Genomic DNA, 54,469 nt, shown 5'->3' on the forward strand with positions numbered 1-54,469 from the left:
TTTTTTTCTTTTAGTTCTGCGATGGTCACAATTCACCTGCGGTGGGAGGTTGGAAGGAGCAAGTTGGGAAGGGGGTCGTACAGGAGGGGTCGTACTCTACGGGTGCTGGGCTTGAAGCCGCCGCAGCAGGCGGCCGCGCTTACGCTGCGCGGCGCTGCTGGGTAGCTGGCTGAGGAGCCGGGGCTGCCTCAAGGGTGCCAAATGCCATCGGACTCGCCTCGTGGAAGCGGATCAGCACGTCATTGGTCGTGTCCTGCAGACGTGTATTCGGCTTGTGCAGCTTGCGCGTCGCCTTGGAGGCGAGCTGGCATAGCTGGTAACGGTTGGTGATGTGACTCAGAGCTCCGTAAATCAGATCGGAACGCATGAAGGCTTTATCCTCTCAATCCTGGACGATCTTGGCGCTGGTCCCACATGGCACTTTTTACCATTGGAGGCGGGCGCCTCAGTCTGTGTTGGTTCGGTGCAATTGGTACGACGAAAAAACTGAGGAAAGGGTTCAGAAATTCCGATCCCAACCTGTAAATCTTGTCCATCTTCTATAAGGAGTACGTCCGGTCGGGCGTGATGGTGGGCCAAACCCCTCGAACCGCATGGACGCGCAGAGCCACAAACCACCTTGCTCCCGCTCTTCCATCCTCCTCCGGGCCCCAGGCCGAGCCCGAAGGCCCATGCAAGTAGAGGAGAACTTTTATCCCGGCACCGAAGACATTAAAGCCTCGGTCGCTTCAGGTCAATACTTTTTTCATACCGGACCCGGAAAAGCCTCCGGTTCCTTGTAGATTCCTCTAACGGGCATGGTTTCATTCGTTTGCGGAACGGATCCGCTGCCACCAAGGTGCAATTTGCGTCCGTTCACACCCGGTTCTCCACAAATCCGGAACCTGTTCGGGTACTCCCCAGCCGTTTCAGCCCCAGTAGCTCCGGTCCAGCGTCCGGTACTGGATCGCCTCCGCCAGGTGCTGCACAGTCACCTGGGGGGCTCCTTCCAGGTCGCCAATCGTGCGCGCCACCTTCAAAATGCGGTCGTGGGCACGCGCGCTCAGCCCCTGCTGCTGCATCGCCCGTTCCAGCAGGCGCTCCGCCTCGGGCGGCAGCTCGCACCATTCGCGAATCTGCCGCGTGCTCATCTGCGCATTCGCGAAGATCGCCACCGACTGAAAACGTGCATGCTGGCGCTCACGAGCAGCCAGTACCCGGGCCCGGATCTCGGCCGATCCCTCATTTGCCTGGCCGCCGCGCAGCTCACGGTACTGCACCGCCGGCACCTCTATATGGATATCAATGCGATCGAGCAGCGGGCCGGAGACGCGCGACACGTACCGCTGCATCATCGGCGGGGTGCACTGGCATTCGCGGCTCTTGTCGTTGAAGTAGCCACACGGACACGGATTCATCGCCGCCGCGAGCATAAAGCGCGCCGGAAAGCTGAGTGACATCGAAGCACGCGCGATCGTCACCGTGCCGTCTTCGAGCGGCTGCCGCATCACTTCGAGCACGTTGCGCGGGAACTCCGGCAGCTCGTCCAGAAAGAGCACACCGTTGTGCGCCAGCGAGACCTCGCCCGGCCTCGGCACTGCGCCGCCGCCGATCAGCCCCGCATCAGAAATGGTGTGGTGTGGCGCGCGGAATGGCCGATGCGTCACCAGCCCGCGATCCCCATCGAGCACGCCAGCGACGGAGTGAATCTTCGTCGTCTCGAGTGCCTCGGCGAAGGTGAGCGGCGTCAGGATGGACGGCAGCCGCTTCGCCAGCATCGTCTTACCCGAGCCCGGAGGCCCAATCATCAGGATGTTGTGCCCGCCGGCTGCGGCAATCTCGAGCGCGCGCTTCGCCATCGTCTGCCCGCGCACATCCTTGAAGTCGAACGGGCAGTCCTGGGCCGCGGCCAGCAGATCGGTTGAACGCACCCGGTACGGCTCCACCTGGATGCCGCCGTTCGCCGCTGCGTTGATCAGTGCGCGCGCCTCTGGCAGCGAAGACACGGGATAGACGTTCAACCCTTCCACCACTGCGGCTTCGGGTGCATTCGCCGCAGGCACGATCAGGTTCGCGATACCTCGAGCACGCGCCGCCACGGCAATCGGCAGCATTCCGGGCACGCCGCGCACGCTGCCATCCAGCCCCAGCTCGCCCACAGTCAAGAACTGGCTCAGGTCACGGCTCCCGAGCGCACCATGCGCCCCCAGGATCCCGACCGCGATCGGCAGGTCGAAGCCGGAACCCTCCTTCTTCAAATCCGCCGGGGCAAGGTTGATCGTGATGTGCGTCGGCGGCAGCGAAAAGCCAGAGTTGCGGAGAGCAGCGCGCACCCGATCGCGGCTCTCGCGCACCGCCGCATCGGGCAGCCCCACCGTCGAAAAGCGATCCTCCGCCACCTGAATGGTCGAAAAGTCCACTTCGACATCAATGATGTGCGCGTCGATGCCGTACACCGCAGCGCTCAACGCCTTGAAGTGCATCCTCGGGGCCGCCCTTCGTGTCAGCAACCCTGAGCATATCGAGCGCACCCACACCCCCGTCAGGCCACGAAGGTTGCAGAGCAACGAGCCAGCCAGCGGCTGAGAGTACGTGGCCGGCCATTGAAACTGTAACGGTGGCGTTTCGTGCGCCGTCCTTTGCGGCGCATCGCCGACTGGCTGCCCCGTCGGCTTGCTAAGATAACCGGTTGTGACCACGTCGCTGTTCGACCTATACAAGATCGGCATAGGGCCATCGAGCTCGCACACTATGGGGCCGATGCGCGCCGCGCGCGAGTTTCTGCTCGCGCTCGATGGCATCGGTCGTCTCCCGCAGACCGCCGAGGTCCGCGTCGACCTCTACGGATCGCTCGCGCTCACCGGCGTCGGCCACGGCACCGATCGCGCCGTCCTGCTGGGCCTGCTCGGACTCGAAGCCGCCACGCTCGACCCCGACACCATCGACAGCACCGTCGAGGCTGTTCACCTCTCCGGCCGTCTCCCGCTGCTCGGCCGGCAGGTCGTCCCCTTCCGCCCCACCGAGCACATCGCCTTTCATCGCGACCAGATGACGCCGCCCGGCGCAGTCACGCAGCACCCGAACGGATTGCGCTTCACAGCACTGGACATCACCGGCGAGACGCTCTTCACCAAGACGTACTTCTCCATCGGTGGCGGCTTCATCATCGAAGATGGCGCGACCCCCGACCGCACCGATGCGTCGGCAACAGAACTTCCCTATCCGTTCCGCAGCGCAGCGGACCTGCTCGCGCGTGCCGCAGAGGCGCACCTCACCATCGCGGAGCTGATGCTGCGCAACGAATGCGCCGTCCGCCACAGCGAGCCTGCGCAGATCGAGCGCGAGATCCTCCATCTCTGGGACGTCATGCAGAGTTGCGTCACGCGCGGCCTCGCCACCGATGGCCTGCTGCCCGGCGGACTCCGTGTGCGCCGTCGCGCAAAGCGGCTCGCCGCGCGGCTCGATGCACAGGCCGCGTCTGGCAAAGGCACCGGCGATCCGCTCGCGCCGCTCGACTGGGTGACCATCTATGCCATGGCCGTGAACGAAGAGAACGCCGCGGGCGGCCGCGTCGTCACCGCGCCGACCAACGGCGCCGCCGGTGTCGTTCCCGCCGTCGGTCACTACTACGCGAAGCACATCGCGGGCGCTGACCAGGCCGGCATCCTGCGCTACTTCCTCACCTCGGCCGCGATCGGCATTCTTTACAAGGAGAACGCGTCGATCTCGGGCGCCGAGGTCGGCTGCCAGGGCGAAGTCGGTGTCGCCTGCTCAATGGCTGCGGGCGGCCTGGTCGCCGCGATGGGTGGCACGAACGCGCAGGTCGAGCACGCCGCCGAGATCGGCATGGAGCACAACCTCGGCATGACCTGCGACCCGATCGGCGGACTTGTCCAGATTCCCTGCATCGAGCGCAACGCGATGGGCGCCGTCAAAGCCGTGCACGCCTGCCGCATGTCCTTCGCGGAAGAGGATGAGCACAAGGTCTCGCTCGACCAGGTTATCCGTACGATGTACGAAACCGGCCTCGACATGCAGTCGCGCTACAAGGAGACGTCGCTCGCCGGCCTCGCGTTGAACGTCATCGAGTGCTGACCTCTAAGCCGCTGAGTGCGCCCGCGCCGCCTCAACCTCGTGATCCGATTCGTGACCGTCCTTGACACCGAACAGCTTCAGCAGCGGCGAGGTCAGGATCGTCGTCAACAGCGCCATCACGACCAGCATGGTGAATAGCGTGGGCGTGAACACGCCAGCGTTGTAGGCGATGTTCAATACGATGAGCTCCACCAGCCCGCGCGTGTTCAGCAACGCGCCGAGCGCCCCCGCATCGCGCCACGAGTGTCCGTTCCAGCGCGCGGCCAGGATCGCGCCGCCCATCTTCCCCGCCACTGCTGCGAGCAGCACAATCCCCGCCCACAGCCACATGTTCGCGTCGTCCAGCAGGTCCAGCCGCGTGCGCATGCCGGTCAGCGCAAAGAACAGCGGCAGCAGCAGCACAGATACCAGCATGTCCAGCCGGTTGCGTATCTCCTCCTGCCAGCGCGGAATGCGCGGAAAGCACACACCGGCCAGGAACGCGCCGAACAGCGGATGAATGCCCAGCCAGTCCGTCGCCGCGGCTGAGAACAACACCGACGCCACGACCGCGCCGAGCAGCTCAAGCGACAGGCCGGTCGAGCGATACCGCTTCACCGCGAGCGCCGCCAGTGGCCGCACCACGGCCAGCATGAACACCAGGTAGACGACCAGCCCGGCCATGCGTACGCCGAGACGCGCCGACCCGCCGTCCTGCCCGATCAGCGCCAGCGCAAATGCCAGTAGCAACCACGCCACCACATCATCGACCGCTGCGCACAGGATCGCCGTTGTGCCCAGCGATGTTCCCTGCAGCCGCCGCTCTTCCAGGATGCGCGCCAGCACCGGGAACGCCGTGATGCTCATCGAGATGCCGAGGAAGAGCACGAATGGCATGCTCCCAATGCCATGCGGGGCGAACCGCACGCGCAACGAGTGAGCCAGCACCGCCGCCATCGCGAACGGAAACAGAATGCTCATGAAGCTGGCCACCACCGCCGTGCTGCGCTGGCGATAGAGCTGCGCGTAATCCAGTTCCATGCCGATCAGGAACAGAAACAGGATCAGCCCGATGGTGCTGAGTGTCTCGAAGTTTGCAAACGAGTGCGGGGTGAACAGGTGCGCTGCCCCGGGGAAGAATCGCCCCAGCACTGACGGCCCCAGCAGGATGCCACCGATGATCTCGCCGATGACACGCGCCTGCCCCAGCTTGCGCGCCAGCCAGCCACAGCAAAGCGTGACCACCAGAACGACGGCCATCTGCACCAGCAAAAGTGTCATGCGATTGGCCTTTCCCCGCAGGGTCCAGAGGCAGTGGAGAGGAGCAGTCTTGGGTCCAGTTGTCTCGCGCTCTGGCGGACCGTTCACCGGAAGCGAAGCCCGGAGTCTGTGCTCAGGAGCTCTCGCTCCTCGAAACCAGGACGCCGTGGCGTGTGCGTCTCGCCGCCGGTCGTCAACGCTGCCTTATTGTAGCCTCGGCTCCCATCATTCCTGCCATGGGATGCAGGTCAGGGCCGCCTGTTGCAGCGGCAAGGATGCAAATTCACTCAATCGCGCTCGACCGCCATCGCCACCGAGTTGCCGCCGCCCAGGCACAGAGCCGCCACGCCGCGCTTCACATTGCGATGGCGCATCGCATAGATCAACGTCGTGAGCACCCGCGCTCCGCTGGCGCCAATAGGGTGCCCCATCGCCACTGAGCCGCCGTTCACGTTCACTCGCGCGGCGAGTTCTGGCGTGTCGATGCCCAGCTCCTTCATCACGCCGAGCGCCTGCACTGCGAACGCCTCGTTTAACTCGTAGAGATCGACCTGCTCTTTCGTCCAGCCCGCCTTCGCCAGCACGCGCTGTACGCCGATGACGGGCGCCAGCATCACCCACTGCGGATCGATGCCGCTCGTCGCCTGCGCGCGGATGCGCACCAACGGCTCCAGCTTCAGCTCCGCTGCGCGCCGCGCCGACATCACCACCAGGGCAGCCGCGCCATCGTTCACGCCCGGCGCATTGCCCGCCGTCACGGTGCCATCCTTGCGGAACGCCGGCTTCAGCGCGCGCAGTGCTTCAAGCGATGCATCCTCGCGCACACTCTCATCGCGATCGAGACGGCCCGGCGTCTCGCCCCGCTTCTTCGCCGGAATTTCGACCGGCAGCATCTCTTCGCTGAACGCGCCATTCCGCTCCGCGGCCACGGCCTTCTGGTGCGACGCCAGCGCATACGCATCCTGCTGCTCGCGCGTGATCGAGTGCTTCTGCGCCACATTCTCGCCCGTCAGACCCATGTGGTAGTCGTTGAACACGTCCCACAGGCCATCCATGATCATCGAGTCGACAGCCTTGCTGTCGCCCATTCGCATTCCGTTACGCGCCTGCGGCAGCAGATACGGCGTGTTCGACATTGACTCCATGCCGCCCGCGACCACAATCTCCGCATTGCCAGTCTGGATCGCCTGCGCCGCCAGCCCGACGGCCTTCAACCCGGAGCCGCATACTTTATTGATGGTCATCGCGCTGACCGCTGGAGGCAGTCCCCCGTAGAGGGCAGCCTGTCGTCCAGGATTCTGTCCCAGCCCCGCCGACACAACATTGCCCATGATGCATTCATCGACCGTCGCCGGATCGATACCCGCGCGACGCACCGCTTCGGCCACAGCCAGCGCACCCAGCCGAACTGCGCTGTACGACGCAAGCGAACCCTGGAAACGCCCGATCGGCGTACGCACTGCAGAGACGATGACAACTTCTTCCATGATGACGGACTCCGCTTCCCGCAGCCCTGCTCCGTGCAGGCTGCCAGGGCCAACGTGTGAAGATAGCAGGGTCCGAAAACCGGCGGCAACGCGAGCAGTCCCCCATCGCGCGATCGCGAACTGAGGCCAAGCGTGCACGAGCCAGGCATTCCATTGAGTCCACAGCAGCCTGACACGCAAGCGCCCGGCGACTCTCAGCCGCTCACAACAATCGCGCCGCTCTGGCACACCACGCTCGTGATCGTTCTGCTGCTCGGCATCTCGCTGCTCAGCGCGTGGGGCGCTCACGTGGATGCGCATCGCGCCGCACCCATGTCCGCGCGATTCGGACACCTGACCTCCTATGCCGTCACCTTCGTCTACGAATGGATCCTGCTCGCCGTCATCGTGTGGGGCATCCGCCTTCTCGGTGTTCCGCTGCGCCGGTTGCTCGGTGTGCGGCGTTCCGGCGCGAGCGAGTTCTGGATGGACATCGCCATCGGACTTGGCTTCTGGTTTGGATCGCTCATCGTGCTCGGCACCGCCGGCGCATTGCTGCGTGTCGCGCGCCTTCATCCGGAAGATGTGCGCGGCATCGTCAGCAAGCTCGCGCCCGCATCACCGCTCGAGCTGCTTGCGTGGCTGCTGCTCAGCATCACGGCCGGTATCTGCGAAGAGCTGATCTTTCGCGGCTATCTGCAGCAGCAGTTCAGCGCCATCACACGCAACACGGGCGTCGGCATCGCCATCGCTGCACTCATCTTCGGCGCGGCGCATCTCTACGAAGGTGTCAGCGGCGCGCTGCTCATCGCATTGTTCGGCGCGCTCTTCGGTCTGCTCGCGCACTATCGCAGAAGCTTGCGCGCGGGCATGTTCGCGCATGCGTGGCACGATGCGCTCAGCGGCTTCGTGCTCTACTTCACCGCGCATGTGTTGCATCGTCTCCCACACTAGTTGCAGAGTTCGCGTCATCGCCTATCAATGCGCAACAGAAGCGCACGCGAACGCCATTTTTTTCTTGACACTCAATCACGCCCACTCTATACATTCCGTAACTGCAACAACTGCGTTGCAGTCAAAGGGAGAATAGACACCATGGCAACGAAGAAGGCAGCCAAGAAGCCGGCCAAGAAGGCGGCAAAGAAGGCAGCGAAGAAGAAGTAAGCAAGTCCAACCTAACCGGTAGCACCTCGGGGGACGCAGGCAAGCGTCCCCCGAGGTGTTTTTGCGTGCAGCCTTCTTTGTCTCTCACTCACTCCGCATGCGCTCTCTGCACACGCCGCTCGCAAACGTTAAAGTCGTCGCATGACGCGCCGCCGCTGGATCGCCGACCACTGGACTGACTCAACCGCCACTGTCACCGGAGAACAGGCGCAGCACTTGGGCCGCGTGCTTCGCGCGCAAGTCGGCACCGAGTACGACATCGTCGCCGGAGGACGCGCCTTCCACGCCCGCATCGCCACTGTCGAGCGCGATGCCGTGCACTTCACCCTGCTTGCGGAAGCAGAGACCGCCGCCACGCTTCCCCTCACGCTCGTGCTCAGCGTCTTCAAATTCGATCGCATGGAGTGGGCTATCGAGAAAGCCGTCGAACTCGGGGCGAGCCGCATACTCCCCGTCCTCGCGGATCGCACGGAGAAGCACCTCGCGCAGTCTGCCGCGAAGCGCGCGGAGCGCTGGCGTCGCATCGCACTCGAGGCCGCAAAGCAATCCCGCCGCAGCGATCTGCCGGAGATCGCCGAGCCCGCGCGGCTCGCACCCGTGCTCGCCGTCATCACCGCACCCCACCGCATCCTGCTGTCCGAAACCGAGCAGGATCAGTCCCTGTTACAGATCCTCAGCGCCCCCGCTTCCCTCGCCGACCGCCGCGAGCGCGTGCTCGCCATCGGACCCGAAGGCGGCTGGACACCCGCCGAGCTCGCCGCCTTTCGCGAGCACGCCTGGCAGAGCGCCACCCTTGGCGCGCGCATCCTCCGCGTCGAGACCGCCGCCATCGCCGCGCTGGCCATCGCCTCAGCGGCGCTCGAGAGTGTCCACGAACACGATGCCAAAGAAAACGGCTCTCCGCATCCGGAGAGCCGTTCGTAAGCGCGACCTGCCGCTCGCCTAGCTGAAGAGGTCCTTCATCTTGTCCATCAGCGTGCGCGACGTGGCGCGGTTGTCGCTCGACAGTGTCGTGCCAAGCTGCTGGATCATCTCGCGCTGCGCCTTGGTCAGCTTCTTCGGCGTCTCCACCACCACTTGCACGATCAGGTCGCCGCGTCCGCGCTCGTTCAGGTAAGGCACACCCTTGCCGCGCAGCCGAAACTCGCGCCCGCTCTGCGTCCCTTCAGGAATCTTCAGCGTGGTCTCGCCTTCGAGTGTCTGGATCGAGATCTCCGCGCCCAGTGCCGCCTGCGGGAACGAGACGATCACCGCGAAGTGCAGATCGTGTCCCTCGCGCTCGAAGTACGCATGCGGCCGCACCGATAGCACGATGTAGAGATCGCCGCCCGGCCCGCCGAAGCGTCCGGCATCGCCCTCGCCCTGGTAGCGAATGCGCGTGCCGTCCTCGACACCAGCCGGAATCTTCACCTCCATCGTGTGCTCGTGCTCGACGCGTGCCTCGCCACGGCATGTCGGGCACGGCTCGGTCACAACCTGGCCGGTGCCGCTGCACACCGGGCACGTGCGCGCGATCGAGAAGAAGCCCTGCTGGAAGCGCACCTGGCCGCGGCCGCCGCACTGCTGGCAGGTGCTCGGCGCTTTGCCCTGCGCGCTGCCGGAGCCGCGGCAGTCCGTGCACATGTCCATGCGCTTGAATGTCGCCGAGGTCGTCTTGCCGAACACCGCCTCTTCGAAGTCGATGGCCAGGTCGTAGCGGATATCGCGGCCGCGCTGCGCGCGCGAGGCGCGTCCGCCGCGGCCCGCCCCGGCTACGTTGAACATCTCTCCGAAGAAGTCGCCAAAGATGTCGCCCAGGTCCATGTCGCCCGGGAAGCCCGCGCCTGCTCCGCCCCCGGCACTCACGCCCGCAGGACCGAAGCGGTCGTACGCGGCACGCTTCTGCGGATCGCTCAGCACCTGGTACGCCTCGCTTGCCTGCTTGAAGCGATCCTCCGCCTCTGGATCGTCCGGGTTGCGATCCGGGTGATACCGCATCGCCAGCTTGCGATAGGCCGTCTTCAGCTCCTGCTCACCGCAGTCCTTCGTTACGTTCAAAACTTCGTAGTAGTCGATGTGTGCCACGTTCGCCATTTTTCCTGAACTGCTTTCTGTCTCGCTGCCCGATTCGCACGGTCAGCCGGCCACTCTCATGCTTCCAGGGTCTTCGCTGCAGGTCGCGCGTTGTCCGCTACGCCTGCGTAAGCTGCGGGTTCACGGAGATGCGCACCAGCGCGGGGCGCAGCAGCCGCTCCTTGATGCGGTAGCCGCGGCGCACTTCCTCGATCACCTGATGATCCGGCAGGTCCGGACGCTCCACACTGTCCAGTGCCTCATGCACCCGCGGGTCGAACGGCTGCCCTACTGTCTCAACTGGCGTCACATGCAGCGAGCGCAGCACATCGTCCATCTGCTTCGCGATCAGCTCCACGCCCGTGCGCATCTGCTCCACCGACCCGGTCGAGCTCAGCGCCAGCCGGAAGTTGTCGAGCACCGGCAGAAACTGCTCCACCGCATCGGCCACCGCAAACGCGCGGTAGTCGGTGCGCTCGCGTGCTTCGCGCTTGCGCGCATTCTCAAACTCCGCCTGCAGGCGCGCCAGCCGGTCCACCAGCGTGTCGCGCTCAGCGCGCAGCTGCTCGATCTGCTCGCGCAGTCCGCCAGCCGTCTCCGTCGTGCTCTCGGCGCCCGCGGCCGCGCTCGTGCTCTCCGGATTCGCAGTTTCGGGGTTCGTGCTCGTGCTTGCGTTGTCTGTCGTTGTCTCGGTTGCGTTGTCAGTCATAGCCATAGCTCTCTGGTTCTCGCTCGTTCTGTCTTGAGTAATTTGCTGTGTGTGTCTCGTGAGTGCAGATGTCTAAGGCGCATCCAGCGATCCTGTCAGCCGCGCGGTGTTCGCAGAATGCGCTCCGAGAGATGCGCGATGTAGGAGACCGCCTGGATCGTCTCGTTGTAGCGAATGCGTGTCGGCGCCAGCACAGCCACGGTCCCGACGCTCTCCGCGTCCAGCCGCGTGCCTGTGCCGATCAGCACCATATTCTCCATGTCCGCCATCGCATCTTCCAACCCCACCACCACCCGCACCGCCTGCTGCCGCGCGTCCACATAGGCGCTCAGCAGTTCGAATAACTGCTGCTTCGCTTCAAGCGCGCCCAGCAACCCGCGCAGCCGCTCCCGGTCCACGTCCTGATGCACCAGGTTCGCCGCGCCCTCGACAAAGATCATCTGCGACGCCCGGTTCTCCGCCAGCGCGCCCTTGCTCACCAGCTCATGCAGCGACTGCATCAGCCGGTCATACTCGCTGCGCTCTTCTTCCATGCGCCGCGCAATCTCCGCCCGCGTCCGCTCGATCGACCAGCCGCGAAAGTTGCCATTCAGAAAATTGCCCGCTGTCTCGAGCTCCCCCTGCGTGAGATCGTGATCCAGTTGCAGCACCCGGTCGAGCACCGTGCCACCCCGCGTCACCACCACCGCCAGCACACGCTGCGCGCCCAGCCGCGAGAAATGAATGTGCTCCAGCAGCTCCGACTCTTCCGGCGACGACGTCGCCACCCCGACCCCGCTCGAGATCATCGCCAGCACATGCGACGTGCGCTCGAGGAAGTGCTGCCGGCTGGTCACCCCGGCAAAGCAGGCGTCGATCTCCTCCCGCTTCTCGGGCGGCAGTTGCGTTGCCGCGCCCGCCGCGCGCGCTGCCCCGGCCAGGTGCTCTACATAGAAGCGAAAGGCCTTCGCCGTTGGGATGCGACCAGCCGACGTATGTGGCTGCTCCAGCAGGCCGGCATCGCTCAGCGCCGCCATCACGTTGCGGATGGTCGCCGAGCTCATTCCCTCTTTATCGGCATACAGACGAGCCACGGACTGGGACGCCACCGGCTCGCCGGTCGCGATATACATCTCCAGAACAGCCGTCAGGATCAGCCGCTCGCGCGGGCTGATTCGGAGCTCTGCCGCCATCGACGCAACTCCTGCCAAAGGGGCGTTCTGACTGGGGATTCAGCGCAGAAGCCGCCTGATTCATGGTAGCAGGTTGGCCCCTCCCGGGTGGCTCTTGCCAACCTGGGGATAACCAAAGGCGCTGCAACGCGTTCCAAACCGGAAGAGCCGGGGAGCGACGGCTGCCAGCGCGCGCAGATCGCCCCATCCGCGCGTGTCACGAACAACAGAACGATCCCGCATCACGAACAAACAGCACAAGCTGCATCCGCCTGTACTGCTGTTGAATCAGACTGCCACCCGTCCCTTGGAGGAATCTATGCCGGCCCGCCGTCGCTTGTGGATCACCATCGCCGCCATCGCAGTCGCTGTGGTGGTCGTCCTGCTGATCGCGATCCCCTACTTTCTCAACGCGGACAACTACCGGCCGCGCATCGAGCGCGCTCTGTCGGAGTCCACCGGCCGCCCCGTCACCCTCGGACACCTCAGCTTCTCGCTCTTCTCCGGCGCACTAACTGCGGACCAGCTCGCCATCGCCGATGATCCCGCCTTCAGCCAGCAGCCCTTCATTCAGGCCAAGCTGGTTAAGATCGGTATCCAGGTCGCCCCGCTCGTCCTGCACAAGCAGATCCTCATCCGCGGCATTAGCATCGACTCGCCACAGATCCAGCTCATCCGCAACCAGGCCAACGTTTGGAACTACGCCAGCCTCGGCAACGCGAACAAGCGCAAACAGTCGACCGAGACCCAGAGCACCATGCCCAACCTGTCGATCGCCTCGCTCGAGGTCACCAACGGCCAGGTGAGCGTGACCACGCCCGGCGCCAAGCCGGCCGTTTACCAGAACGTCGCCGCCACGGTGACCGACTTCTCCCTCACCTCGCCGTTCGACTACACCGTCTCCACATCGCTGCCTGGCAACGGCAATGTCTCCGTCACCGGCAAGGGTGGCCCCTTCAACCAGGCCGACGCCTCGAAGACGCCCTTCAACGCCAATCTCCAGATCAAGCATGCTGACCTGGTCGGCGCCGGATTCGTGCCCGCCTCCGCCGGTGTCTCCGGCTTCATCGACCTCAACGCGCAGATCGCCTCGAACGGGCAATCCGCGCACGTGACCGGCACCCTCGACGCGCAGCAACTCAAGCTTGTCCCCGCCGGTGAGCCGGCGCAGCGCCCCGTGCATGTCCGCTTCACGGATGATCAGAATCTCGCATCCCTGTCCGGCCAGCTGCGCGACACAACGGTCAACTTCGACAAGGCCGTGCTCAACCTCGGCGGCACCTACCGCACCGAGGGCCCGACCACCACGCTCGACATGCACGTCAACGGGCAGTCCGTCCCGATCAACGACCTCGAAGCCTTCCTCCCCGCCGCCGGCATCCAGCTACCCGCCGGCTCGCGCCTGCAGGGCGGCACCCTTACCACCAACCTCGCCGTGACCGGCGCCGCGCAGAACCCCGTCATCGCCGGTCCCGTGCGCGTCGACAACACCCAGCTCGCCGGCTTTGACCTCGGCTCCAAGCTCTCCGCCGTCAGCGCGCTCACCGGCGCACACACCGGCAACGTCACGACCGTCCGCGTGCTCAGCGCGAACGTGCACGCCGCCGGTGGTGGCGTGCAGCTCGGCAACATCGTCTGCGTGGTGCAGGGACTCGGATCGGCAGCCGGCAACGGCACCGTGAGCGCCTCACAGCAGCTCAACTTCCACCTGGTCGCGAAGCTTGATCAGAGCGGTGTCGGCGGCATGGCCACCACGGCGATCTCAATGATCGGCGGCACTGCCGGCAACCTCGCCGGGGGCGCACTCAAGAACGGCATCCCGGTCACCATCACGGGCACGGCCAAGGACCCCGTCTTCACGCCCGATGTGAAGGGACTCGCGGGTGGTGCTGCCGGCGGCAACGCAGCCGGCCTGCTCGGCAACGCAGCCAAGGGCCAGTTGCAAAAGCAGAACCTGCCCAACGGACTTGGGAACGCACTTGGCGGCCTGCTCGGGAAGCACTAAAGGGACAGCCAAGGAGGGCGGAGAAACAGCCTCCGCCCTCCTTCGTATCCACTCCAGCTACGTAATTTCGAAGACGTCCTGATCCTTCGCCTGCTGCGCGTCGGCACGCTCGATCAGCTTGCGCGCGATTGCGTAAAAGCTCGCTGGCGCTACCGACGACTCCGGCGCCATCAGTGCCACCGGCAGCCCGCGATCGCCGCCGTGCCGGATGTTCGGATCGAGCTCCACCGAGCCCAGGAACGCCAGCTTGAACTGCTGCGCTGTCCGCTCCACGCCGCCCTTGGAAAAGATGTCGATCACCTCGTGGCAATGCGGGCAGGTGAACTGGCTCATGTTTTCGACAATCCCCAGCACCTCGACATTCACCTGGTGGAACATCTCGAGCGCCTTACGTGCGTCCTGCAGTGACACATCGGACGGCGTCGACACCACCACCGCACCTGTCAGCGGCACCGTCTGCACCAGCGAGATCACCACGTCGCCCGTCCCCGGCGGCAGATCGACCAGCAGGTAGTCGAGCTCACCCCACGCCACCTGCTGCAGAAACTGCCGGATGATCTGGTGCAGCATCGGACCGCGCATCACCAGCGGCTTGTCGCCCGGCGACAGCGAGCCGACCGAGATCATCTTCACGCCATGCACCGTCAGCGGCTCGATGCGATTGCCCTCGAGCACCCGCGGCTGCGCCTTCGCGCCCATCATCAGCGGCACATTCGGCCCATAGATATCGGCGTCGATCAGACCCACCTTGTGGCCCAGCTTGCTCAGCGCAATCGCCAGGTTGACCGCCAGCGTGGTCTTGCCCACGCCGCCCTTGCCTGAACCCACCGCGATGATCGCCTTCACGCCAGGCAGCGTCTGCGGCTGCGGCCCCTGCGGATGTCCGTGTGCTGCCATGGTTCGTCTCCCTGTCTTCGTTCAGCCGATCTCTCGGGTGCTACTTCGTCGCGTACGCGCCAGGCCGCACGCTGCCGTCCTGCGCCTGCTGCTTCGGCTTGGCCTGGCGCTTGCGCTCCAGCTCCTTCTGCCGATGCTCGCGCCGCCGCCCCGCATCTTCGTAATGCGTCTTCTCTTCTTCCGTCTCCGGCTGCAGCTGCGGCACCGGCACGCGCCGCCCTTGGCTATCCACCGCCACAAACGTCAGGTACGCCGAGGCCACATGACGATGGATGCCGGCAATCGTGTTCTCCACCCACACCTTCACGCCCACTTCCATCGACGTGTTGAAGGCGCGATTCATCGATGACTTCAGAATCAGCAGGTCGCCGACATGCACCGGCGCGATGAAGTCGATGTGATCCATAGACGCCGTCACCACATGCGTGCGCGCATGTCGATACGCCGCCATCGCCCCAACCAAGTCAATAAAATGCATCAGCCGACCACCCAGCAGGTTCCCCAGGGTGTTCGTGTCGTTCGGCAGAATCAGTTCTGTCATCTCGCTGCGCGACTCGGCAACCGAGCGCGTCAGCGTCGTCACTGGATAGTCCATGTGGCTCTCTTTCGTCCTGCGGGCTACCTTCCAGTGTCGGCCATGGCGAGCAAACCCGCAACGCCGTCACTTGCACGGGGCAGCACGCCTGCTGACATCGGAACCCGCATGATAGGTTCGAAACTGGTGCTGCTCGTTTCGCGCCACCAACGCAGCAACCCAGATCCGTGCCCGCCAGGAGAGTGGTTCCATGGACAAGCTCGCAATGCTCCAGGAGATCCTTGCGCAGAACCCCGACGATGCCTTCGCCCGCTACGGCCTCGCGATGGAGCAGTCCAGCCGCGGCGACACGGATGCCGCGCTCGCCCAGTTCGCCGAGCTCACCACGCGCCACCCCGACTACACCGCGGGCTATCAGATGTCCGCGCAGTTGCTGATCGAGCTCGGCCGCGAGCCCGAAGCGAGGACGCGCCTCGAGGCCGGCGTTGCCGCCGCGCAGCGCACCGGCAACCAGCTCGCATTGCGCGAGATGACCGGCATGCTCAGCGATCTCTCGCTCTGATCGCGTCCGGCGAACATCCGTTTGCGTGCGGGCAAAGTGCGCAAAACGGGATCAGTTGTGCCCTGTGCAAGCCAAAATCGTTGCACGCTCCATCCGCCGCTTGGGGGCCTCATCTTAAGAGCATAATGAGCGAAGCTATGACGCCCCGCACTGCGGGTCATGGCGCGTTGAACGCTGGAGAGCGGCGCCCGTCGCGCCCCGCCCGCAACCGCAGAAAGCCGTAAAGAGCATGAAGATCCCGTTGTTCCCACTCGATACCGTGCTCTTCCCGGGAGTGCCGCTCCCTTTGCACATCTTCGAGCCGCGCTATCGCGAAATGATGGCTGAATGCATCGCCAACAAGGCTCCGTTTGGTGTCGTGCGCGCGCAGCCGGAAGGCCTCAACGTCGTCGGCTGCACCGCCCGGATCGTGCGCGTGCTGGAGCTATATCCCGACGGACGCAGCGACATCCTGACTCAGGGCGCGGAGCGCTTCGAAATCGAGCTGCTCGATGACTCCCGCAACTTCCTGCAGGCTGAGATTGACCTGCTGCCCGACACTGGCCAGCTTGCCCGGCGCAGCGAACGCGAAGAGTGCGTCGCCCTGCACTTTGAAGCCCTGGAACTGCTCGGTGGGGGTGATCCTGCGCTGCCCGTCGATCTGAACGAGCCCGTCGCCTTCCTCGTCGCCGCCACCATGCCGGCCGATCTCAACTTCCAGCAGGAGCTGCTCGCCATGCGCTCCGACGCCGAGCGCACTCACGCCATCATCGACTACTACAACCTCATGCTGCCCAAGCTGCGCCGCGGCGCGCGAGCCGCCGAGCACAGCACCAACGGCCACATCATGTAGCCGTCGTCCTGCCCGGGTGCATTCCTTTCACCAGCCGCAAAGCTCCCCAGGCCACGCGCCCGCACGGCGCTCCGAGCACGTACCGCCCCGAGAACGTACCATAGAGACAGGTCGCCTACCGCGAGCGACCAGGAGGTCCTCCCCGCGATGCCACAGCCTGCGACTCAGCCTGCCACCCAGGCCCGCTCCACTGCACGTCCCTCGCTTCCCACCACGCTCGGCGAACTGCGCCAGCATCCGGACTACTCCGAAGCGCGCGTCAGCCGCAGCGTCAAGGATGAGCTGCGCGAAAATCTCATCCAGCGCCTGCGTGAGCAGACCGCTGCCGGTGATGCCGCCGCGCCTCTCTTCCCCGGCATCGTCGGCTACGACGACACGGTCGTGCCGCAGATCGTCAACGCGTTGCTCTCGCGGCAGAACTTCATCCTGCTCGGACTGCGCGGCCAGGCCAAGAGCCGCATCCTGCGCGCCCTTACCGAACTGCTCGACCCCGCTGCGCCCTACGTTGCCGGCTCTGAAATTCGCGACAACCCCTACCGGCCGCTCTCGCAGTACGCGCGCGACCTCATTGCCGAACGCGGCGATGCGACCCCGATCGCCTGGATGACCCGTGACGATCGCTACGTCGAAAAGCTGGCCACGCCCGACGTCACCGTCGCTGATCTGATTGGCGATCTCGATCCCATCAAGGCCGCACGCTCTGGCGCCGACCTCGCCAACGAGATCACCATGCACTACGGTCTGCTGCCACGCGCCAACCGTGGCATCTTCGCCGTCAACGAACTGCCCGACCTCGCCGGCAAGATCCAGGTCGCCCTGTTCAACATCATGCAGGAAGGCGACGTGCAGATTAAGGGCTACCCCGTGCGCCTCGAGCTCGACGTCGCGCTCGTCTTCAGCGCCAACCCCGAGGACTACACCGCGCGCGGCAAGATCGTCACCCCGCTCAAGGACCGCATGGGCTCGGAGATCCGCACCCACTATCCGCAGTCCGTCGCCGAAGGCATCGCCATCACTCGGCAGGAGTCGTGGAGCAATCGCGGCGCCATGCGCACCGAGGTGCCCGACTACATCTACGAGATCGTCGAGCAGATCGCCTTTGTCGCCCGCGAAGACAAGAAGGTCGACAAGCGCTCCGGCGTCTCGCAGCGCCTGCCCATTTCCACACTCGAGCTCGCTGTCTCGAACGCAGAGCGCCGCGCCCTGCTGCATGGCGAAGCCACCGTCTACCCGCGTGTCGGCGATATCTATGCCGCGCTCCCCGGCATCACCGGCAAGATCGAGCTGGAATACGAAGGCGAGATGAAGGGCGCTGACGTCGTCGTTCGCGAGATCATCCGCACCGCCATGGCTCGCGTCTACGACCAGTACTTCGCCGAGACGAACACACAGCAGATCGAGCAGTGGTTCAACCTCGGCGGCTCGGTCAAAGTCGAAGACACGCAGTCCGCGGCCGCGACCGTCACCGAGCTGCAGCAGATCCAGGGCCTCTTCGAAAAGCTCGCGCCCCTCGGCATCAAGGCGAAGGACGCGAAGGACAATCCCGAGAAGACCGTGGCCGCCGCCGAGTTCCTGCTCGAGGGGCTCTACGCCCATCGCAAGCTGAGCCGCAGCGAAGAGCGCGGCTTCACCGCGCAGGAGCGCGCCCAGCGCAACGCCGAGCGTGGCCAGGAGCGCCGCGATGAGTCCCGCGAGTACGAGCAGTGGCAGCAGCGCCGCGGCAACAAGCAGCGCGGCTTCAACTAGCGCCTGTCTAAACCCGACTCCGCACCCGGAGGCGAGGAGGCGTCCCCCTGCTCACCTCCGTGGCGCAACCGCCACAGCAGCCTCCGCACCATTCCCATCAGCACAACTGTATCCCGCTCGGTGACGTGAAGCCGGCGCAGCATGCGCCGCAGTTCCTGCTCCGCCGTCGCCGCACTCTGCGGATGCGCGCCCCGGTCCAGATACCCGCCCGCCTCCAGCAACTCCATCAGCAGCCCCTCGAACCGGTCGAGCTGGCCTGACTCGGCCCGAACGGGCTCGCTCACCGTTTGTGCCTGACGCGCCTGCGGCTGCCGCGCCACCAACTCCCACAGGCACACCGCCGCCGCCTGCCCCAGGTTCATCGACGGCTGGTCCGCAGCGGTGCGGATTCGTACCAGTGCATGGCACAAATCCAGGTCCGCGCTCGTCAGCCCATGCTTCTCCGACCCGAACAGCAGCGCCACCTGTCCCGTCCCTTGCTGCTCCAGCTCAGCCGCTGCCTCCTCCAACTCCATCACCGGCTGCGCCAGCTCGCGCCGCCGCGCCGTCGTCGTGCCCAGCACCAGCCGGCAATCTGCCACCGCTTCGGCGACGGATGCAAACACACGTGCGCCTTCGAGCACCGCCCCGGCCCCCACTGCGGACCGTGCCTCGCGGTATGAGTCCTCATACACCTCCACCAGCCGCAGGTCCCGTACGCCGAAGTTCTGCATCGCCCGCGCCACCGCGCCAATGTTCAACGGATTGCGTGCCCGCACCAGCACCACCGCCAGCCCTTCGCGCTCCGGTCGTTCCGTCACACCGTACAATCCAGCAGACTCCGTCATGGCCTCGCCATCGCTGACATCCACTCCTGCCGCCTCGTCTCCGCGCAGCCCGCGCCTGCTCTTCGTCGCCGTGCTCATTGCGCTCTCCGGCCTCTACTTCGCTGACACGCTGCTACGCGCCACGCTCAAGACCTTCTGGTTCGACGAACTCAACACCATCTATCTGTGCCGGCTGCCATCCTTCGCCACCACCTGGCACGCCGTCCTCAGCGGCGGCGACTTCAACCCGCCACTCCTCTACCTGCTCACCCGCCTCTCCCAGTCGCTCGCTGGCGGCGAAGGCCTCATCGCCTCGCGCATGCCCGCCATCCTCGGCTTCTGGGTCTTCGGGCTCTGCCTGTATCGCTTCACCGCACGCCGTCTCGGCGCGCTCCCCGGCATCATCGCCGCGCTCCTCCCCTGGTTCACTCTGGCCCACTATTATGCCTACGAAGCGCGCGCCCACGGCCCGCTGCTCGGCTGGTGCGGCCTCATGCTGGTCTGCTGGCAACAGTCTCAGGACAGCGCCAACCGGGACGCTCCCACCCGCTCTCGCGCTCTCTGGCCACTGCTGCTCGCGCTCTGCTGGCTCGGCGCTCTGCTCACGCACGTCTACGCCGTCTTCCTGCTCGTCCCCTTCGCTCTGGTCGAGTGCGACCGCCTGCTCCGCCATCGTCGCGTCCAACTCGCGGTCGTGGCCGCGCTTGTCGTGCCCGCGCTCCTCGTCGCGCCGCTCTACCTCCGCATGGCGCGCGGCTATCGCGCCTCCATCACCACCGCCGGCATTCACATCCATCCGTATGAGGTCGCGCAGCACTCGCTCGTCACCGTCTTCGGCCCTGCCCTGTTGCTCCTGCTGCTCACCATCGCCCTGCTCGCCGTCTTGCGTGCTGCCCCTTCTGCCGCCACCGCACGGGCGCTCTCCCGCGAAGAGCGCGTGCTCGCCATCGGACTGCTCGTGCTCCCCCTGGTCGGTGTCGTGCTCGTCCGGCTCAGCCATGGCCCCTACTTCGAGCGCTACTTCATCGCCAGCACAGCCGGCCTCGCGTTGCTGCTCGCCCAACTCGCCGCCCGCCCCGGCAGAGACCGCCGCATCCCGCGCATCCTGCTCGCCACCATGCTCACCCTCGTCGCGGCGGACACGCTCATCGCCGCCTGGTGCCATCGCCACCTCGCCGACATCGACCTCATTGAGCCCAGCAGCCTGCTCCACTTCAGCCCCAGCCCTGCCCAGCCCCTCTATCGCCGTGACACCCTGCTCTCGCAGCAGGTCAGGAACTCTCACGGTGACGTGCTCATCACCGGCCACCCCGACTACCTCTACCTCCAGTACTACGCGCCCGACTGGCTGCGCTCCCGGCTGCTCTTCGTGGAAACCGATCCCACCGACTCCTTCCTCGTTGGCTACCATCGCTTCGGCCAGCTCACCGGCATCGACCTCCGCACGGCGCTGCTCCCCGACTACCTCGCGCACCATGCGGACTTCCTCGTCTACGAGGTGCCCGGCAACGGCTGCCCCCACTGCGACGAGCTCTTCCTCAAGAGCGGCTACCGCCTGCTCTCGGTCCGGATCGATCAGGACGGCCGGCTCGAGCACTACAGCCGCTAAGCCCGCCAGGTCCCCCCGTTTCACTGCACCGACGCCGCCTTCACCGCGTCACGCCGTGCCGTAGCGTCGCTCCTGCCAAAGGACTACGCTAGAGACATGAAGCGCGTCCGCTACACCAAATACAACGGCGACCTCGCCTCCGAGGTCGAGATGGACGATCTGCTCCAGCAGCTCTCCGACTACCTGCTCGACTCCGGCTTCCAGGACCCGTTCTCGCGCTTCTCCGAACTCAATGGCGATCACTCGCTCGAGAACCTGCGCGAGGCCATCCGCCAGGCGCTCGAGTCCGGCGAACTGCTCGATGAGGAAGCGCAAGAGCGCATGCAGCAGATGTCCGCCGAAGAGGTCGAGCAGCTCATCGACCGGCTCATCGAGCGCATGCAGCAGGAAGAGTACGTCTCCATCCACGCGCCGCACGATCCGTCGCAGGCCGCGAAGACGCCCGGCCGCGCCGGCCAGCAGGAGACCGAGGCGCGCTTCGAGGTCACCGACAAGAGCCTCGACTTCCTCGGCTTCAAAACCCTGCGCGACCTGCTCGGCTCACTCGGCAAGTCCAGCTACGGCCGCCACGACACGCGCCACTGGGCCACCGGCATCGAGGCCTCCGGCGCATCGAAGCCCTACGAGTTCGGCGACGTCCTCAACCTCGACGTCACCACCACGCTCAACACCGCGCTCGCCCGCGAGGGTGTCTCTATCCCCCTCGCCGGTCCGCTCAATCTCGAGTACAGCGACCTGCACGTCCATCAGTCGGAGTATCAAAGCTCTTGCGCGACCGTCGTCATGCTCGACTGCTCGCACTCGATGATCCTCTACGGCGAGGACCGCTTCACCCCCGCCAAGCGCGTCGCCATGGCGCTCTCGCACCTCATCCGCACGCAGTACCCCGGCGACTCACTCTCGCTCGTGCTCTTCCATGACTCTGCGGAAGAAATGCCGGTCTCGCAGATCGCGCGCGTCAGGGTTGGCCCCTACTACACCAACACGCGCGAAGGCCTGCGCGTCGCGCAGCGCGTGCTCGATCGCCAGCGCAAGGACATGAAGCAGATCGTGATGATCACGGATGGCAAGCCCTCCGCGCTCACGCTGCCGGACGGCCGCATCTACAAGAACGCCTTCGGCCTCGATCCGCTCGTCATCGCGGAGACGCTTGAAGAGGTGAACCGCTGCAAGCGCAAGAACATCATGGTGAACACCTTCATGCTCGCCCAGGACTTCGGCCTGGTGCAGTTCGTGCAGAAGGTGACCTCGATGTGCCGCGGCAAAGCCTACTTCACCACGCCCGATCGCTTAGGCGAATACGTGATGATGGACTACATGCAGCGCAAGATGAAGACCATCCACTAAGCGTCGACAGCCGGCCTACTGCTCGACCGGCCGGTCCGCCGCGCTCAGGTCTTCGTTCCGCGCCTCGATCGCCGCCGTCTCATAAGGCTTCAGCTTCTCAAGCAGCGCCAGCAGCTTGCGCGGGTCGAACGACTCCAGCTGGTAGTCGGCATTCGAAACCGCATCGGCACCAGGAGCGCTCACCGCAATCACCACCAGCTTCGGCTGAAGCCGTCGCAGCGCGTTCACCAGGTCGTAGCAGGCCCCATCGCATAGCCCCGCATCCAGCACCACGCCATCCACGCCCGGGAACCGTTGCAACGTGGTCATCGCCTCATCGGCACTATAGGCAGTTAGCACATTGAACTTGGCCGTCTCGATCACCAGCTTGCGCGTCGAGATACTTCCGGAATACTCCCGATCAATAACGAGGAAACACGGGCGGGTCATTCCTGCATCCTACACGGCTCCTATCCAGCTTGGCCCGAGAGAAATCCCCAGCGGCCCGCCAGAAATCACTCACAGGCAGACGCGTCACGCTCTCTAGTCCAGGAACACTGGCTTTGCCGGTACTTTCCCACATCGTTCATGGGTCGGTACCAGTAATAGTGGCGCATTAGCACTATTTGTTTTAACGAACAAATTAGAGTGGCGCGTTCTGCGAACTGACCGAGCTCTGCGGAACCGACTTAGATCAGTCCTAACTGAAAGAGCGCCCTCACCGGCACCCCAGCCGCAGACTCTGCCAGCTCGCATCCACCGTCCACCCGCCATCCACCGCCAGCGACTGGCCATTGATGAACCCGCTCTGCGCCGGGTCGGCCAGAAATGCAACTGCCCTTGCGACATCTTCCGGCGACGCGAAGCGCCCCATCGGCACCCGATCCGTGATGTCCTCGTCGCTGTACGTGCCCTTCGCCTGGTCGACGGCATCCATCTCCGTCTTCACCCAGCCCGGGCACACCGCATTCACACGCACACCGCGGCCGCCCCACTCCGTTGCCAGCGTTCGCGTCAAACCGATCAGCCCATGCTTCGAAGCGTTGTAAGCAGCGCGGTGACTCACCCCCATCAGCCCGGCGATCGACGCGATGTTGACGACACTCCCCGACCCCTGCTTCAGCATCATCGCGCCGAAGTGCCGCGACAGCAGAAACGGCGCCAGCAGGTTCACCTCAAGCACGCGGCGGAAGTCCTCCATCGCCACCGACTCCGCCGGCGCAATAAAGCTGATCCCCGCATTGTTGACCAGCACATCCGCGCGGCCCCATCGCTTCATCACCGCGGCCGCCGCACGCACCACCGTGCCCTCATCCACCAGGTCGCCGCCATACGCCACGGCATCGCCACCACGCGCGCGCACCGCCGCCAGCGTCTCCTCGCAGGGCTGCACATCCATCAACGCCAGCGCGTATCCGTGCTCCGCCAGCACCTCTGCCGTGCGCCGCCCGATGCCTTGCGCTGCCCCGGTGACAATCGCTACCTTCGTCATGCTCACCTTCCGCGCTTCGGTTCCGGAGATTAGATCTGCGAAGCCGCCAGCGGGCTCAGCACCAGGTTTGTGATGTTGCTGACGATCGACTCGTAGCTGTACCGCGGGTCCGCCTGCAGCGTCTTCCACCCCGGCGCATCGCGAAACGCGTCCCAGGCCTTCTCGAGCTCCGCCATGCTGCCAAAGCTCAGCATGTACGTCAGGTTCGGCAGCCGGTGGCCCACCAGCGTGTCGCCAAAGAACACCGGATGCGCGCCCGCCTTCACGAACAGGTCGAACTCGCCGCGATGAAACATCTCCACCTTGCGCACATGCGCTGCATCGCTCGGGCTCTCATACGTGCGTAGCTGAAAGATGCGCGACTGCTTGCCTGCCGAACTCGCCGGGGGCGTCAGTCGTGGCCAGCCTTCGAACGCTGCCAGCAGCGAACTCTCCACCCGCTCAAACGCTGGTGCCGTTGCCGGCGCACCCCAGAACGGCGCCGCCGCCTTCAGGAACGCCTCATCCTTCCCCAGCCGCAGATCGAGCGTGGCCAACGCATCCACCGACCGCGCCGGAATCAGCACGTAGTACGCAGGCGTCTGCTCGCCGTACGTCACGCGAAACAAGCCCACGGGTCCCATGCCAAGGCGCGTCAGCGTCGGCACCAGCGCCGCGCCGAAGTAGTCCTCGCACAGCTTCGTCTGTGGCCCGGACTGCACCTGGTAGCGGCGCAGCTGGTAGAACTCGCGCCCTCCGCCGTCTGCAGAGCCGCTCGTTGCCGCCTGCCCCAGCAGCCGCGCTCCCGTCAGCGCCGAACCGGCCAGCGATGCTTTAAGGAATCTCCGCCGTTGCATGGCTCTCTCCTTTTCTGGATGTCAATTTCTAGTCTCAACTCCAATCGCTCCGATTGTAAGTGCCCCTTCTACTTATCAAGACAACCCCGTGCTGGTTTCTATCCGCTCACATCGCGGCTCGCCCGAGCCGCGCACATGGGCCAACGCGCCTATCGCCCGACACATCCCAACTTGCAGGCACACACTGCCGCCGTTTTCCCAAAGGAGATCCCCTATGAGCCTGCGAGACGTTCTTGTCGATGAACTGCGTGACCTGTACAGCGCCGAAACCCAACTCGTGAAAGCGCTGCCGAAGATGGCGAAAGGCGCCGAAAATCCGCAGGTGAAGACACTCTTCACCGACCACCTGCAGCAGACCAAGCAGCAGGTCGACCGCCTCAAGCAGATCTTTCAGCAGCTCGAAGAGAAGCCCACAGGCGAGCTTTGCAAAGGTATGGAAGGCCTCGTCGCTGAAGGCGCGGAACAACTCGAGAAGGACGAGGAGGGCGCGGCGAAGGATGTCTGCATTGCCGGCGCAGCCCTGCGCATTGAGCACTATGAGATCGCCGGCTACACCGCGGCCATCGCCATCGCAAAGACACTCGGCGAGACCGAGATCGTCTCTCTGCTCACCGAGACACTGAAGGAAGAGGCCGAGACCGGCAAGAAGATCGAAGCCGCCTCCAAGCCACTCCTCGAAGAAGCCAACGCCGAAGAGAGCGGCGATGAAGAAGATGACGACGACGAAGACCTCGACGATGAGGACGACGAAGAAGAAGAGGCCTGATCCTCGCCTCATCATCCAGTAACACCGAAGCGCGCCCGCAATCCTTGCGGGCGCGCCTTCTTTTGTTCCGCGTCAGCTTGCAAATACGGCTTCGCTTTCTCCTGAACGAACGCGCTAAGCTTGTGCGCTCCAGTTCACCCACAGAAAGTGAGACCACACCCATGTATAACATGAAAAACATGTCCAAGCTGAAGACCCTCTCCACGCTTGCGCCCAGGGGCATGGAAGCCTTCATGGCCTTCGACAGTGCCGCCATGGCAGACGGCGCGATCCCCGCAAAGTACAAGGAATTGATCGCGGTCGCCGTCGCACTCACCACGCAGTGCCCCTACTGCATCGAGATACACACAAAGAAAGCGCGCGCAGCGCAGGTCACGGACGAGGAGTTAGCCGAGGCCGTACTCGTCGCCGCGGCTCTGCGCGCAGGCGGCGCCATCACCCACGGCACGCACACCATGCCCTAAGCGCGATCGATCGCAACGCGCCCAGCGCCCGTGGCTCGGTGTGATACCGTGCCACGCATGCTCCGCACACGTCTCTTCGCGCTGCTGCTGTCGCCGCTCGTCGCCACATCTCTTGTCGCCCAGACCGCGCCCGTGCAGACCCCGTCGGCCCCGGCCGCGAGCACAACGCGGCCCGCCACACCCGGTTCGATCGCCGCGCATCCCGACTGGCCCAAAGCCAATCCTGCGGACGTCCAATCCGTGGACGCAATCATCGCGGCCCTCTACGACGTGATCTCCGGAGGCGCCGGCCAGCCACGGGACTGGAACCGCTTCCGCTCCCTCTTCGTGCCGGACGCCCGCCTCATCCCCACCCGTCACGCAAGCACCGCTTCAGCGACGAACACCGCGGACGTGCAGCTCTACTCCCCCGACCAGTACATCGAGCGATCCAGCGCAGCACTCGGCCAGGGCTTCTTCGAGCGCGGCATCCACAACACCACCGAGTCGTTCGGCGGTCTCGCGCATGTCTTCTCCACTTATGAATCGCGCCATACCCGCGACGGCCAGCCGTTTGCTCGCGGCATCAACTCCATCCAACTACTCAACGACGGCCATCGCTACTGGGTCGTGACGATCTTCTGGGACCAGGAGTCACCGAACAGCCCACTTCCCGCCCGCTATCTCCCGTAGCTGGTGATAACTCAGCTAACTCGCGGCTGCGACTGACTCAGCGCGGCCCCGGCACCGATAACTCGCGCTGTCACGAACGGCCCCCATTCCGCCTCGTCGCGCCGTCGCTCACCTCCGATTCCCTGAGATGATCTCCGCATGGCACCTTCTTCTCCGCCAGGCAAACCCACCGGCTCTCTGCCCATCGGCCCGGCGCTGCCCGGTTGGCAGCCGCGCCCCTTGCCCCAGCGCCGCAGCTTCGCCGGCCGTTACTGCACGCTCGAGCCGCTCGATCCGGATGCGCATGGCGACGCTCTCTTCGCCGCACTCTGCGACCCGGCGCACGACACGCTGTGGACCTATCTGCTGACCGAACCGGCACGCAACCTCAGGCAATGGCAGCAGCGGCTCAGCCAGTACGCCGTCTCGCGCGATCCGCTCTACCTCTGCATTCGCAATGAGCACGGCCGGCCCGCCGGCATCGCATCCTATCTGCGCATCGCCCCCGAGCACGGATCGATCGAGGTCGGCCACATCCATCTGTCACCGTCACTGCAGCAAACCCGCGCCGCCACCGAGTTCCAATCCCTGCTCATGCAGCACGCCTTCGACGATCTCGGCTACCGCCGCTATGAATGGAAGTGCGACTCGCTCAATGCGTCCTCGCGGCGCGCCGCTCCCCGCCTCGGCTTCCGGTTCGAGGGCATCTTTCGCAAGGCCATCGTCTACAAGGAACGCAGCCGCGATACCGCGTGGTACTCCATCACCGACGATGAGTGGCCGCGCGTGCGCGCTGCCTTCGAAAGCTGGCTCGCGCCTTCGAACTTCTCAAGCGATGGACGGCAGCTTCAATCGCTAGCCAGCTTCCGCTAGCCCTCAAGCGGGCGCGCCATCAGGTAGTCGTCGCACCACATCGACCCCACCAGGAACTTGCGCTCGCCCACCCTCACAAAGCCGTGCCGCTCATAGAACTGGATCGCGCTGCGATTGTCTGCCTTCACGCCCAGCAGCAGCCGTTGCTTTCCCATCGCGCGTGCCTCCGTGATCGACCACTCCAGCAGCCGCCGCCCCAGGCCGGTCCCCTGAAAGCGATGCAGCAGATAAATGCGCTTCAGCTCGATGTCGTTGGGTAACAGTGGTAGGGGCAGATCCGGCGGCGACAACACGGCAAAGCCGATCGGCGCACCCTTCAGCTCCGCGAGGCAGAGCCGGTAATGCTCATTCGCAACCCAGCCGGCATAGCGCTCGGCCGCATGCTGCACCTGGCAGTGAGCCAGAATGTCGCTGCCAAACAGGACTCCAGCGAAGGCCTCGAGAAACGTCGCAACCCCGATCAGTGATAGCGCAGCCGCATCCTCGGCAGTCGCGCTGCGCAGCACAACCGGCTCGATCGGCGCGCTCGACGCCGGCGTCACGTCAGAGGACAGAGGTGCCATGCGCCGATGGTACCAAGCCGGACACAACGAACCGCAGCCGCTCCGGTTCCTTGACGGCCTACGCCTGGCCCGGCTCCAGCCGCTGCTTCAGGTTTCCCGCCAGCTCCGCCATCAGGCGCAGTCGCTGCTCCAGCTGCGGCGATTCGGCGCTCTCCTTCAACGCAAGCTGCGTGTGCAGCAGCAGCCCGGACACGGTATTGCGCAGATCCGACTCCATCGCTCGCAGCGCAGCCCGCTCCGCGGCGCCACGCTCCTGCTCGCGCCGGCTCAGCGCGGCGCGCAGATCGCGCACCAGCCGCGCGCTGCCCGTCAGCGCAAAGTTCACCTGCATCGGGATCGCCAGCCCCGCCATCCGCCACAGCAGCTCGGCGCTTCGCGGATCGCCCTCCGCCAGCGAGTCCTCCACGATCACCGCCGCATACGTATCCGTGCGCAGCGCTTCGATTGCCTCGCGCCGCCCTGGCACCAGCGTCACGTCCAGCTCCAGTTGCTGCAGAATCGCCGTGGAGCAAGCCTCCGCGCCGGACAATCCGGATACCAGCAGCACTCGTTTCGGTCCCACCACGCTTGTCTTCATAGCCCGCATCTCCTCGTATCTATCTCCGTTACATTCCCGACCGCATCGCGCTGGCGCCGCCCATCGGATCCATCGCCTCGAGCGACATCCCCTCGTGCATGCCGTACTCCTTCAGCTTGCGGTAGAGCGTCGTCTTGCCGATGCCCAGCAGCCGAGCCGCTAGCAGCTTGTCCCCCTTCAACTGCTTGATCGTGTTCAGAATGGCCTGCTTCTCGAGCTCGGCCAGCGGCGTCACCGGCGGTGGCGTGCTGTTCGTCTGCAGCACCGCGTCGACCGAACGCTGCGTCTGTGCCGAGGCATGACGTCGCAGCTGCAGCTCGTGATTTTGTAGCTGCGTCGGCAGGTCCGCCATGTGGATTACCGGGCCCGACGCCATCGTGCACGCCCGCTCGATCGCCATCTCCAGCTCGCGCACATTGTTCGGCCAGTCGTAGTCCATCAGGCTGCGCAGCGCGTCGTCGCTCATCTCGTAGCTCTGACCACTCTCGCGCGACATCCGCTCCAGGAAGTGCGTCGCCAGCAGCGGAATATCGCTCCGCCGTTCACGCAGCGGCGGAATGCGCAGCGTCACCACGTTCAGCCGGTAATACAGATCTTTGCGGAAGGTCCCCTTCGTCACCGCCGCCGCCAGGTCCACACTGCTCGCTGCCAGGATGCGCGCATGCAGCGGAATCCGGTGCGTCGCCCCCGCCGGCCGAATCTCCTTCTCCTGCAGCACCCGCAGCAACTTGCCCTGCAGCTCCGGCGTCAACTGGCCGATCTCGTCCAGAAACACCGTGCCCCGCTCCGCCGACGCCAGCACGCCCGGCACATTGCGCAGCGCCCCCGGAAACGCGCCCTTCACGTAGCCGAACAGCTCATGCTCGATCAGCTCCGGCGCAAACGCCCCGCAATCCACCGTCAGGAACGGCTGCGACGCGTGCTCGCTCTGCCCATGCAGTGTGCGCGCCACCATCTCCTTGCCCGTGCCGCTCTCGCCGACGATCAGCGCCGGGTGGTGGCTCTGCGCCACCTTCGACATAATCCGGTACAGCTTGTCCATCTCGTCGCTGCGTCCCACCAGGTTGCCCGCGCCGCCAGAGCTGCGCAGCCGGTCCCGCAGTGATCGGCTCGCCCCCGTCGCCTGCCGCTGGTGCGCCGCCCGCTCCAGCATCGACCCCAGCTCCTCCATCAGGAACGGCTTCGTCAGGTAATCGGTCGCGCCCGTCCGCATCGCTTCCACGGCCGACCCGATCGTCGCCGATGCCGTCATTACGATCACCGCCGTATCCGGCCGCAGCGTCTTCACCTCTTCCAGGAGCTGCAGACCCTCCCGCCGGCTCGCCTTCAGCTCCAGCAGCAGCAGGTCCACCGGGTGGCTCCGCAGCAGCTGCTGGGCATCGCCGGCCACGGACAAACCCTCCGCCGTAAACCCGCGACGCGTGGCAATCTCCACGCAGGCCGACCGCGTGGCATCGTCTTCCTCGATCACCAGCACGTGCAGTCGGCTCAGATTGGCTTCGAACTCAGACATGGATTCCAAGGCGCACCTCAAAAGGGGAGTCAAAACTACCGGTGTTTCCGGTTTCGTGTATTTCCTACACGACCACCGTGCAATCTCTACAGACCGGAGCATACCCAGATTTCATTCCGGGAAAACTGCTGAAAATGGGCCCGTACATCACCGGAGTAATGCCTCCACCCCCTTACCCTGTGCCACCAAAGCAGGACGTGCTACCTGGAATCAGCAACTTAGCCGGTGGAAAACTCCGCGCGCCTCCCGCCCCCGCTCTCCAGAAACACCGGTTCGGGACGTTCGTTGCTTCGGAACGTATCCGCTTCTGCTTCAATCAGGGCCATGACGCAGCCCGTCCCTGGCCAACTTCCCGCAGCCGCACCGCGCTTCGAAACGGTCGATCTGCTCCGCGGACTGGCCATCCTGGCCGTCGTCCTGCTGCACTGCCGTATCCGCTTCGGCGGCGACGGTGTCCACGTCGGCACGGCACTGCCCAGGGTCTGGCGGGCTCTGCTGCTCCAGAACGGCGGCAATGGCGTCACGGTCTTCTTCGCCATCTCTGGCTTTCTCATCACGCTCACGAGCCTGCGCCGCTTTGGCGGACTCGCCCACATCCGCGCTGCGTCCTTCTACCGCATCCGCTTCGCTCGGATCGCACCTTTACTGGTGCTCGTGCTAACCGTTCTCGCGCTGCTGCATTGGGGCAGCCTGCACTCGGACCGCTACACAGCCTGGCATGTCAGCCCAGCCGTCGGCCTCCCCCGGGCCTTGTTCTCGGCCCTCACCTTTCACCTGAACTGGCTCGAGGCCAAGACCGGCTACCTGCCCGCGAACTGGGACGCGCTCTGGTCCCTCAGCGTGGAGGAGATGTTCTACCTGTTCTTCCCGCTCGTCTGCATCGCTCTGCTCGGCCAGCGTTCACCCGTGCGGCGGGCAGGTTGGCCGCTCCTGTTTCTGCTCGCCGCTGTACTGCTCGTGCTCGGCCCCTGGGCGCGTTCGGTGTGGATCACGAGCGACATCGGCCAGGAGAAGAGCTACCTCGGCGGCATGAACGCCATCGCACTCGGCTGCCTCACCGCGCTCCCCTGCGACCGCATGTCGCGCTCCGCCCGCGTCGCCCGAGGATGGCTCTATGCCACCGAGGCCTTCGGCTGGCTCCTGATCGCCTGGTTCGCCACCTGGCCGACATGGCATTGGCTGCACAGCACCAATCGCTTCCTTGGCAGGCACGATCTCGACGACACCCTGCTGCCGCTCGGCGCATGCATGGTCATGCTCGCCACAGTTCTGCGTGGCGCGCGTGGCGGTGGCCCGCTCACCGCGCCCATCCGGTGGTTTGGCAGACACAGCTATGAGGTCTACCTCACGCACGAGTTCCTGGTGATCGTCGGCGTTGCGGCGTTTCTGCGCTGGCACGGAACGCGGCCCGGGCTTTGGACACTGGCCATCACCGCCGCCACTGCTCCCCTGGGATGGGTCATCGCTCACTGGTTCTCTGAGCCGATGAACCGCTGGCTCAGAGGCGCTCGCCCACCCGCCTCAGCGACTTCGTGAACGCTGCGCATCGAACTTCGCTCGCGCCTGTTCCACGCGCACGCGCCGCGACAGAGCCCACTGCGCAAGGTCCATCACCGGGATCAGCACGTCGTGCCCCAGCTCCGTCAATTGGTAATCCACCCGGGGCGGAATACTCGGCGTCACCTTGCGCGAGATGTACCCATCGCGCTCCAGGCCGCGAAGATTCGTCGTCAGCACCTTCTGCGAGATCGACCCGATACTCCGCTTCAGTTCGGTAAACCGCATGCTGCCCCGCGCCAGCATCGCGATGATCAGAATCGACCACTTGTCGCCGACCCGTGCCAGGACGTCGCCCACCGACTGACACACATCCGCCGGCAGATCGCTGAAGCTGCTGTGACAGGCTGCTCTGGGCACCTTCAGGTTGCTCGGTTTCTTCAAGGTGCCCTCTTGTGACAAATACCGCTGACTCATAGTATCCCGGTATCCCTTGGAAACCGTCCATCTCCTCTCGGGATCAGCGGATCAGGCACTCATGAACAATGAACATCGAAGCACAACCGTCCTCGTGACGGGCGGCTCTGGCTATCTCGCCGGTTGGCTGATCGTCGGCCTCCTCCGTCAGGGCTACAGCGTTCGCGTCACCCTGCGCAATCTAGCCCGTGAGCGCGAAGTCAGAGCCGCCATCGCAACACAGGTCGTTACGAATCAGAACATCACTCACCAGAGCAGCCCGCACCAGATCAGCCCCGATCAGATCAGCCCCGATCAGATCAGCATCGACGACCGCCTCACCTTCGTCGCTGCCGACCTGATGAGCGACGCCGGCTGGAGCGACGCCATGGCCGGCTGCACCTATGCACTTCACGCCGCCTCGCCCATGGGCCAGGGAGAGCCGCGCGGTACGGATCTCGTCGGTCCTGCGCGCGAAGGCACGTTGCGCGTTCTCGCCGCTGCCGCCGCAAGCGGCGTTCGCCGCGTCGTCGCCACCTCTTCGCTGATCGCGGCCCAGGGCCCCACGGTCGCTCAGGAGCAACAGCCCATCACCGACGAGACGACATGGACGGACACGCAGCAAAAAGGTCTCAGTGAGTACGGTCGCTCGAAAACTCTTGCCGAGCAGGCAGCCTGGGCCTTCATCGACAACGACTCGTCCGGCCTCACGCTCGCGACCATCCTGCCCGGCATGATCCTCGGCCCGGTCATGACGGAAAAGGTGTCAGGCTCCGTCGAAGTCGTCTCGCGCCTGCTCACCGGAAAGGTCCCGGCGATCCCCCGCCTCGGCTTCAGCATCACCGACGTCAGAGACCTTGTCGACCTGCAACTGAAAGCCATGACCCATCCCGATGCCGCCAACCAGCGGCTCATCGGCGTCGGTGATTTCCTCTGGTTCTCTGAGATCGCCGATATCTTGCGGCGTCAATTCCCGTCCCACGCCGCCAAGATCCCCAAGCGTCGCCTCCCGACCCTGGTAGTTCGCCTCGCAGGGCTTTTTCAGGAAGAGGCGCGCTTCATGGCGCCGCTACTCAACAAGCGCCGTGAATTCGTAACAGCCAAAGCGGCGGATCTGCTCGACTGGCGACCGCGCCCTTCAAAAGACGCAGTGATCGATTGCGGCGAGGGCCTCCTCGCGCAGAAACTCGTGTGACGCCCCGCAAGGCGCGGGCGGTCGCAAAGCGCTCGCCAGTCATGGGTCGTCCCATCGCCATGATGTCGACCCACCGTGCACCACTCACCCGCCGGCACGTGTCCGGCTCCCACCACGCGTCTTCCGCTTCCTTCTGCTCTCGATCTGGATCGTGTGCGCTGTCGCAATCGCCGCCAACAATCCCGGATAGCGAGCGTCCACTTCCGCGAAACGCGAGGTGTTGCGCATCTCCACCCCGTGCCGCTCGCCGCGGATCAGTCCAGCCTCGCGAAGCACCCGCATGTGCAGCGACAACGTGGACTTCGGGATCGGCTTCTCGAGCACGCTGACCAGCTTCGTGCAGTTGCTCGGACCATCCTGGTGCACCACCTCCGCAAACAGCGCCACACGCACCGGATCAGTCAGCGCATGCAGGATCGCCTCAAGCGGCACATCTTCGATCGCTGGATGGACAAGAGGCTTCATCGGATCGGCTTCCATACTAGCGCGTGGTTTTATTGTACATAAGTACTGAACTAATGCATCAGATCAGAGTCGGCGCCCGCACGCTGGTTCACGGGTCGCGGCTGCTGCCGACAACTCGAAAGGAGCAATCATGGGAAAGCTCGATGGCAAGACTGCAGTCATCACCGGCGGAACAAGCGGCCTGGCGCTCGCCAGTGCCAAACTATTCGTGGAAGAAGGTGCCTACGTCTTCATCACGGGACGTCGCCAGGAAAAGGTCGATGAAGCCGTTACATTCATCGGCCGCAACGTCACCGGCGTCCAGGGCGACGCCGCCAACCTCGACGACCTTGATCGCCTGTTCGCTACCGTGAAGCGCGAGAAGGGCAGCATCGATGTGCTGTTCGCCAGCGCCGGCTCGGGCGAGTCCGCCAAATTGGGCGACGTCACAGAGAAGCACTTCGACACCGTCTTCAACCTCAACACGCGCGGCACGCTCTTCACCGTGCAGAAGGCCCTGCCGCTCTTCAACGACGGTGGCTCCATCTTCATGACCGGCTCCGTCGCCTCCGTCAAAGGCTTTCCGTCCTTCGGCGTGTATTCCGCAAGCAAGGCAGCGCTTCGCTCCTTCGCCCGCACCTGGCTCAACGAATTGAAGGACCGCCACATCCGCGTCAACGTACTCAGCCCGGGCCAGGTCGCCACCCCCATCCAGGACCAGCTCTTCGACGAGGCCACCATTCGTCAGTTCGAAGCCATGATCCCGCGCGGCAAGATGGGCCGCCCCGAAGAGATCGCAACTGTCGCCCTCTTCCTCGCCTCCGACGACTCCAGCTACGTCAATGGAGTCGAGTTATCCGTCGACGGTGGCACCACCGCCATCTAACTCCCTGCAACTAACTCCCCGCAATTTAGTTCCGCGCCGTTAGTTCCGACGAGCGAAGGTCGAGTCTTCTCGGTGATTCCCTTCGCTCTCAGCCGGCCTCCCGCGCGCCGCCTTCAGCCTCAGCCAGCGGCGATCCGGTCCTTCGCGCCACCCGGCACTGATCTGATCGAGCCGCGTCAACGCACGACCACGTATGCAAGCAGGACAGCTGCTGTGGCGAGAGCGACGATGCGCACGCGATGTCTCCTGTCCCAGGTCCGGTGAAGCCGTGCCCAATCAGCACCACCCTCCGCCACGCGACTGTTCAGTGGCACCAGGACAACGATCGACGCCACTGACGTAAGTACCCAGATAGCAGTCGCTGCCAGCAGGATCATCCGCCCCGGCGTGTGCCAGTTGAGCCATGTCTCGATACCGAGAAGCAGGGTAGAAGCCGGGTACCAGACCGGCATCACTCTTCCGAGAACCAGCGCAAAACGGCTGAGCATGGTCAACTGCGCTTCGGGTTCGAGCCGCCACGCGGCAGGGTTCACAAGTGCAGAAACAGAAAACTCGACGCCCACCAGGGTAAGAACAACGAACACGGTCGCCATGTTGAACAAGTGCATAAGGACTCCATTTGACTCTTTGCTCAAGACGCCTTCGAATGGAGCACTGATACAAAAAGCAGCACTGACAAATTTGTCAGCCGGAGCAAACGATGGGCGTCTCCAAGAAAGAGATCTCGCCATGCCCGATTGATGTCACGCTGAGTGTCATCGACGGCAGATGGAAGGGCACCATCCTCTGGCGATTGCTGGATGGGCCGATGGAACGAGCGAGCTGCGGAAGAGCATTCCTGAGATCACCGAACGAATGCTTCTCCGTCACCTCCGCGAAATGACCGAGAGTGGCATTCTCGACCGGCACCAGGAACAAGGCCTCCCTCTTCGCGTGCGGTACTCGCTCTCCCCGTATGGCATGACGCTGGTGCCCGTCTTGGACGTTCTCTGCACGTGGGGCAGAGAGCACCTCAAGCGCGAACCCCTGAGCGTGCGCTGAGAGTTTTCATCTTCGAACCTGAGTCGCGGTCATGCGCTACGTATCGTGAAGCCGGCTGCTGTAGCCTTGCCGATAACAGCGCAATGAGGCCATCGAGTCTCCTCCCCTGTTCGCATCCCTATCATGTCAGTCGGGGGCTTTTTAACTTGGCACGCTCTTACACCAAATACCTGATGGTCTTCAGCGCTATTGTCATGTTCGCCTTTGGCGTGGCGCTCACCTTTGCACCTGCCGAGTTAATCCACGCCGCGGGTGCTCCGCAGTTGCCGCTCCTTGTCGCGCTCGCGCAGACGTGCGGTGCTTTGTATCTGGGGTTCGCTGCTCTCAATTGGATGGCCAAGGACAATCTCATCGGCGGCATCTACAGTCGCCCCGTTGCGCTGGCCAACTTCCTGCAATTCTTCGTTGTTGCGATGGCACTCTTGAACGATGTAGCAAGGCTGCCGCACTCGCCGGGCCCCATCAGTGCCACGGCCCTCAACGCCAGCCTGGCTCTCTGCTTCGGATTAGTTCTCTTCCGGCACCCAAAGACTGACTGACCGCGGCCCGCAGTTCAACAACCAGCCTGCCACAACCCACAACTCCCCTCCCCTACAATCAACGCACGTCCTCCACGCCTCAGGCCGCGCCCTCCATCCGCAGCGGCCGCGCCGCAGAGGGTTCTGTCCACCCTGTGCGGATTTTCGAGGACTGCGGGTGTTGCAGCCCTGAGTGCCCTGAAAGAGAACCCCTCTGTTCTAAGAGAACATGGAGACGATGATCGGCGACGAAAAGAATTTAGTTTCTATAGCGGACCTCTCCCCAAGGAAGCAACTTGCTTTTGCTCTGTTGGTTTTCGAGAGAATGCTGCCAACTCTAGTTGCCTTTTCAAAGGACACAGGCTTCAACGAAGCTTGCTACTTGCAAGCTAAAGATGCCGCATGGGCCACATTGCAGACTGGTTCAGTGAACCTTTCATTGAAAAAGGCATGTCTCAGGGGCGCACCGGACACCGAGGATTACTCTCACGACCTATCCTCCTACGCTCTAAATGCTGCCCTCGCGATGGATGACATTTTGGAGTTTACCCTCGATGGTTGTGCCGACCACATCACAAGCGTCTCAACGCTTGCCGGAGACTCCCTGTACCTCTACCTAAGCAGCTTGCAAGACTCGGTTGTGTCCTCAGCAGAAGAAGATAGGCGGATTGCTTCACATCCCTTGATGCGACAGGAGCATCGCCAGGAAGAAGCGGACATCAGGTTCCTTGCTGGTCTTCCAGAGCAGCTCAGCAACGAGACGATCCTGTCCTTAAGAGCGCGAGCGGATAGTCAGCCGCCCTTGCTTCCTCTCACGTCCTAATCTTGGGCGTGTCTAACGGCAGCGCGCATTCCAAGGAAGAGCACATCGCCTGACGCCTTCGGGAGTCTTAGGGAAGTTAGCCTGATGAGGCGCTCCTCATCCCAGTCCTCGCGCTGACATTGGATACACCAGTGCCGCTGCACCCTGCATCCCCCTCCCCTACAATCAACCCATGTCCTCCACGCCCCAGGCCGCGCCCTCCATCCGCAGCGGCCGCGCCGCCAATCAGCTTCGCCCGCTCACCCTCACGCCCGACTTCGTCGCCACCGCGGAGGGCTCCGTGCTCATCGCCGTCGGCCACACCCGCGTGCTCTGCAACGCCACCATCGAGCAGGGCGTGCCCTCTTGGCTGCGCAACAGCGGCCGCGGCTGGGTCACCGCCGAGTACGGCATGCTGCCACGCGCCACGCTCACACGCACCGCGCGCGAGGCCGAGCGCGGCAAGCTCTCCGGCCGCACGCATGAGATCCAGCGCCTCATCGGCCGCTCGCTCCGCGCCGTCGTCGATCTCCACGCCCTCGGCGAGCGCACCATCATCCTCGACTGCGACGTCCTGCAGGCCGACGGCGGTACCCGCACCGCCGCCATCACCGGCGCCTGCGCCGCCCTCGCGCTCGCCATCAACCGCCTCGTCAAGGCAGGCACCCTCAAGCAATCGCCACTGCGACAAATGGTCGCCGCCACCAGCGTCGGCATCGTCGATGGCGAAGTCCTGCTCGACCTCGCCTACGAAGAAGACTCCCAGGCCGACGTTGACATGAACGTCGTCATGACCGAAGACGGCGGCCTCGTCGAAGTCCAGGCCACCGCGGAAAAGCACTCCTTCCCCCGCGATCGCATGCTGCAAATGATGGACTACGCCGAAGCCGGCATCCGCGAGCTCTTCCCCGCCCAGCGCGCCCTGCTCTCGTAAAATCCCTTCGCATCGCCCGAGCGGCCTGCCTCCGCCGCTCGAGCATCCGCACCCTGCACCAGATACACAACAAGTAACCTCCAAATGCACACACGCCGGCCACACACGCCGGCCACGTAGAATGGCGCTCACCCTCACTCCGGAGTGATCCCATGCGCCTTCTGCGACCCCGCCTCTTCCGCAACGCTCTCTTGCTGGCTGTCGTGCTCTGCCTCTCCACGCTCGTGCACGCCGCCCCTGCTGCGCAGACAGACGACATCGCCATCCGCCACGTCCTCGACACCCAGGTCGCCGCCTGGAACCGCGGCGACATCCCCGCCTTCATGCAGGGTTACGCTCACTCGCCCGACCTCACCTTCGTCGGCAAGTCCGTCGAGCGCGGCTACGACAACGTCCTCGCCCGCTACCAGAAGAACTACGGCCACGGCGAAGCCATGGGCACGCTCGCCTTCACCGATCTCCAGATCACGCCCATCGACGACCAGGTTGCGACCGTCACCGGCCGCTTCCACCTCACCCGCACGGCAGCCGGCGGCGGCGATGCCAGCGGCATCTTCTCGCTCGTCTTCAAGCACACCGCCTCCGGCTGGAAGATCGTCCTCGACCACACCAGCTAGCCTCCTGCGCTTTCCTGTGACATGACCACACGAGCTGTGGCATACTCCTGTGGCTGACGCACAGGAGTCCTCCACTTGTCCGCATCCCGCATCGACCTGCTCCAGGGAACGCTCGACCTCATGGTCCTCCAGACCCTCGCCGCCATGGGCGAGCAGCACGGCTACGGCATCGCCCGCCGCATCGAGCAGCTCTCCGGCAACACCATCCTGCTCAACCAGGGCACCATCTACGCCTCGCTCGTTCGCCTCCAGAATCGCGGCTGGATCTCCGCCGCCTGGGGCACCTCGGACAACAATCGCAAGGCCAAGTACTACGCCATCACACGCAGCGGCCGGAAACAGCTCGCCCGCGACGCCGCAGACTGGCATCGCCTCGCCGACGTCATGGCCCGCGTCCTCTCGCAGGCTCCGGACGTGGCCAAATGATCGCGCGGCTCCGCTCCGCCCTCGCGCGCCTCCGCGCCTTCACCAACAAATCCGCGCTCGATCGCGACCTTGAGCAGGAGCTCGCCTCGCACATCGCCATGGCGACCGACGACAACATCCGCCGCGGCCTCCCGCCCGAAGAAGCCCGCCGCCAGGCGCTCCTCCGCTTCGGCGGCATCACGCAGGCGAGCGAACAGCAGCGCGACGCCCGCGGCCTCCCGATCCTCGACACGCTGCTCCGCGATCTCCGCTTCGCCACGCGCCAGCTCCGCAAGAACCCCGGCTTCACCCTCACCGCCGTCCTCACCCTCGGACTCGGCATCGGCGCGAGCACCGCCGTCTTCTCGCTGGTGAACGCGCTGCTGCTGCGCCCCATCGCCACACCCTCACGCAGACCAGCTCAACATCTTTGAGTACCACCGAGGACGACTCCTCAACGCCCAACCGCTCTTTCAGCGACCCGGTGTTCCGGCACCTGGAGCGCGACCACCCGGCCTTCGCACACGTCTTCGCCTCCTCTCCGGTCACCCTACAGATCGGCAACCAAGGGGGCGGCCCCACCACCAGCGGCCTCTTCGTCAGCGGCGACTACTTCCCCGCTCTCGAAACATCACCACTGCTCGGCCGTCTCCTGACACCGCTCGACGACCGCCCGCAAGCTCCCGCTATGGCCGCCGTCATCACCGAGCGCTACTGGCGCGACCACCTCGCCGGCGATCCTCACGTCCTCGGCCGCGTCCTCATCGCCAACAAGATCGCCTTCACGATCGTCGGCGTCCTGCCCAGCGGCTTTGCCCAGACCGATCCCACCTGGCACCCGCAAATCTACCTGCCGCTCGCATCCGCGCCACTCGTCAACGCTCCGTACGACACCATCGCCTGCGGCTACCAATGCAACAATTTGGTCGTCATGGGGCGTCTGCAGTCCGGCATCCACCGTACCCACGCAGGCGCGTCTATGGGCTCGCTCGGCCGCAACCTGCTCGACCACCCAAATCCCCGCACCCGTCTTCTCCACCCTCAGCAGCACCATCGATCAATCCCTCTCCGCCGAGCGCATGATGGCCCTGCTCTCCGTCTTCTTCGCCGCCGGCGCGCTACTCGTCACCGCCATAGGACTCTATGGCACGCTCAGCTACCGCACCGCCCGCCGCACCAGCGAGATCGGCATCCGCATCGCCCTCGGCTCGCGCCGCCTGCAGGTCGTGTCGCTCGTCCTCCGCCAGAACGCGACACTCACCCTCCTCGGCGCCGCCGGCGGCCTCATCGCCGCCCTGCTCGCCTCGCGCGCTCTGGCCTCCATGCTCTACGGCACCTCGCCGCACGACCCACTCGTCCTCGCCGCCGCCACACTGCTGCTCTCCCTCGTCGCCGCCATCGCCTCCCTGCTCCCCGCCATCCGCGCCGCCCGCATCAACCCCCTCACCGCCATCCGCGCCGAGTAGCCACCACTGCGGACACTCGTCGAAGCGCCCAGACGCCGCGGCCCCCCTGCTGGACGATCCGGTTCGCCACATCCTCTGTTGATACGTTTGTCAGCGCGGGAAGCCTGACCGTCTCCCGCACCAATGCGTGACCGATGGACGTCCCACCGAGGGCTCTTTCTGGGCAAGCAGTTTCATCCAGAGATCGAGCGTTCGCCCCAATTCCCACATCGAGGCTTCCGACGCCGGAAAGAAGTCATAGCGAAACGCAAGCGCATCGAGGGCTTGACCAGACGGATCGGGAGCCTGAATCAGCCATGCCTTGCCATGCTCCGTCGCTGAGTACCCGGACCCTCGAAGCGCTTCCGCGAAGGCGTCGCTGACCGAGAGCGCCGATACGTCGACCGTGGCCCGCAGGTTGCAGAGCACATCCTGCCGCTGACCGAACACGATCCCCAACGGAATGCGGTTTCGCTTAGCGATCGACAGAACGACGCGCAACAGGGGAGCATCCTCGTACTTGCCGGAGAGCTGCGCCGCTCTCCCCTGCCTCTGCTGTTCGATCAGCGACTGACTGAAGCAACAACGCGTCCCACCAGCTACGGTGAGCACAAGTGCGGCCACGGCACGGAGTAGATTCTGGCGCCTGTTCTCAACTCTGCTCACCGATGTTCACCTATGCGCGAAAGTCTGACACACTCAGCGTTACTTGCACATCTGCTGAAAGCCGGGTGCCCCCATCCTGGCCCAGCCAGGGTGGGTAGCGAAGCAGCCCAGGTCGGGGGGGCGACGATCCGCGTCCTCCCCACGTGCGGCGCCTCCCCCGCCCTCCTGTACCCTCACCTCTATGCCCCACGACTTCGAGATCGGCACCGTCCCCGTCGGGCGCGGCCAGCTCTTCCTCATCGCCGGCCCCTGCGTTATCGAAAGCGAGCCGCACGCCCGCTCCATCGCCGAGCGCGTCCAGCGCATCACCACAGACCTCGGCGTTCCGTACATCTTCAAAGCCTCGTACGACAAGGCGAACCGCACCTCCGTCACCAGCTTCCGCGGCCCCGGCCTCGTCGAAGGCACGCGCATCCTCCGCCGCATCGCCGAAGACACGCACCTCCCCGTCCTCACCGACGTGCATGAGCCCGCGCACTGCGCCGTCGTCGCCGAGGCCTGCGACGTCCTCCAGATCCCCGCCTTCCTCTGCCGCCAGACCGACCTGCTCGTCGCCGCCGGCAACACCGGGCGCGCCGTCAACGTGAAGAAGGGCCAGTTCGTCGCACCCGAAGACATGCGCCACGCCGTCGACAAGATCGCCACCACCGGCAACCCCCGCGTCTTCCTCACCGAGCGCGGCGCCAGCTTCGGCTACCACAACCTCGTCGTCGACATGCGCTCGCTGCCCATCCTGCGCGCCCTCGCGCCCGTCGTCTTCGACGGCACCCACTCCGTCCAGACACCCTCCGCCGCCAACGGCGTCTCCGGCGGCCAGCCCGAGTTCATCCCCGTCCTCGCCCGCGCCGCCGTCGCCGCCGGCATCGACGGCATCTTCCTCGAAGTCCACGACAACCCCACCCACGCCAAATCCGACGGCGCGAACGCCCTCCACCTCGACAAACTCAAACCCCTCCTCGAACACCTCCTCGCCATCCACGCAGCCGTCTAAGCACGCCAGGCAATCAACCATCAGCGAAGGCACTGACTCGAGAGAAGGACAGTTGCGCCGCTCTAGCTATGAACGCAAGCTAGAGTGATCAGCGGCCATCGACTTCCCCAGACGACGAATTCGTAGGTCTCATTCGAGTCGTCCGGATTGTGATCGATCAGAATTCCTTCAGTCCCATCAAGGGACAAGAGCGACAGAGAGTCGCGATCGATTTCGATGACTGATTCAGCATTCGCTAAGAGCCCCGGGGAACTTAGGATCACGGCGACGGAAATCGTCTCTGCTCGAGTGAGCAGGTAGACACGTTCTGTGATCTGCCCGGCGAGTCGCGCCGCCAACAAAAAGACTTGCCGAGACTCGTGAGAACGGAAGAAGCGTCGATATGCGAACGCGTGCTTCTCTATGGCCCCCTGATAACCCAGGCGGAAGCTCTCCCGTAGACCATTTGCTTCTGAGACGAGTGCGGCCGGGCTTACTTCGTCACCAACTACGTTCGCGAGGCGTTCCAGTAGAAGAGGCGCCGCAGTCCTCAGAATGTTTCTTCGCACGAGAAGACGGATTCTTTGCTGTCTGCTTTCGCCCATAGGGTCACAGCGTCTGTACTGCGTGGCGTGGCTTCACGAATCCCGCGCGAGAGGAACGGCAGCTTCAGCCGATCCGGCCCAGGACAAACTATTTCGCCAATCCAGCTTTCTCCGGCTGATTCCTGATCTCGTTCCAATACTCGTCCCGCACGTCATCGTCGATTGCAGTCTGAACGTTAGTCGCATAGAGCGCGTCTGCCCCATCTTTGCGCGGTCCGGAGATCCAGTACTCCTCCCCGCTCTCCACGTCATAGTAGTTGGCTTTGTAGCCCCTACCCTTGAGGCTCTGGAACGCACGACCGCCGTAGTACAGAGTCGCGCCCGTCTTCGAGAACGTGACGCTGCCGACTCTTGCCGGACCGACCAGCTCACCTGACTTTCGCTCGATGTACATGATGCGCGTACGCGGCTTCATGGCCGCCATCCTCTCACGCTGTGACGCTGAAAATTGTGAGCCTCGAGTGACGCCAGCAAACATTCCACCCCAACCCCGCATCAGAAGCGCTGACCCATGTCGAACGCGGCCCTCACCCAAATCCTGCTCGTCCTCCTGCTCCTCGCCGGACTGGCGCAGGTCTTCGGCTACCTCTTCATGCGGCTCCGGCAGCCCCGCGTCGTCGGCGAAATCGTCGCCGGCATCGTGCTCGGTCCCGCGCTGCTCGGCCGCATCCCCGCCGTCGCCCATGTCATCGCCGCCGCCCGCCAGCAAGGGCACATCCTCGACTTCGTCTACTGGCTCGGCCTCTTGCTGCTCATGTTCCTCTCCGGCGCGGAGACGCAGCACCTCTTCTCCCGCGAGGAGCGCCGCGAAGTCGGCTGGCTCACCATCGTCGGCACCGGCATCCCGTTCCTGCTCGGCCTCGCGCTCGCCCGCTGGGTGCTGCGGCCCGTGCTCGCCGGCCCCAACGGCAATCGCCTCTCGCTCACCATCATCCTTGCCGTCGGCGTCGCCGTCACCTCCGTGCCCGTCGTCTCCAAAATCTTCGCCGACCTCCACATCCTGCACACCCGCTTCGCCCGCCTCGTGCTCGGCGTCGCCGTCCTTGAAGACATCGTGCTCTGGCTCGCGCTCGCCGTCGCCACCGCAGCCGCCGGTCGCGAAGCCCTGCACCCCCGCGAGCTCTCCGTCCACCTCGCCATCACCGTCGCGTTCTTCGTGCTTGGCCTCACCCTCATCCCGCGCGCCGTCAAGCGCATCAACAAATCCCGCTTCAACGTCTTCGTCACGCACTCGCCCACCGGCTACGCGCTCGCCGTGCTGTTCGCCTACTGCGTCGTCGCCGGCCTGCTCGATGTCTCGCTCGTCTTCGCCGCATTCCTCGCTGGCTTCGCAGTCGTGCACAAGAAGCGCGGGCTCTTCCGCGAGTCGCTCGACGCCATCACCAAGGTCTCCTTCGCCTTCTTCGTGCCCGTCTACTTCGCCATCGTCGGGCTCAAGCTCGAGCTCGTGCGCGGCTTCTCGTTCACGTTGGTGCTCGCCTTCCTCGCCGGCACCTGCCTGATTAAGGTGCTCTCGGTCTCGCTCGCCGGCCGCTTCGCCGGCTTCCGCGGGCTCGACCTCATCAACCTCGCCATCACCACCAACGCGCGCGGCGGCCCCGGCATCGTCCTCGCCAGCGTCGCCTATGACGCCGGCATCATCAGCGCCACCTTCTACACCACGCTCGTCCTCGCCGCCGTCCTCACCTCGCAGATCGCCGGCGCCTGGCTCGAGTACGTCCTCCGCAAAGGCTGGCCCCTCCTCTCCGCCGCACCCACACAGCCCGCCATCGCCTCCCCGCCCGACTCGCGGCCCGCGCCCATCGCCTAGCTTCTCGTAACCACAACGGCAACAAAAAGGGCAGGGCGGCGGCGACTCACTCGCCCTCCACTCTGCCCTTCGCTGCTTCCGCTGCGTCTGCTACATCACGCCTGTCGCGCCATCTGCTCCGTCGGGCTCACAGAACGCACCGATCCCGAGCCCGAGCTCGAACTCGAGCTCGAGCCCTTCATCATCTCCGTCTTGCGGAACTGTTCGTGGAACCCCGGGATAAACTCGCCCACGTAGTCCTTGAACCGCGTGGCCGCCACACCGATCAGCGCTCCCTTGATGTTGTCCCACGTCTCGAACGCCTGGTGAGCCTGCCGCTCGGTGCCCGCGTGCGGCGTCGAGGACGACGAGGACGAGGACCCCTCGTTGAAGTGCCGTCCGCTGCCACTGCTCCGGTGCCGTGACCGGCCGCCGCCCATCAGCGACGACAACAGAATGCCGCCACCGAACGCAACGCCAACCATCATCATCGGATTGTTGCGAAACTGCCCGCGCCAGTCCGTCGCCGACTTCACCTTGTTTTGTAACTCGGCAAGGTTCGCACCCAGGTCCTCGCGCTTATTCTCGATAAAGTTTTCTATTTGGCTTGCTGTCTCGCCCATTCCGCATTCTCCTTCATGCTCTCAACCGTCTTGTTCGGTACGGGATCCACGCGCTTCATCTGCTTCAAGCCGGCACTCACCAGCACCGCTGCGGGGATCAGAAGTAAGACCGTGACCACCAGCGCCGATGCCCACAACGGCAACACCAGTGCCAGCGCATACATAATCGTGAGTAGCAGGAACAGCACGCCGAACAGTGCACACACGGCGCCCGCGCCCAGTGACGTCAATCCCGACTTCGCCTTCGTGACTTCTTCACGAAGCTCCGTCTTCGCCAGTCGAACCTCCGACCGCACGATGGACTGCACATTGCCAACCAGGTCCTGCAGGATATCTGAGATAGACCGATCGCTCGTCGCCATTGGATAAACGTCCACGCTTAGTCACGACCGGAAAATGCGCGCGCCACCAGGAAGCCAGCCACCGCGGCCGCCGCAAGCGCAGGCCCCGGATTCTTCTTCACCAGCTCCTGCACATCCGCCATCATGCTGTTCACGTCATGCTGCCGCACATAATCCGCCGTCGTCGTCAGCTTGTCCGCCGCCGTGTGCGCGATCCGCGTCACCTTCTCGCCGCCTGGAAGCGCATCCGCCTTCTCATGCAACGAAGAACCCGCCGACTCTAACCCACCCGCGATCGTTCCGCGGTTCTCATCGATCTTGTCCGTCGCGGTGCGGCCCACCTCAGAGATCTTCTCCTTCGCCTGCGATGCCATGCTGCCCATCTGTTCGCCTACCGAACCAGTTCCTTGTGCTGCCATGGTTGCTCCTGTGTCTGCCAGATCGAAATTTGCCTGCTGCTCGTAGGATGCCGACCGATCGCCGCTTCCTGCTCGGACTTGCTCCGAAGAAGCTCGTCATCACTGAGTTCGGTGTACTGAATAAGCCACAGTCGCAGACCAAACAAGCGCAACCCCCGTGCCAGTCGCACCACGAATCACCCGCACATAACTCGCCTAAGTAGATCCACACTCAGGTCACGGAATATTCCAAATGAGCAACTATCGACGAAGAGCAACTATCGCCACGAGCACCTATCGCCACGAGCATCTATCGCCACGAGCACCTATCTCCAAAACCGGCGACGCCTCACCCCTCACCACCGAATGCACCATCCCTGAGCAAAGCGAAGGGTGGGGCCACCTCAGCAGCCAGCAGCCCAGAAGCTAGAAGCTACCAACTCCCCCCGGCTGCAGCACGCCCACACGCGCTCCTATAAACTCCTCGCCGAAGGAGTTCCATGCGCCTCTCGTCCTCTGCATTCATCGCCATCGTCGCTGCCGTGCTGACTGCCACCGCCGCCGCCGCGCAATCAACCTCTCCAACAGCACACAAGCAATGGCCCGCAGAGGACCACCTCTACACCGCGCACGACTTCCACTTCGGCGCCGCGGGCAGCAGCGAAGTCCTGCCCGAGCTCAAGCTCCGCTATCTCACCCTCGGCACGCCGCACCGCAACGCGAGCGGCCACGTCGACAACGCGGTCCTGCTACTCCACGGCACCGGCGGCAATCGCCACACCCTGCTCAACCCACTCTTCGCCGACGTGCTCTTCGGCCCCGGCGCGCCGCTCGACATCACGCGCTACTACCTCATCCTGCCCGACGACATCGGCCACGGCGACTCCTCCAAACCCTCCGACGGCCTGCGCATGAAGTTCCCGCACTACGACTACGACGACATGGTCCGCTCCCAGCACCAGATGCTCGCCGACGGGCTGCACGTCGATCACCTGCGCCTCATCCTCGGCACCTCCATGGGCTGCATGCAAAGCTTCGTCTGGGGCGAAACGTACCCGGGCTTTGCCGACGCACTCATGCCTCTCGCCTGCCTGCCCACTGAGATTGCCGGCCGCAACCGCATGATGCGCTACATGGCCATCGAGAACATCAAGCGCGATCCCGCCTGGCAGAACGGCAACTACACCACCGAGCCCCTCGAAGGACTCCGCGCCGCCAACGAACTGCTCTTCATCATGGGCTCTGCGCCACTCGTGCAGCAGAAGGCCGCACCCACCCGCGCCGCCGCTGAGCAGTATGTCGACAAGCTGCTCGATCGCATGGACGCAAGCACCGACGCAAACAACTTCCTCTACTACGTCGATGCCTCGCGCAACTACAACCCGGAGCCGCACCTCGACCGCATCACCGTACCCGTCATGTACATCAACTCAGCGGACGACTTCATCAACCCACCCGAGCTCGGCATCGCCGAACGCCTCACCCCGCGCATGCCCCACGCAAAGTTCGTCCTCCTCCCCACCTCCGACCAAACCCACGGCCACGGCACCCACACCCAGGCAGCCCTCTGGCAAAACTACTTAGTCGACTTACTCAAAGAATCCGAACCCAGGCCCTGACCTGGCCACTCTCCACCGCGAAGCGCACCCACCTCGCCACCCCAAGCCACTGCCGCGGGAACGATACACTCTTGCCGTATGCCCCACCTCTCCCTCAAGCCCAGCCACGCTGTCGTCCGCAACTACTACGCCGCACTCCAACAGTTCGGCAGGCTCGGCTTCGACAACGAGGGCAACATCCGCGGCGCCTTCGAAGACCTGCTCAAAAAGTGCGCCAGCCAGTTCCGCTGGACCGTGGTCCCCGAGTACCAAATGACCGGCAAGGACAAGCGCCGCATCAGCGTCGACGCCTGCCTCATCGACGAATTCCATCTGCCCCGCGGCTACTGGGAAGCGAAGGACGAGAAGGACGATCTCGACACCGAGATCCGGAAGAAATTCGAGGCTGGCTACCCGCGCAACAACATCCTCTTCCAGGAGCCCGCCCGCGCCGTCCTCGTCCAGAACGGGATCATCGTTAACCCTCGATCCCAGGATCAGGACATCACCCAACCTGACTCGCTCGTCCGTCTGCTCGAACGTTTCTACGACTGGCAGGAATCGCCGCAACAGGAGTGGGACCGTGCCGTCCAGAAGTTCTCAACCGAAATCCCGCGCCTCGCGCAAGGCGTCATCGACCTCATCGAGCGCGAGAAGAAGAGCAACCGCACCTTCCGCGAGCGCTTCACCGCCTTCGCGCAGCTCTGCAGGCAATCCATCAACCCCGACCTGCGCGACGACGCAGTCGAAGAAATGCTCGTGCAGCACCTGCTTACGGAACGCATCTTCCGCCGCATCTTCAACAACCCGGAGTTCACCCGCCGCAACGTCATCGCCGCCGAGATCGAAAAAGTCATCGACTCACTCACCAGTCGTCACTTCTCCCGCGATGCCTTTCTCGCCGACCTCGACCCCTTCTACACCGCCATCGAACGCGCCGCCGACAGCACAACGACTTACCCGGAGAAGCAGCACTTCCTCAACCACGTCTACGAACGCTTCTTTCAGGGCTTTTCGAAGAAGCAGGCCGACACCCACGGCGTCGTCTACACCCCGCAGCCCATCGTCGACTTCATGGTGCGCAGCGTCGAAGAGGTGCTCAAGACGGAGTTCGGCCGCTCCCTCGCCGACGAGGGCGTCCACATCCTCGACCCCTTCACTGGCACCGGCAACTTCATCACTCGCATCATGCAGGAGATCCCGACCAGCCGCCTCCAGAAGAAGTATGCGAACGAGCTCCATTGCAATGAGGTCATGCTGCTGCCCTACTACATCGCCAGCATGAACATCGAGCACGCCTATCTCGACAAGGTCGGCGAATACAAGCCATTCGACGGCATCTGTCTCGTCGATACCTTCGAACTCGCCGAGCCGAAGCAGGCCGGCTTCGAGTTCATGAGCGAGGGCAACACCGAACGGATTCGGCGTCAGAAGAAGGCGCCGATAACAGTTGTCATCGGGAATCCGCCCTACAACATGGGCCAGGCGAACGAAAACGATCAGAATAAAAACCGCAAGTACAAGCACATGGACAAGCGGGTGCAAGAGACTTACACGAAAGCGTCGAAGGCAACGCTACGAAACAAGCTAAGCGACCCGTACGTGAAGGCTTTTCGCTGGGCGACCGACAGGATTCGTGCGGATGGCGGCATCGTCTGCTATGTCAGCAACAACAGCTTTATCGACCAGATCGCGTTCGACGGCATGCGGAAATACCTCGTCGAAGAGTTCGATCGAGTCTACGTTCTCGATTTGGGCGGGAACATCAGGAGGAACCCGAAGCTTTCGGGGACAACCCACAATGTCTTTGGTATCCAAGTTGGAGTCGCCATCACGTTGCTTGTGAGGAATCCGCAACATCATCCTCAAAGGAAGGGCAGCATTCGGTACTCTACCGTCGGACAAGATTGGAGAAAGTCCAGAAAGCTACACCAACTTGAAGCGTGGAAGGCGTTCTGTAATGTGGTTTGGAACGAGTTAAATCCTGATACGCAGAACGACTGGCTCACCTCGGATCAGCGGCCAGAATTTTCTTATTTGGTACCGATTGGTGATCGCAGAAGCAAAACGATCACTGACCCAGAGGCCATTTTCAGGTCCTTCAGTTTAGGAATTGCAACCAACAGGGACACGTGGGCCTACAGCTACCAACGTGCCGCAGTTGAATTTAATATTCGCAGAATGGTCGACACCTACGACCGCACATCTCAATTCGCGAGCGATGAGTCGCTCGCGGAAGCAGCAGAAGAAGGAATCAAGTGGACAGATCGTCTACTCTCCGCTCATCGCTCGGGGCTCCGAATAGGCTTCCACTCTCCCTCCATTCGGACGGCGCTCTACCGGCCGTTCACGCGACAGTTTCTTTACTTCGATAGCCTAATCAATCACAGGCAGTATCAGCAGCACCGCATTTTTCCCAGAGCAGATTCAGAGAATGTTTGCCTCTGCGTAAACGACATCGGATTCAGATCTCCGCTTGGGGTAATCGCTTCGGATTGCGTTCCCGACCTCCACGTCCTCGCTGGCAGCGATGGCTTTCAAACCTTCCCCTTCTACATCTACGACGAAGACGGCACCAACCGCCGCGAGAACATCACCGACTGGGCACTCAACGAGTTTCGCAACCACTACAGTGACCAATCCATTACCAAGTGGGACATCTTCCATTACACCTACGCCCTGCTCCACCACCCCGAGTACCGCACCCGCTACGCCGCCAATCTCAAACGCGAACTGCCCCGCATCCCCTACGCGCCCGACTTCCGCCGCTACGCTGTGCTCGGCAAGGAACTCATGGAGCTTCATGTCCACTATGAGCAGCAGCCCGAGTACCCGCTCGAGCGCATCGAGACCGGCAAACTCGATTGGCGCGTCAGGAAGATGAAGCTGTCCAAAGACAAAACCGAGCTCTGCTACAACACCTTCCTCACGCTGCGCGGCATTCCGCCCGAGGTCGCCGAGTATCGCCTCGGCAATCGCTCCGCACTCGAGTGGATCGTCGATCAGTACCAGGTCTCTACCGACAAGCGCTCCGGCATCGTCAACGACCCCAACCGTGAAGACGACCCCGAATCCATCGTTCGCCTCATCGGCCAGGTCATCCACGTCTCCATCGAAACCGTGAAGCGAACGAGGGAGCTCGCCTCGCTCGCACTCCTCCCCGCTGACCCTACGCCCGCAATAATCGACGACACACTGTAGTCCCAAAGCGGAACCGCAGCCCGTCCGCGACTCAGCCCTCAATCGCCGTGAGCACGCAGTCGTCGCACCGGCAGAGGTAATCGTGGCAATTACCTCCAGGCCCTCGACGACGATCCGGACGCACAATGCAATCGCTTACATGGACCCGTTTGCGTACCCAATCCACGCATTCCAGACCAAAAAAAGGGCCCCTCTTTGAGGAGGGGCCAATCTGCCTTGGTTCTCTCGTTGTGTGAGAGCTGGGTTGCGGGCCGCTTACTGCTGCGGAGCCGTCGGTTGCGACGCAGCACCCTGGGGGGAGGGCTGTGTTGTCGACTGCTGCGTCGCACCGATGGGTGAACTCCCCTCGGAGGAGGGTGAGCCCAAACCCGCTAAACTGTTGTGCATCAGCGTGATGTGGACAAGGCTGCCACGCGACGCTGCGCTCGATCCACCATTACCGCCATTGTTGCTGGCGTTCTCGATCGGCGCATTGCCGAGCGCGACACGGTAGATCCGGTACACCGGAATGTTGTGTTCAACCACCAGGTAGCGAACCACTGCGTCCGCCATCGCCTGCGAATTATTGATGCCGGCCTGCCCGCGGCTCCGCGAGTAGCCCTGCACTTCGACGATGTAACCCTTCTGCCCCTGCAGCTTGGTCGCGACGTCATCGAGCGCGGCCTTCGCCTTTGCATTCAACAACGTCTGGCCGGGACGGAAGTGAATCTCCGTGTCCGCAATCGGCGCATACTGATCCAGGTTCGACACCGTCGTGTTCAGCGTGTCCGTGCGGCTCGAGGCCTGCTTGGCCAGCGTCGACGCCTGTCCTGCCTGCGTGTTCGCCGTCGTCGCCATCTGGTTCGCGCCATCCGCCGTGTCCTGCGCCTTGCGGATGCCCGCCGTGCTGCGCGTGTCCAGGTCGCGGATGTCGCCGGCATTCTTCGACGAGAGCTGATCCAGCTCGTTCAACCGGTCCTTCACCGGACCCACCTGACGATTCACCCACTTCTTGCGGGCCAGCGGATTCAGGTGACCCCAGAAGCCTTCGTTCGTCTTCGTCGGAAGCGGCTTGCCGGTGGCGTACGTGCTGTTGTCCTGCGCGCTCGGCGACGTGGTCGCGGCCGGCTGGGACGTCTGCTGCTGTTGGGAGTTGTCGGCGGACTGGGGGGAGGTGGACGTCTGCGCGGACAGGCTCAGGGTGGCCGCGAACATCAGGGCGGCCATCGTGCTGCTAACAACTGTCGCGTTCTTCATAGCCATTCTGTCCTCACACTTAGCAAGATGCGTACCAAACTATGTCCCATACCGGGACTGTTCTTAAGCCTTTGATTCGGCATTGCTTAAGGAAGATGCCGAAGGTTGTGGCAAACCTAGGTAATGCCGCCAACGTGTGCCCGATTCGGTCCCGTCGAGAGCTTCTGACGCACTGCTACGCAAAAAGTGCCGACCCTACCGCGCCTGCACACGCGACGGCACGATCGCCGGATACTGCTGATCCCATGCAGGATTGATGTGCTCAAAGATCAGCCGGAACGCGTGCGCGTCCCCCGGCTTCAACGGTTCGGCCGATACCGGCTCAATGTCCACATACGGCTCCCGCGTGCGGATCAGGCTCAGCGGCATGGAGGTCGTCTGCGGCGGCTCGCCGACCGCGTTGTGGAAGGTCACCAGCACCGTCACCCCACTCACGGTCTTGTTGCCCTTGTTGGCAATCGTGCCATCCACGTAGGTGACCTTGCCGCCCGCGAAGTTCTCCGCCTCGCTCATCTTCAGGTCGCTGATCGCGAGCTGTGACGCATACGGATCGGGACCATGGTCCGCATTCTCCGCAGCCTGCCGCGCCTTGTCGCGCGAACCCGAAAGCACCAGCAACACCAGCCCGACCACCACCACCGCGGCCGCGATCGCCCAGGGGAGCCAGGAACGGCCCTCCGCTGGTCGCCCGGGAGAAAGAAAGCCGCCGCTGCCACGCTCCGTCTCTGCCATGGCGGGATTGTACCGGTCAGGCGCTACCCGTCCTGTTTACGAACAGGGACCGCCCGTGGCCGACCGACACGGGAGTGACACCCCGATGATTCTTGTTTATTGCGAATTTCGCCGCGGCCTCTGCCGATAAGCGTCATAGTGTGCAGAAGAAAGGCGCATCCAGCACGAATGGCTGCCCCGTTCTTCGGACATCGGCCAATCAACCCTTCAGGAGCCCGTGACGATGCAGCCCTTCCCACAGAGCGACCCGGCACCGACCAACGCGGGCCACACAGCGGCCCCGCACGGCGAGTCCCCCATCAGCAAAATGCCGGAGTATGCCTATCGCGCCGCCATCGTCGTGGCGGTGCTGCTCCTGCTCTGGACCGCCGCCTAAGCGCCTGCCGTCAGGAAAACGCAGCGTCCGACCAGGGAAAACGAGCCGCGCCCGCGCTCAGCCGGAAGTCCTCACCCCACACCTCGACACACAGGCACATCTCCGCCAGCCGGGAGCGCATGCGCTCCCCGATCCGGTCGCCCAGCGTGTCCTCCCGGGCGCCAGACACGGCAGCCGGCGGCCGATTCGGGAAGTTCGTCGTAATCAGCGTCGTCAGCTTCTGGTTGTAGCGCGCGTTCAGCACGTGCGCGACCGTGTCCCACACCCACGCCGTCGGCTTCGTCGACCCAAGGTCGTCGATCACCAGCACTTCCGCATCGAGCACTGGCCGGAACAGCTCGTGCTCGCTCGTCTCCGAGCGCGCGTTGTAGGAGTTCTGGATCTGCTTCAGCAGGTCGCCGTAGTCGCAGAACAGACCCTGGCAGCCCTTCTCTTCGACCAGCGCACGCAGCACCCCGACCGCGAGGTGCGTCTTGCCGCGCCCCGCCGGGCCGACAAACATCAGCCCCCGGCCGTCCGTCTCGTGCGGGTAGTCATGGACGAACTTCGTCGCCTTGAAGTGGGCATTCAGCATCGACTCGTGCGCGCCCTTGGTGTCGACAGACTCATAGTTCTCGAGCGTGGCGTGCTCATGGCGGCGCGGAATGTTCGCCCGCTCCAGCCTCCGCATCGCCTGCCGCGCCAGCCGGCAACTGCACACCGCGGCTACGCGGTCGCCCTGAGCATCGCGCATGATCCGCATCCCTGAGCCGCCGCACACCGAGCAGTCCGCCGCCGCGCCCTTCGCTGTCACGCTCTGCTCCATGCTCCTGAGTATCGCACCGCCCGCACCAGCGGAAATCACGGTTCACACTGCGGGAAACCGCCGATCACCAGCTGCGGGAAAACGCCGGTCACGAGAAAGATGAACTCCGATCCGCTCGCTAGCGTAGAGTGCTCCCAATCCTCCTCTGAACCGGGCCACCATCCCCATTTGAGGTCGCCCCATGTCAACAACGACGATCACCCCGCAGCCGCGGGTCGTCACCGCGAAGGCTGTCGCTCTCGCCGCCGTGTTTGCGGTCGGGATGTACTTCATTTCGAAGTTCGTCTTCTACTACTACCTGCATTACAGCCCGGCCGGCTTTGGCAATCGCTGGGCACAGCGGCTGACCCTTTTGCTGCACATCACCTGCGGCATGCTGGCGCTCGCGATCGGCCCATTCCAGTTCTCGCAGCGACTCCGCCGCCGTTCGCTCTCCCTCCATCGCCTGCTCGGGCGCGTGTACCTCATCTCGATCGCGCTGGGGTCGCTTGCGTCGTTCCGGCTCGCCGTAACGACGACCGAGGGCTTCGCCTGGGGATTTGGCCTGGCCATGCTCGGCGTCGCCTGGATCACCACCTCCGGCATGGCCTACTACGCCGTGATGCGCCGCCAGATCCAGATCCACAAAGAGTGGATGGTCCGCAGCTACGTCGTCACCTTCGCCTTCGTGACCTTCCGCTTTCTCAGCTTGACGGCCGGGATGGCGCACCTCATGCCGCCGAATCAGCGCGCCATCTCTGCCATCTGGTTCTGCTGGGCGGTGCCTCTGCTGTTCACCGAAGTCATCCTGCAGCTCCGCCGCATGCCGGCGCCAGCGCGTTAACCCTGCTCGTCTCCCACTGCGAGCCCCGCGTTTCGGCCTCAGCCGGACCGTCAGGGCGACGGCGTCGCGGTTCGCAGCCGCTTCTGCAATGATTCGACCGCCTCCCGGGCTGTCAGGCGCAATGGCGCGCTGTCCGAGGTCTCGGGTTCGGCGAGAAT

The 54,469-nt window shown here is 64.2% G+C and carries 58 protein-coding genes and 1 pseudogene (1 of these 59 cut by a window edge); 31 read left to right on the forward strand and 28 right to left on the reverse strand.

The window, feature by feature from the left end:
• Positions 1–139 precede the first annotated feature (139 nt).
• Both AC5IJH_RS09860 and AC5IJH_RS09865 read right to left on the reverse strand, forming a co-directional pair.
• The gene (locus AC5IJH_RS09860; protein ID WP_491902646.1) at positions 140–367 is read right to left on the reverse strand and encodes a DNA-directed RNA polymerase subunit omega; all 228 of its coding nucleotides are present in this window, start codon (positions 365–367) and stop codon (positions 140–142) included.
• Positions 368–908: 541 nt separating this feature from the next.
• Entirely contained in the window at positions 909–2,462 is a 1,554-nt protein-coding gene (locus tag AC5IJH_RS09865) for a YifB family Mg chelatase-like AAA ATPase (protein ID WP_491902647.1), read from the reverse strand.
• Between the two features lie 208 nt (positions 2,463–2,670).
• Between AC5IJH_RS09865 and AC5IJH_RS09870 the strand changes: the two genes are divergently transcribed.
• A complete protein-coding gene (locus AC5IJH_RS09870; RefSeq protein WP_491902648.1) occupies positions 2,671–4,074 on the forward strand; it encodes an L-serine ammonia-lyase in 1,404 nt (467 codons plus the stop codon).
• A gap of 3 nt (positions 4,075–4,077) precedes the next feature.
• Here AC5IJH_RS09870 and AC5IJH_RS09875 read toward each other — a convergent pair whose 3' ends face one another.
• Positions 4,078–5,334, reverse strand: coding sequence for a cation:proton antiporter (locus AC5IJH_RS09875; RefSeq protein ID WP_491902649.1), 1,257 nt, complete (start codon positions 5,332–5,334; stop codon positions 4,078–4,080).
• A 266-nt stretch (positions 5,335–5,600) separates the two neighbouring features.
• Positions 5,601–6,800, reverse strand: coding sequence for an acetyl-CoA C-acetyltransferase (locus AC5IJH_RS09880; protein WP_491902650.1), 1,200 nt, complete (start codon positions 6,798–6,800; stop codon positions 5,601–5,603).
• A gap of 132 nt (positions 6,801–6,932) precedes the next feature.
• Here AC5IJH_RS09880 and AC5IJH_RS09885 point away from each other — a divergent pair, with 132 nt between their 5' ends.
• Positions 6,933–7,733: a CPBP family glutamic-type intramembrane protease gene (locus tag AC5IJH_RS09885; RefSeq protein WP_491902651.1), complete on the forward strand. Its 801-nt coding sequence runs from the start codon at positions 6,933–6,935 to the stop codon at positions 7,731–7,733.
• Positions 7,734–8,084: 351 nt separating this feature from the next.
• The gene (locus AC5IJH_RS09890; protein WP_491902652.1) at positions 8,085–8,867 is read left to right on the forward strand and encodes an RsmE family RNA methyltransferase; all 783 of its coding nucleotides are present in this window, start codon (positions 8,085–8,087) and stop codon (positions 8,865–8,867) included.
• An 18-nt stretch (positions 8,868–8,885) separates the two neighbouring features.
• Here the strand turns inward: AC5IJH_RS09890 and dnaJ are convergent, their stop codons facing one another.
• The 3 genes from dnaJ to hrcA form a co-directional block, all read right to left on the reverse strand.
• Entirely contained in the window at positions 8,886–10,016 is a 1,131-nt protein-coding gene (gene dnaJ, locus AC5IJH_RS09895) for a molecular chaperone DnaJ (protein WP_491902653.1), read from the reverse strand.
• A gap of 97 nt (positions 10,017–10,113) precedes the next feature.
• Positions 10,114–10,704 (reverse strand): nucleotide exchange factor GrpE, encoded by a 591-nt coding sequence (locus tag AC5IJH_RS09900; RefSeq protein WP_491902654.1) that lies wholly within the window; start codon positions 10,702–10,704, stop codon positions 10,114–10,116.
• A gap of 95 nt (positions 10,705–10,799) precedes the next feature.
• Complete coding sequence (gene hrcA, locus AC5IJH_RS09905; RefSeq protein WP_491902655.1) at positions 10,800–11,876, reverse strand: heat-inducible transcriptional repressor HrcA; 1,077 nt, start codon at positions 11,874–11,876, stop codon at positions 10,800–10,802.
• A 298-nt stretch (positions 11,877–12,174) separates the two neighbouring features.
• Between hrcA and AC5IJH_RS09910 the strand changes: the two genes are divergently transcribed.
• Positions 12,175–13,860, forward strand: coding sequence for an AsmA family protein (locus tag AC5IJH_RS09910; RefSeq protein ID WP_491902656.1), 1,686 nt, complete (start codon positions 12,175–12,177; stop codon positions 13,858–13,860).
• Positions 13,861–13,917: 57 nt separating this feature from the next.
• Here AC5IJH_RS09910 and AC5IJH_RS09915 read toward each other — a convergent pair whose 3' ends face one another.
• Together AC5IJH_RS09915 and AC5IJH_RS09920 are read right to left on the reverse strand one after the other, a co-directional pair.
• A complete protein-coding gene (locus AC5IJH_RS09915; protein ID WP_491902657.1) occupies positions 13,918–14,757 on the reverse strand; it encodes an Mrp/NBP35 family ATP-binding protein in 840 nt (279 codons plus the stop codon).
• Positions 14,758–14,797: 40 nt separating this feature from the next.
• Complete coding sequence (locus tag AC5IJH_RS09920) at positions 14,798–15,352, reverse strand: acyl-CoA thioesterase (protein ID WP_491902658.1); 555 nt, start codon at positions 15,350–15,352, stop codon at positions 14,798–14,800.
• A gap of 190 nt (positions 15,353–15,542) precedes the next feature.
• Here AC5IJH_RS09920 and AC5IJH_RS09925 point away from each other — a divergent pair, with 190 nt between their 5' ends.
• The 3 genes from AC5IJH_RS09925 (at position 15,543) to AC5IJH_RS09935 (ending at position 18,432) form a co-directional block, all read left to right on the forward strand.
• Positions 15,543–15,854, forward strand: coding sequence for a tetratricopeptide repeat protein (locus AC5IJH_RS09925; RefSeq protein ID WP_491902659.1), 312 nt, complete (start codon positions 15,543–15,545; stop codon positions 15,852–15,854).
• A 229-nt stretch (positions 15,855–16,083) separates the two neighbouring features.
• A complete protein-coding gene (locus AC5IJH_RS09930) occupies positions 16,084–16,686 on the forward strand; it encodes an LON peptidase substrate-binding domain-containing protein (protein ID WP_491902660.1) in 603 nt (200 codons plus the stop codon).
• Positions 16,687–16,833: 147 nt separating this feature from the next.
• A complete protein-coding gene (locus tag AC5IJH_RS09935; protein WP_491902661.1) occupies positions 16,834–18,432 on the forward strand; it encodes a magnesium chelatase ATPase subunit I in 1,599 nt (532 codons plus the stop codon).
• Here AC5IJH_RS09935 and AC5IJH_RS09940 read toward each other — a convergent pair.
• Entirely contained in the window at positions 18,429–19,232 is an 804-nt protein-coding gene (locus AC5IJH_RS09940) for an RNA methyltransferase (protein ID WP_491902662.1), read from the reverse strand. The genes AC5IJH_RS09935 and AC5IJH_RS09940 overlap by 4 nt on opposite strands.
• 25 nt (positions 19,233–19,257) lie before the next feature.
• Between AC5IJH_RS09940 and AC5IJH_RS09945 the strand changes: the two genes are divergently transcribed.
• Together AC5IJH_RS09945 and AC5IJH_RS09950 are read left to right on the forward strand one after the other, a co-directional pair.
• Positions 19,258–20,847, forward strand: a complete 1,590-nt coding sequence (locus AC5IJH_RS09945) for a hypothetical protein (RefSeq protein ID WP_491902663.1) — start codon at positions 19,258–19,260, stop codon at positions 20,845–20,847.
• 96 nt (positions 20,848–20,943) lie between these two features.
• Complete coding sequence (locus AC5IJH_RS09950) at positions 20,944–22,194, forward strand: vWA domain-containing protein (RefSeq protein WP_491902664.1); 1,251 nt, start codon at positions 20,944–20,946, stop codon at positions 22,192–22,194.
• 15 nt (positions 22,195–22,209) lie between these two features.
• On the opposite strand, the gene AC5IJH_RS09955 is transcribed toward AC5IJH_RS09950, so the two are convergent.
• The 3 genes from AC5IJH_RS09955 to AC5IJH_RS09965 form a co-directional block, all read right to left on the reverse strand.
• Positions 22,210–22,623, reverse strand: coding sequence for a response regulator (locus tag AC5IJH_RS09955; protein WP_491902665.1), 414 nt, complete (start codon positions 22,621–22,623; stop codon positions 22,210–22,212).
• 268 nt (positions 22,624–22,891) lie between these two features.
• Entirely contained in the window at positions 22,892–23,695 is an 804-nt protein-coding gene (locus tag AC5IJH_RS09960) for an SDR family NAD(P)-dependent oxidoreductase (protein ID WP_491902717.1), read from the reverse strand.
• Positions 23,695–24,501 carry an NIPSNAP family protein gene (locus AC5IJH_RS09965; RefSeq protein WP_491902666.1) on the reverse strand — a complete coding sequence of 269 codons (807 nt, stop codon included), beginning with the start codon at positions 24,499–24,501 and terminating at the stop codon, positions 23,695–23,697. Before AC5IJH_RS09965 ends, AC5IJH_RS09960 begins: the two co-directional genes overlap by 1 nt.
• Before the next feature lie 214 nt (positions 24,502–24,715).
• On the opposite strand from AC5IJH_RS09965, the gene AC5IJH_RS09970 reads away from it, so the two are divergent.
• From AC5IJH_RS09970 to AC5IJH_RS09985, 4 genes are all read left to right on the forward strand, one after another.
• Positions 24,716–25,267, forward strand: coding sequence for a YciE/YciF ferroxidase family protein (locus tag AC5IJH_RS09970; protein WP_491902667.1), 552 nt, complete (start codon positions 24,716–24,718; stop codon positions 25,265–25,267).
• Positions 25,268–25,428: 161 nt separating this feature from the next.
• Positions 25,429–25,731: a carboxymuconolactone decarboxylase family protein gene (locus AC5IJH_RS09975; protein ID WP_491902668.1), complete on the forward strand. Its 303-nt coding sequence runs from the start codon at positions 25,429–25,431 to the stop codon at positions 25,729–25,731.
• A gap of 57 nt (positions 25,732–25,788) precedes the next feature.
• Positions 25,789–26,403: a hypothetical protein gene (locus AC5IJH_RS09980; protein WP_491902669.1), complete on the forward strand. Its 615-nt coding sequence runs from the start codon at positions 25,789–25,791 to the stop codon at positions 26,401–26,403.
• A gap of 138 nt (positions 26,404–26,541) precedes the next feature.
• Positions 26,542–27,255, forward strand: a complete 714-nt coding sequence (locus AC5IJH_RS09985) for a GNAT family N-acetyltransferase (protein WP_491902670.1) — start codon at positions 26,542–26,544, stop codon at positions 27,253–27,255.
• Here AC5IJH_RS09985 and AC5IJH_RS09990 read toward each other — a convergent pair.
• Genes AC5IJH_RS09990 through AC5IJH_RS10000 form a run of 3 tightly spaced genes read right to left on the reverse strand, consistent with a single transcriptional unit; the run spans position 27,252 to position 29,908 of the window.
• The gene (locus tag AC5IJH_RS09990) at positions 27,252–27,818 is read right to left on the reverse strand and encodes a GNAT family N-acetyltransferase (protein ID WP_491902671.1); all 567 of its coding nucleotides are present in this window, start codon (positions 27,816–27,818) and stop codon (positions 27,252–27,254) included. The two genes, AC5IJH_RS09985 and AC5IJH_RS09990, sit on opposite strands and share 4 nt — an antisense overlap.
• A gap of 58 nt (positions 27,819–27,876) precedes the next feature.
• The gene (locus AC5IJH_RS09995) at positions 27,877–28,395 is read right to left on the reverse strand and encodes a hypothetical protein (protein WP_491902672.1); all 519 of its coding nucleotides are present in this window, start codon (positions 28,393–28,395) and stop codon (positions 27,877–27,879) included.
• A gap of 28 nt (positions 28,396–28,423) precedes the next feature.
• A complete protein-coding gene (locus AC5IJH_RS10000; RefSeq protein ID WP_491902673.1) occupies positions 28,424–29,908 on the reverse strand; it encodes a sigma-54-dependent transcriptional regulator in 1,485 nt (494 codons plus the stop codon).
• A gap of 324 nt (positions 29,909–30,232) precedes the next feature.
• Here AC5IJH_RS10000 and AC5IJH_RS10005 point away from each other — a divergent pair, with 324 nt between their 5' ends.
• The gene (locus tag AC5IJH_RS10005) at positions 30,233–31,444 is read left to right on the forward strand and encodes an acyltransferase family protein (RefSeq protein ID WP_491902674.1); all 1,212 of its coding nucleotides are present in this window, start codon (positions 30,233–30,235) and stop codon (positions 31,442–31,444) included.
• Here the strand turns inward: AC5IJH_RS10005 and AC5IJH_RS10010 are convergent.
• Positions 31,430–31,849 carry a winged helix-turn-helix transcriptional regulator gene (locus tag AC5IJH_RS10010; RefSeq protein WP_491902675.1) on the reverse strand — a complete coding sequence of 140 codons (420 nt, stop codon included), beginning with the start codon at positions 31,847–31,849 and terminating at the stop codon, positions 31,430–31,432. The genes AC5IJH_RS10005 and AC5IJH_RS10010 overlap by 15 nt on opposite strands.
• Before the next feature lie 127 nt (positions 31,850–31,976).
• On the opposite strand from AC5IJH_RS10010, the gene AC5IJH_RS10015 reads away from it, so the two are divergent.
• Positions 31,977–33,056 carry an NAD-dependent epimerase/dehydratase family protein gene (locus AC5IJH_RS10015; RefSeq protein WP_491902676.1) on the forward strand — a complete coding sequence of 360 codons (1,080 nt, stop codon included), beginning with the start codon at positions 31,977–31,979 and terminating at the stop codon, positions 33,054–33,056.
• An 84-nt stretch (positions 33,057–33,140) separates the two neighbouring features.
• Here AC5IJH_RS10015 and AC5IJH_RS10020 read toward each other — a convergent pair whose 3' ends face one another.
• A complete protein-coding gene (locus AC5IJH_RS10020) occupies positions 33,141–33,521 on the reverse strand; it encodes an ArsR/SmtB family transcription factor (RefSeq protein ID WP_491902677.1) in 381 nt (126 codons plus the stop codon).
• Between the two features lie 130 nt (positions 33,522–33,651).
• Between AC5IJH_RS10020 and AC5IJH_RS10025 the strand changes: the two genes are divergently transcribed.
• Entirely contained in the window at positions 33,652–34,386 is a 735-nt protein-coding gene (locus AC5IJH_RS10025; RefSeq protein ID WP_491902678.1) for an SDR family NAD(P)-dependent oxidoreductase, read from the forward strand.
• 176 nt (positions 34,387–34,562) lie between these two features.
• On the opposite strand, the gene AC5IJH_RS10030 is transcribed toward AC5IJH_RS10025, so the two are convergent.
• The gene (locus AC5IJH_RS10030) at positions 34,563–34,994 is read right to left on the reverse strand and encodes an anthrone oxygenase family protein (RefSeq protein ID WP_491902679.1); all 432 of its coding nucleotides are present in this window, start codon (positions 34,992–34,994) and stop codon (positions 34,563–34,565) included.
• 247 nt (positions 34,995–35,241) lie between these two features.
• Here AC5IJH_RS10030 and AC5IJH_RS10035 point away from each other — a divergent pair, with 247 nt between their 5' ends.
• The 9 genes and pseudogenes from AC5IJH_RS10035 to AC5IJH_RS10075 all read left to right on the forward strand — a co-directional run bounded on the left by AC5IJH_RS10035 (position 35,242) and on the right by AC5IJH_RS10075 (position 40,169).
• Positions 35,242–35,427 (forward strand): winged helix-turn-helix transcriptional regulator, encoded by a 186-nt coding sequence (locus AC5IJH_RS10035; protein WP_491902680.1) that lies wholly within the window; start codon positions 35,242–35,244, stop codon positions 35,425–35,427.
• Positions 35,428–35,573: 146 nt separating this feature from the next.
• Complete coding sequence (locus AC5IJH_RS10040) at positions 35,574–35,966, forward strand: hypothetical protein (protein WP_491902681.1); 393 nt, start codon at positions 35,574–35,576, stop codon at positions 35,964–35,966.
• Positions 35,967–36,183: 217 nt separating this feature from the next.
• Positions 36,184–36,768, forward strand: coding sequence for a DUF416 family protein (locus AC5IJH_RS10045; RefSeq protein WP_491902682.1), 585 nt, complete (start codon positions 36,184–36,186; stop codon positions 36,766–36,768).
• A 172-nt stretch (positions 36,769–36,940) separates the two neighbouring features.
• A complete protein-coding gene (gene rph / locus AC5IJH_RS10050; RefSeq protein WP_491902683.1) occupies positions 36,941–37,681 on the forward strand; it encodes a ribonuclease PH in 741 nt (246 codons plus the stop codon).
• A 152-nt stretch (positions 37,682–37,833) separates the two neighbouring features.
• The gene (locus AC5IJH_RS10055; RefSeq protein ID WP_491902684.1) at positions 37,834–38,298 is read left to right on the forward strand and encodes a YybH family protein; all 465 of its coding nucleotides are present in this window, start codon (positions 37,834–37,836) and stop codon (positions 38,296–38,298) included.
• A gap of 75 nt (positions 38,299–38,373) precedes the next feature.
• Positions 38,374–38,724, forward strand: coding sequence for a PadR family transcriptional regulator (locus AC5IJH_RS10060; RefSeq protein WP_491902685.1), 351 nt, complete (start codon positions 38,374–38,376; stop codon positions 38,722–38,724).
• The gene (locus AC5IJH_RS10065; protein WP_491902686.1) at positions 38,721–39,137 is read left to right on the forward strand and encodes a permease prefix domain 1-containing protein; all 417 of its coding nucleotides are present in this window, start codon (positions 38,721–38,723) and stop codon (positions 39,135–39,137) included. The genes AC5IJH_RS10060 and AC5IJH_RS10065 overlap by 4 nt, the downstream gene beginning before the upstream one ends.
• 50 nt (positions 39,138–39,187) lie before the next feature.
• A pseudogene (locus AC5IJH_RS10070) lies at positions 39,188–39,514 on the forward strand (ABC transporter permease); the annotation flags it as partial.
• Positions 39,515–39,782: 268 nt separating this feature from the next.
• Positions 39,783–40,169 carry an FtsX-like permease family protein gene (locus AC5IJH_RS10075; RefSeq protein ID WP_491902687.1) on the forward strand — a complete coding sequence of 129 codons (387 nt, stop codon included), beginning with the start codon at positions 39,783–39,785 and terminating at the stop codon, positions 40,167–40,169.
• Between the two features lie 90 nt (positions 40,170–40,259).
• Here the strand turns inward: AC5IJH_RS10075 and AC5IJH_RS10080 are convergent, their stop codons facing one another.
• Complete coding sequence (locus tag AC5IJH_RS10080; protein WP_491902688.1) at positions 40,260–40,772, reverse strand: hypothetical protein; 513 nt, start codon at positions 40,770–40,772, stop codon at positions 40,260–40,262.
• A gap of 223 nt (positions 40,773–40,995) precedes the next feature.
• On the opposite strand from AC5IJH_RS10080, the gene kdsA reads away from it, so the two are divergent.
• Positions 40,996–41,805 carry a 3-deoxy-8-phosphooctulonate synthase gene (gene kdsA / locus AC5IJH_RS10085; RefSeq protein ID WP_491902689.1) on the forward strand — a complete coding sequence of 270 codons (810 nt, stop codon included), beginning with the start codon at positions 40,996–40,998 and terminating at the stop codon, positions 41,803–41,805.
• Positions 41,806–42,477: 672 nt separating this feature from the next.
• Here kdsA and AC5IJH_RS10090 read toward each other — a convergent pair.
• Positions 42,478–42,804 carry a 1-deoxy-D-xylulose-5-phosphate synthase gene (locus AC5IJH_RS10090; RefSeq protein ID WP_491902690.1) on the reverse strand — a complete coding sequence of 109 codons (327 nt, stop codon included), beginning with the start codon at positions 42,802–42,804 and terminating at the stop codon, positions 42,478–42,480.
• A gap of 96 nt (positions 42,805–42,900) precedes the next feature.
• On the opposite strand from AC5IJH_RS10090, the gene AC5IJH_RS10095 reads away from it, so the two are divergent.
• Positions 42,901–44,199: a cation:proton antiporter gene (locus AC5IJH_RS10095; protein ID WP_491902691.1), complete on the forward strand. Its 1,299-nt coding sequence runs from the start codon at positions 42,901–42,903 to the stop codon at positions 44,197–44,199.
• A 95-nt stretch (positions 44,200–44,294) separates the two neighbouring features.
• Here the strand turns inward: AC5IJH_RS10095 and AC5IJH_RS10100 are convergent, their stop codons facing one another.
• The 3 genes from AC5IJH_RS10100 to AC5IJH_RS10110 are packed head-to-tail and all read right to left on the reverse strand — an operon-like array spanning position 44,295 to position 45,561.
• Positions 44,295–44,801, reverse strand: a complete 507-nt coding sequence (locus AC5IJH_RS10100; protein ID WP_491902692.1) for a hypothetical protein — start codon at positions 44,799–44,801, stop codon at positions 44,295–44,297.
• A complete protein-coding gene (locus tag AC5IJH_RS10105; protein WP_491902693.1) occupies positions 44,777–45,163 on the reverse strand; it encodes a phage holin family protein in 387 nt (128 codons plus the stop codon). Before AC5IJH_RS10105 ends, AC5IJH_RS10100 begins: the two co-directional genes overlap by 25 nt.
• Positions 45,164–45,180: 17 nt before the next feature.
• Entirely contained in the window at positions 45,181–45,561 is a 381-nt protein-coding gene (locus AC5IJH_RS10110) for a hypothetical protein (RefSeq protein WP_491902694.1), read from the reverse strand.
• A gap of 479 nt (positions 45,562–46,040) precedes the next feature.
• On the opposite strand from AC5IJH_RS10110, the gene AC5IJH_RS10115 reads away from it, so the two are divergent.
• Both AC5IJH_RS10115 and AC5IJH_RS10120 read left to right on the forward strand, forming a co-directional pair.
• A complete protein-coding gene (locus AC5IJH_RS10115) occupies positions 46,041–47,159 on the forward strand; it encodes an alpha/beta fold hydrolase (RefSeq protein WP_491902695.1) in 1,119 nt (372 codons plus the stop codon).
• Between the two features lie 78 nt (positions 47,160–47,237).
• Positions 47,238–50,339 carry a type ISP restriction/modification enzyme gene (locus tag AC5IJH_RS10120; protein ID WP_491902696.1) on the forward strand — a complete coding sequence of 1,034 codons (3,102 nt, stop codon included), beginning with the start codon at positions 47,238–47,240 and terminating at the stop codon, positions 50,337–50,339.
• Between the two features lie 255 nt (positions 50,340–50,594).
• On the opposite strand, the gene AC5IJH_RS10125 is transcribed toward AC5IJH_RS10120, so the two are convergent.
• The gene (locus AC5IJH_RS10125; protein WP_491902697.1) at positions 50,595–51,575 is read right to left on the reverse strand and encodes an OmpA family protein; all 981 of its coding nucleotides are present in this window, start codon (positions 51,573–51,575) and stop codon (positions 50,595–50,597) included.
• A 195-nt stretch (positions 51,576–51,770) separates the two neighbouring features.
• Positions 51,771–52,307 carry a DUF2393 family protein gene (locus tag AC5IJH_RS10130; RefSeq protein ID WP_491902698.1) on the reverse strand — a complete coding sequence of 179 codons (537 nt, stop codon included), beginning with the start codon at positions 52,305–52,307 and terminating at the stop codon, positions 51,771–51,773.
• A gap of 223 nt (positions 52,308–52,530) precedes the next feature.
• Here AC5IJH_RS10130 and AC5IJH_RS10135 point away from each other — a divergent pair, with 223 nt between their 5' ends.
• A complete protein-coding gene (locus AC5IJH_RS10135; protein ID WP_491902699.1) occupies positions 52,531–52,683 on the forward strand; it encodes a hypothetical protein in 153 nt (50 codons plus the stop codon).
• Between the two features lie 10 nt (positions 52,684–52,693).
• On the opposite strand, the gene AC5IJH_RS10140 is transcribed toward AC5IJH_RS10135, so the two are convergent.
• Positions 52,694–53,488 carry an ATP-binding protein gene (locus AC5IJH_RS10140; protein WP_491902700.1) on the reverse strand — a complete coding sequence of 265 codons (795 nt, stop codon included), beginning with the start codon at positions 53,486–53,488 and terminating at the stop codon, positions 52,694–52,696.
• Between the two features lie 181 nt (positions 53,489–53,669).
• On the opposite strand from AC5IJH_RS10140, the gene AC5IJH_RS10145 reads away from it, so the two are divergent.
• On the forward strand, positions 53,670–54,311 hold the full coding sequence (locus tag AC5IJH_RS10145) for a DUF2306 domain-containing protein (protein ID WP_491902701.1): 642 nt from the start codon (positions 53,670–53,672) through the stop codon (positions 54,309–54,311).
• Positions 54,312–54,361: 50 nt separating this feature from the next.
• Here AC5IJH_RS10145 and AC5IJH_RS10150 read toward each other — a convergent pair whose 3' ends face one another.
• On the reverse strand, positions 54,362–54,469 hold the 3' end of the coding sequence (locus AC5IJH_RS10150; RefSeq protein WP_491902702.1) for a HEAT repeat domain-containing protein. The gene runs 780 nt beyond the window's last position; the window shows 108 of its 888 coding nt (coding positions 781–888); its start codon lies beyond the right edge, outside the window — the gene reads right to left on this strand; the stop codon is at positions 54,362–54,364.

The sequence above is a fragment of the Candidatus Dedyshia acidiphila genome (assembly GCF_051025295.1).
GTDB lineage: Bacteria > Acidobacteriota > Terriglobia > Terriglobales > Acidobacteriaceae > KBS-83.

What these genes read in the sequence shown, in the direction of transcription:
- AC5IJH_RS09860 (WP_491902646.1), bottom strand. Translation starts at nt 367, where the DNA reads ATGCGTTCCGATCTGATTTACGGAGCTCTGAGTCACATCACCAACCGT.
- AC5IJH_RS09865 (WP_491902647.1), bottom strand. Translation starts at nt 2,462, where the DNA reads ATGCACTTCAAGGCGTTGAGCGCTGCGGTGTACGGCATCGACGCGCAC.
- AC5IJH_RS09875 (WP_491902649.1), bottom strand. Translation starts at nt 5,334, where the DNA reads ATGACACTTTTGCTGGTGCAGATGGCCGTCGTTCTGGTGGTCACGCTT.
- AC5IJH_RS09880 (WP_491902650.1), bottom strand. Translation starts at nt 6,800, where the DNA reads ATGGAAGAAGTTGTCATCGTCTCTGCAGTGCGTACGCCGATCGGGCGT.
- AC5IJH_RS09890 (WP_491902652.1), top strand. Translation starts at nt 8,085, where the DNA reads ATGACGCGCCGCCGCTGGATCGCCGACCACTGGACTGACTCAACCGCC.
- dnaJ (WP_491902653.1), bottom strand. Translation starts at nt 10,016, where the DNA reads ATGGCGAACGTGGCACACATCGACTACTACGAAGTTTTGAACGTAACG.
- AC5IJH_RS09900 (WP_491902654.1), bottom strand. Translation starts at nt 10,704, where the DNA reads ATGACTGACAACGCAACCGAGACAACGACAGACAACGCAAGCACGAGC.
- hrcA (WP_491902655.1), bottom strand. Translation starts at nt 11,876, where the DNA reads ATGGCGGCAGAGCTCCGAATCAGCCCGCGCGAGCGGCTGATCCTGACG.
- AC5IJH_RS09910 (WP_491902656.1), top strand. Translation starts at nt 12,175, where the DNA reads ATGCCGGCCCGCCGTCGCTTGTGGATCACCATCGCCGCCATCGCAGTC.
- AC5IJH_RS09915 (WP_491902657.1), bottom strand. Translation starts at nt 14,757, where the DNA reads ATGGCAGCACACGGACATCCGCAGGGGCCGCAGCCGCAGACGCTGCCT.
- AC5IJH_RS09920 (WP_491902658.1), bottom strand. Translation starts at nt 15,352, where the DNA reads ATGGACTATCCAGTGACGACGCTGACGCGCTCGGTTGCCGAGTCGCGC.
- AC5IJH_RS09925 (WP_491902659.1), top strand. Translation starts at nt 15,543, where the DNA reads ATGGACAAGCTCGCAATGCTCCAGGAGATCCTTGCGCAGAACCCCGAC.
- AC5IJH_RS09930 (WP_491902660.1), top strand. Translation starts at nt 16,084, where the DNA reads ATGAAGATCCCGTTGTTCCCACTCGATACCGTGCTCTTCCCGGGAGTG.
- AC5IJH_RS09935 (WP_491902661.1), top strand. Translation starts at nt 16,834, where the DNA reads ATGCCACAGCCTGCGACTCAGCCTGCCACCCAGGCCCGCTCCACTGCA.
- AC5IJH_RS09945 (WP_491902663.1), top strand. Translation starts at nt 19,258, where the DNA reads ATGGCCTCGCCATCGCTGACATCCACTCCTGCCGCCTCGTCTCCGCGC.
- AC5IJH_RS09950 (WP_491902664.1), top strand. Translation starts at nt 20,944, where the DNA reads ATGAAGCGCGTCCGCTACACCAAATACAACGGCGACCTCGCCTCCGAG.
- AC5IJH_RS09955 (WP_491902665.1), bottom strand. Translation starts at nt 22,623, where the DNA reads ATGACCCGCCCGTGTTTCCTCGTTATTGATCGGGAGTATTCCGGAAGT.
- AC5IJH_RS09965 (WP_491902666.1), bottom strand. Translation starts at nt 24,501, where the DNA reads ATGCAACGGCGGAGATTCCTTAAAGCATCGCTGGCCGGTTCGGCGCTG.
- AC5IJH_RS09970 (WP_491902667.1), top strand. Translation starts at nt 24,716, where the DNA reads ATGAGCCTGCGAGACGTTCTTGTCGATGAACTGCGTGACCTGTACAGC.
- AC5IJH_RS09975 (WP_491902668.1), top strand. Translation starts at nt 25,429, where the DNA reads ATGTATAACATGAAAAACATGTCCAAGCTGAAGACCCTCTCCACGCTT.
- AC5IJH_RS09980 (WP_491902669.1), top strand. Translation starts at nt 25,789, where the DNA reads ATGCTCCGCACACGTCTCTTCGCGCTGCTGCTGTCGCCGCTCGTCGCC.
- AC5IJH_RS09985 (WP_491902670.1), top strand. Translation starts at nt 26,542, where the DNA reads ATGGCACCTTCTTCTCCGCCAGGCAAACCCACCGGCTCTCTGCCCATC.
- AC5IJH_RS09990 (WP_491902671.1), bottom strand. Translation starts at nt 27,818, where the DNA reads ATGGCACCTCTGTCCTCTGACGTGACGCCGGCGTCGAGCGCGCCGATC.
- AC5IJH_RS09995 (WP_491902672.1), bottom strand. Translation starts at nt 28,395, where the DNA reads ATGAAGACAAGCGTGGTGGGACCGAAACGAGTGCTGCTGGTATCCGGA.
- AC5IJH_RS10000 (WP_491902673.1), bottom strand. Translation starts at nt 29,908, where the DNA reads ATGTCTGAGTTCGAAGCCAATCTGAGCCGACTGCACGTGCTGGTGATC.
- AC5IJH_RS10005 (WP_491902674.1), top strand. Translation starts at nt 30,233, where the DNA reads ATGACGCAGCCCGTCCCTGGCCAACTTCCCGCAGCCGCACCGCGCTTC.
- AC5IJH_RS10020 (WP_491902677.1), bottom strand. Translation starts at nt 33,521, where the DNA reads ATGAAGCCTCTTGTCCATCCAGCGATCGAAGATGTGCCGCTTGAGGCG.
- AC5IJH_RS10025 (WP_491902678.1), top strand. Translation starts at nt 33,652, where the DNA reads ATGGGAAAGCTCGATGGCAAGACTGCAGTCATCACCGGCGGAACAAGC.
- AC5IJH_RS10030 (WP_491902679.1), bottom strand. Translation starts at nt 34,994, where the DNA reads ATGCACTTGTTCAACATGGCGACCGTGTTCGTTGTTCTTACCCTGGTG.
- AC5IJH_RS10035 (WP_491902680.1), top strand. Translation starts at nt 35,242, where the DNA reads ATGCTTCTCCGTCACCTCCGCGAAATGACCGAGAGTGGCATTCTCGAC.
- AC5IJH_RS10045 (WP_491902682.1), top strand. Translation starts at nt 36,184, where the DNA reads ATGATCGGCGACGAAAAGAATTTAGTTTCTATAGCGGACCTCTCCCCA.
- rph (WP_491902683.1), top strand. Translation starts at nt 36,941, where the DNA reads ATGTCCTCCACGCCCCAGGCCGCGCCCTCCATCCGCAGCGGCCGCGCC.
- AC5IJH_RS10055 (WP_491902684.1), top strand. Translation starts at nt 37,834, where the DNA reads ATGCGCCTTCTGCGACCCCGCCTCTTCCGCAACGCTCTCTTGCTGGCT.
- AC5IJH_RS10065 (WP_491902686.1), top strand. Translation starts at nt 38,721, where the DNA reads ATGATCGCGCGGCTCCGCTCCGCCCTCGCGCGCCTCCGCGCCTTCACC.
- AC5IJH_RS10075 (WP_491902687.1), top strand. Translation starts at nt 39,783, where the DNA reads ATGATGGCCCTGCTCTCCGTCTTCTTCGCCGCCGGCGCGCTACTCGTC.
- kdsA (WP_491902689.1), top strand. Translation starts at nt 40,996, where the DNA reads ATGCCCCACGACTTCGAGATCGGCACCGTCCCCGTCGGGCGCGGCCAG.
- AC5IJH_RS10090 (WP_491902690.1), bottom strand. Translation starts at nt 42,804, where the DNA reads ATGAAGCCGCGTACGCGCATCATGTACATCGAGCGAAAGTCAGGTGAG.
- AC5IJH_RS10095 (WP_491902691.1), top strand. Translation starts at nt 42,901, where the DNA reads ATGTCGAACGCGGCCCTCACCCAAATCCTGCTCGTCCTCCTGCTCCTC.
- AC5IJH_RS10100 (WP_491902692.1), bottom strand. Translation starts at nt 44,801, where the DNA reads ATGGGCGAGACAGCAAGCCAAATAGAAAACTTTATCGAGAATAAGCGC.
- AC5IJH_RS10105 (WP_491902693.1), bottom strand. Translation starts at nt 45,163, where the DNA reads ATGGCGACGAGCGATCGGTCTATCTCAGATATCCTGCAGGACCTGGTT.
- AC5IJH_RS10110 (WP_491902694.1), bottom strand. Translation starts at nt 45,561, where the DNA reads ATGGCAGCACAAGGAACTGGTTCGGTAGGCGAACAGATGGGCAGCATG.
- AC5IJH_RS10115 (WP_491902695.1), top strand. Translation starts at nt 46,041, where the DNA reads ATGCGCCTCTCGTCCTCTGCATTCATCGCCATCGTCGCTGCCGTGCTG.
- AC5IJH_RS10120 (WP_491902696.1), top strand. Translation starts at nt 47,238, where the DNA reads ATGCCCCACCTCTCCCTCAAGCCCAGCCACGCTGTCGTCCGCAACTAC.
- AC5IJH_RS10125 (WP_491902697.1), bottom strand. Translation starts at nt 51,575, where the DNA reads ATGAAGAACGCGACAGTTGTTAGCAGCACGATGGCCGCCCTGATGTTC.
- AC5IJH_RS10130 (WP_491902698.1), bottom strand. Translation starts at nt 52,307, where the DNA reads ATGGCAGAGACGGAGCGTGGCAGCGGCGGCTTTCTTTCTCCCGGGCGA.
- AC5IJH_RS10135 (WP_491902699.1), top strand. Translation starts at nt 52,531, where the DNA reads ATGCAGCCCTTCCCACAGAGCGACCCGGCACCGACCAACGCGGGCCAC.
- AC5IJH_RS10140 (WP_491902700.1), bottom strand. Translation starts at nt 53,488, where the DNA reads ATGGAGCAGAGCGTGACAGCGAAGGGCGCGGCGGCGGACTGCTCGGTG.
- AC5IJH_RS10145 (WP_491902701.1), top strand. Translation starts at nt 53,670, where the DNA reads ATGTCAACAACGACGATCACCCCGCAGCCGCGGGTCGTCACCGCGAAG.